This is a genomic window from Emergencia sp. JLR.KK010, assembly GCF_037018265.1.
GTDB classification, from domain to species: domain Bacteria; phylum Bacillota; class Clostridia; order Peptostreptococcales; family Anaerovoracaceae; genus Senimuribacter; species Senimuribacter intestinalis.
The window spans coordinates 460,709-518,379 of sequence record NZ_CP143550.1 but is presented as its reverse complement, the minus strand read 5'-3'; the positions used below and the strand labels follow the sequence as shown (position 1 = coordinate 518,379).

The window sequence follows — 57,671 nt, the reverse complement described above, 5'->3', positions numbered from 1 at the left end:
TATGAACGTAAGGTTATTCATGCAACTCTTCAGCATAATTCCCGCGTTACAACAAGAAGCGAGGGACAAGATCCGTACAGAAGGGTTATCATTGAGCTCAAATAATTTATAGCCCGCAGCAGATGCGGGCTTCTTTTTTCAAGGAGAAATAAATGGAAGATACAATTGCTGCAATTGCAACCGCACCAGGAGAGGGCGGTATTGGAATTATCAGAATCAGTGGAGAACATGCTTATAATATATTAAGACGTGTATTTCGTCCTGCACATCCTGAATCCTTAGAAAATAGAAAAATGTCCTATGGACATATACTAAATCCACAGGCAAATAGTATCATAGATGAAGTACTTTGTGTCTATATGAAAGGTCCAAAGACCTACACTACAGAGGATGTAGTAGAAATCAACTGCCATGGCGGCATGGTGCCGCTGCGCAAGACTTTGGAACTGGTACTGCAAAGTGGTGCAAGAATGGCAGAGCCGGGAGAATTTACCAAGCGTGCATTTTTAAATGGTCGTCTCGATTTGTCTCAGGCAGAAGCTGTTATCGATGTGATTCGCGCAAAGACCGACAAGACCTTTAATGTTGCAATGAACCAGCTGGAAGGCGTATTTTCCGGTACTATTAAAGAAATTAGAAAAAAACTGGTAGATATTTTAGTAAATGTCACAGTCAATATAGACTATCCTGATGAGGATATCGAAGAAATTACTTATGAAAAGTTAGAAACGGATTTAATAGAAGTAAAATCCGAAGTGAATCGTTTGTTGGCAAGTGCAGAAACAGGAAAAATTATAAAGGATGGACTTGCAGTAGCAATTATAGGAAAACCTAACGTTGGAAAATCTTCACTGATGAATAGTCTTCTTCGTGAGTCCAGAGCTATTGTAACTGAAATTCCTGGAACTACCAGAGATACCATTGAAGAGTATCTCAGTGTAAAGGGAATCCCTGTAAGACTGACCGATACCGCCGGCATCAGAGAAACCAGTGATATTATAGAGCAAATCGGTATTGAAAAATCAAAGGAATCTTTCAATCAAGCCGATTTAGTTATTTTCATTTTAGACTGCAGTAAAGATTTTTCTGCGGAAGACAGAGAAATTATGGAGCAAATTGATGAAAAGAAAACAATTGTAGTTTTAAATAAAATTGATCTCCCTGCGAAAATTGATGAAAGTGCAGTTAGAGACATTTTACCAAATGCTTATGTGATGAAAACTTCTATGGAAACGCAAGAGGGAATCGGTGACATCGAAGAAAAAATTGTTTCTATGGTGTATGATGGAAAAGTGAGTCAAAATAATAGTCTCATCGTAACCAATGTGAGACATAAAGACATTTTGGTTAAAGCTGAAAAATCTTTGGGTGATGCGATTGCTATGACACAGATGGGAGAGGCTTTAGAGTTTATTGAAATTGATATCAACAGCGCCTACGCGTCTCTTGGTGAGATTATAGGAGAGACTGTTCAGGATGATATTATCAATGAAGTTTTTTCAAGATTTTGTTTAGGAAAGTAAGTTAGGAGAAATATGGAACAAGTATTTATGGGTGAATACGATATTATTGTTGTTGGTGCAGGTCACGCAGGATGTGAAGCTGCACTGGCTTCTGCACGTATGGGTAATCGCACAATGCTGTTTACCATTAATCTGGAAGCAATCGCCATGATGCCTTGCAATCCATCTATTGGAGGAACTGGTAAAGGTCACTTGGTTCGAGAAATTGATGCTCTCGGCGGCGAAATGGGAAAAAATATTGATAAAACCTTTATACAAAGCAGAATGTTAAATACAGCAAAAGGACCGGCGGTGCACTCGCTGCGTGCGCAGGCTGATAAACATAGATATCATACTGAAATGAAGAAAACCATAGAACAGCAGGAAAATCTGCATGTAAAGCAGGCTGAAATTGTGGATTTGATCATAGAAGAGGGAAAAGTATGCGGTGTAGTTACAATGACGCATACATATTATAAGGCGAAGGCAGTGGTGCTGGCTACTGGCACGTTCTTGCGTGGTAAAATTTTTATTGGAGACAGCGCTTATTCAAGCGGTCCAAATGGACTCGCACCTTCTATAGAGCTTGCAGATAATCTGAAAAAACATGGCATGAAGCTGCGCAGATTCAAAACCGGGACACCGGCAAGAGCGCTTGCTTCTACCTTTGATTACACAAAGATGACAGAGCAGAAAGGCGATGAAAGAATTGTACCTTTTTCTTTTATGAACGATGAGCTGGAAAAAGAGCAGGTTTCTTGCTGGCTCACTTACACCAATGAAGAAACCCATACTGTGATTCGAAATAACTTTCATCGATCTGCTTTATTTGGAGGACAAATAGAAGGTATAGGACCTAGATATTGTCCATCTATCGAAGATAAAATTAACAGATTTGCAGATAAAGAGAGACATCAGACATTTATTGAGCCAGAGGGACTGGATACTGAAGAAATGTATATCCAAGGTATGTCTTCCAGTTTACCTGAAGATGTGCAAGAACAATTTTATCATACTATACCAGGGCTTGAAAATATTATTATCACAAGACCTGCTTATGCAATTGAATATGATTGCATTGACCCGCTTGATTTAAAACCTAATTTAGAAAATAGAATGATTAAGAATTTATTTTGCGCTGGTCAGTTTAATGGAAGTTCCGGTTATGAGGAAGCAGCTGCACAAGGATTAATGGCGGGAATTAACGCTTCTCTGGAAATAAATGGAAATGAACCGCTGATTCTGGACAGAAGTGAGGCTTATATTGGCGTTCTCATCGACGATCTCGTGACTAAAGGTACAAATGAACCTTACAGAATTATGACCAGCAGAGCGGAATATAGACTGGTTTTGAGGCAAGACAATGCAGATTTGCGTTTAACGGAAAAATCTTACAGGTTAGGATTGGCAGATAAAGAAAGATATGACAAATTCCTCGAAAAGAAGAGAATTGTGGAAGAAGAACGTCAGAGAATGGAAACGACTTATATTTATCCGAAAGATGCGAATGCATTTTTAGAAAGTGTAGGCAGTGCACCGCTGCAGAATAAGGCAACTTTGGCAGAACTTCTGAAACGTCCGGAAGTAACCTATGAAAATATGGCAGTGATAGATCCTTCTCGAAGAGCGCTGACTTCTCATGCAAAGACTCAGCTGGAAGTGCAGATCAAATATGAAGGATATATTGCTAAGCAGATGGCGCAGATTGAAAAGTTTAAAAAACTTGAGAATAAGGCCCTTGATGAGAAACTAGACTATACTGACATTGAAGGGCTTCGTCTGGAAGCAGTGCAGAAGCTGAACCAGCTGAAACCTAGATCAGTAGGGCAGGCATCTCGCATTTCCGGTGTATCCCCGGCAGATATTAATGTAATTTTAGTTTATTTAGAAAAGATCAGAAGAAAGAAAGCATAATATGAAAGCATTAACTGAAGCATTTGAACAATTGCAGATTCCATGGGAACAGGATATGGAAGAGAAATTTGTCGGCTATATGGAAGGCATTTTGGAATGGAACGAAAAGATTAATCTGACTGCGATTAAAGACAGAGATGAATTTATAGTAAAGCATTTGGTCGATTCCATACTTTGCGTTGGTTTTCCAGAATATCAAAACAGTGAGAGCGTCATAGATGTAGGGACAGGAGCAGGGTTTCCGGGCGTACCTCTTTCTATCGTTAGTCCCGATAAGGAGTTCCTTTTGGCGGATTCTCTGAACAAAAGATTAAAAGTAATCGACGATTTAACTGGAAAGCTGGGAATATATAATGTTGAAACGATTCATGGAAGAGCAGAAGAGCTAGCAAGGAATAAGAATTATAGGGAACGATTTGATCTTTGTGTTTCCAGAGCTGTTGCTAATATGGCGGTACTTGCAGAATATTGTCTTCCTTTTATCAGAAAGGGTGGATATCTCCTTGCATATAAAGGTCCTGATGCGGAAGAGGAACTGAAGAATGCGGAAAAAGCTATTAAAATACTTGGCGGGAAAATCATACGAATAGAATCAACGCCGCTGGAAGGATACGAACATAATATAGTCGTAATTGAAAAGATTAAAGATACTCCTGCGAAATATCCTAGAAAAGCAGGAACTCCGGTGAAAGAGCCCATATTGTGATAGAATATGGGTTTTTTTGTTGGGCATTTTTTCTACATTTCCCTGGAAAACATGGTATGCTGTTATTAGGAAAAGAAAGGGGGATTATATGTTACAAAGGAAAAGTGTGGAACTACCTATAGGTTCCATCAGAGCCAATCCGGAGCAGCCGAGAAAGCATTTTGCGGAAGAGGAATTGAACGATCTTAAAAATTCTATTGCTGAATATGGGGTATTGCAGCCGATAATTGTCAAAAAAGATAAAAGTGGGTCTTTTTTTCTTATTGCAGGGGAGAGAAGACTTCGTGCTGCAAAGCTTGCAGGGCTCACGAAGATTCCAGCTCTAATTAAAGACTTCGACGATAAGGATACAGCATTGATTGCGGTAGTAGAAAATGTTCAAAGAGAAAATCTCAGCTACATAGAAGAGGCTTATGCCTATAGAAAACTGATCGAGGATTTTGGTCTGACACAAGGAGAACTTTCTGAGAAGATTGGAAAGCGTCAGTCTACAATTTCTAACAAATTGAGAATCCTTACGCTCCCACCTGATATACAGCAAAAGCTGATTGAAGCAAAGCTGACGGAACGACACGCCAGAGCGCTGCTTAAAATAGAGGATTCAGTAATTCGAGAAAAAATTCTTCAAAGGGTAATCAGTCACAATCTCAATGTAAAGCAGACAGAAAAATTGATTGATGATTATCTGACAAAAGATGAAGCAGAATATAGGAACAGAAGAAAAATTAATTATATCAGCTATAAAATTTATACTAACACAATTCGAAAAGCTTTTGCACAAATTCACGATATGGAGGAGAATTCTAAGATGACAGAAGAGGATAAGGGTGAATATATAGAACTAAAAATCGTGATACCAAAAAATCAATGATGTTTCACGTGAAACATCATTGATTTTTTTTCGTAAAACAGTAGCAAAATTGCAGCGAATCATATATAATGTCTATAGTACATTCTTTGCAGGAGGAAAAACATTGGGAAAAGCAATTGCAATATTTAATCAGAAGGGTGGCGTAGGTAAGACTACAACCAATATCAATTTAGGTGCAAGTTTGGCGCTGAAAGATAAGAAAATCCTAATGCTGGATATAGACCCGCAGGGAAATACTACCAGCGGAATCGGTATTTCTAAAAAGGATTTACCTTATACGGTATATGACCTGCTCATTGAAGATAACTTTGACACCCGCAAAGCGATTATTCATACGAATATAGAAAATCTGGATATTATTCCGGCCAGCATTGATTTAGTTGGTGCAGAAATTGAAATGGTAGCCCTGGAAGGCAGAGAAAGACGTCTGCGAAAAGCGATAGAGAAGGTTAAGGACTTCTATGACTATATCTTTATCGACTGCCCCCCATCGCTGGGACTTTTGACGATAAACTCGTTGACAGCTGTAGAAAGTGTGCTGATTCCAATTCAGTGTGAGTTTTATGCGCTGGAAGGTGTAAGTCAGCTGGTGAATACAATTGAACTTGTAAAAAAGAGCCTCAATACTTCCCTGGAAATTGAAGGAGTTATTTTAAGTATGTTCGACGGCAGAACAAATTTATCTATTCAGGTTGTACAGGAAGTAAAGAAGTATTTCGGCTCTAAAGTTTATTCAACAGTAATTCCTAGAAACATCAGACTGGCAGAAGCACCTAGTTTCGGTATGGCAATTACAGAGTATGACCCAAAATCTAAGGGAGCAGAAGCATATCGTGACTTTGCGGAAGAATTTCTGGAGTGGGAGGAAAATAAATAATGGCATCAGGAAAGACAAAGAACAGGGGACTGGGAAGAGGACTTGATGCGCTGTTTGCTGATCAGGCGCCAGTGGTGCAGCCAGAAGAGACTGTGAAAGCACCTACTATGGCAGATGAAGAAAACGCAGTAGTATATATTAATATTAATGATATCAAACCCAACGAAAATCAACCACGAAAGGTATTCAATGAGGAAAAAATCAGCGAGCTGTCTGATTCAATTTTAGAACATGGAATCATTCAGCCACTGGTAGTTAGAAAGAGCAGTACTGGGTATGAGATTGTTGCCGGTGAAAGAAGATGGCGAGCTGCCAGAAAAGCAGCACTGAAAGAAGTCCCATGTCTGATTCGTAAGTTTAACGATGAAGAGAATATGCTCATTGCAATTATAGAGAATATGCAGCGTGAAGATCTGAATCCGATTGAGGAAGCGGAAGGACTGAATCAGATGATTAAAACCTACGGCTTGACGCAGGAGGAAGTTTCCAAAAGTGTCAGCAAAAGCAGACCGTACATTACCAATGCGCTGCGTCTTTTAAAACTGCCGCCTCAAATTCAAGATTTAGTAACGGAAGGAAAAATTTCAACCGGACATGCAAGAGCGCTCATTTCGATAAGCGATAAAAAGTTGCAGGCAGAGCTTTGCAGAAAAATAATAGAAGAAGGACTGTCTGTTCGTAAGATAGAGCAGTTGGTACAGGCTGCGGGAAAACCAAAGAAGCGACCTGTAAAAAAAGTGAAGAGTGCAGATACGGTTCACGTAGAGAATGAACTAAAAAACATTTTCGGCACTAGAGTTTCCATCGAGCAAAAAGGGAAAAAAGGAAAGATTGAATTAGAGTATTATAGTGCGGAAGAATTAAATCGTTTAATAGAATTATTGAAATCTGTGGAATTATAATATTTGTTTCACATGAAACATCAAGGAAATGCCTCTTGAAGCAAGAGGCATTTTGCTATATCAGGATGAAGAGTATGATAGAATTTGAACATAGAATCAGAGTGTTGATGAAAGAGGCAGAGGAAGAACTGCGCAGCATAGGTATTAAACCTTCAAGTAAAATACTGGAAATTAAAGCGAACCACAGGGCCAAAAAGAGACTTGGCTGCTGCAAGGTAGAGAAAAAAGGTCTTGGACAGGTTTTCCGAATTGAGATTTCCACTGCGCTAGCAGATGCCAGAGATAAAGCTTTGAAGCAGGTCATCCTTCATGAGTTGCTCCACACCTGTCCAGGCTGCTTCAACCATGGAACAAAATGGAAAAAACTGGCTAAAATGGTGAATCAGACATACGGATACCACATACAAAGAATGAGCACCTCAGAAGAGCTGGGAATAACAACTCCGGCAGCGGAGCAAAGGGTTCATTATAAATATTGTATTCGCTGCAAAAGATGCGGTAGTACCAGCTATCGTATGAGAAAAAGCAGGGTCGTGGATGAACCGCAAAAATACCGGTGTGCAAAGTGCGGTGGTGCATTAGAGGTAGACCAAATTTAGAAAATGTGGTATACTATACTGTAAACCCTATGAGTAATCCCTAGGGAATTATCACAGAAACAACACGAAGAAAACCAGCTAATGTGATATATTAATGTATATTGCACTGGTTTTATGCGCTAAAAAGAGGGACGAGAAATGGCAAAAATTTTGTTTGAAAAAGAAATTTCATCTAAAATACCTTTACCTGTCTGCATTATTAACAGTAAAGGGAAAGTGGTAAGCGCCAATGAGCACATCGGAGATGTGTTTATTTATGACGGAATTGAAGATGCGGACTTTTTTGCCTTAACCGGAATAAAGACCTCTGATTTATATAGTAAGGTGGACGAGGGAACACACTTCTTTCTGGAAAGAAACGGGAAGCAATTTAAGCTGATTATCAGTAGAGAAAGTGGGGAAGAGGACGCGAACCTTTTGGTATTTTTCTATGATATAACCAACTTTGAGAATTTGAAAGATCGGTATAACGATGAACGCGTATGCGTGCTTAGAATCGTTATAGATAATTACGATGAGTTTGAGGCCAGCACTCTGCCAGAAATGCGGATGCGCATTACCGCTGCTGCCGATAGTGTGATTCGTCAGTGGGCTGCCAAAAACGAAGGCTCTATCAACAAACTGAACAATTCACAGTATGTCATGTACTGCCAGTATTCTCATTTAGAGAATATTATCGAAAATAAGTTTGGTATTTTGGACGAGATTAGACAGATTGAGACGGAAGCGGATTTTCCGATGAGTCTGAGTATCGGGGTAGGCGTTGGAGGAAAGAACCTGATTACCACAGAGGAATACTCCAGAGCCGCTATGGATCTTGCACGAGGACGCGGAGGCGATCAGGCTGTCATTAAACGTGTCAGCAAAATCGAGTATTATGGCGGGAAAATGCAGACTGTAGAGAAGGGAAACAAAGGAAAATCCAGAGTTATCGCCCATGCATTGAAACAGCTGATTGAGCAGTCAAAGAAAGTGATCATCATGGGTCATGTTCACCCGGATATGGACTGCTTTGGCTCGGCGCTGGGCATTCACAGACTGTGCGCTATGTGCGGCAGAACTGCATATATTCTTCTTGATGAAGTGATAGGATCTTTGCAGGAAATTTATGAGCAGGCTAAAGAAAGCGATAATTATATTTTTGTTAACAACAAAAAAGCTGAAAGCCTGGCTGATGAAGACACGCTGTTGATTATAGTAGATACCCATAGACCTAGTTATGTTGAAAACAGAAATTTGCTTACAATGACAGAGCGAATTGTGGTTATCGATCATCACAGAAAAGCAGAGGATTATGTGGAAAATCCGATTTTGTCCTATATTGAATCCTACGCTTCTTCAACAGCAGAGCTGGTCAGCGAGATTCTGCAGTATGCAGCGCCAAAGAAAACACTTATTAAGCTGGAGGCAGAAGCGCTCCTTGCAGGAATGACAATCGATACTAACCGCTTTGCTGTAAAGACCGGCGTCAGAACTTTTGAGGCTGCGGCATGGCTCAGACGATCCGGCGCAGACACTGCAGAAGTAAAGCGATTTTTCCAGACTGATCTGGAGGCATTTAAGATTCGTGCAAAGTGTATTGCAGCTGCGGACTTTCACGAAAAAGGCGTTGCAACCTCCATCTGTGAAGGCTGCAATGAAGATGCGCAGGTAGTAAATTCTCAGGTTGCAGATGAGCTTTTGACTATCAAGGACATTAAAGCTTCCTTTGTGGCAGGAAGAACTTCACAGGGAAAAACAGTAATAAGCGCCAGATCTTTGGGGGAAATCAACGTACAAGTAATTATGGAAAAACTGGGCGGGGGCGGACATCTAACCACGGCGGGTGCGCAGGTGGACTGCAGCCCTGAGGAAGTTATAGAGAAAGTGTTGGAATTACTAAAATAAAAGGAGAGATAAAGATGATTGTAATTTTAAATAGAGATGTAAAAGGTACTGGTAAAGCTGGTGATGTAGTAAAAGTCAGCGATGGATACGCAAGAAACATGCTGCTGCCGAAAGGGTATGCAACCGAGGCGACCGATGGCAATATCAGAAGTCTTGAGAAGCAGAAAGAACTGCTGGCACAGAAAAAGGCAGAAGAAAAAGCGGCGGCAGAAGAACTTGCAAAGAAGCTGGAAGATGTAACTGTTATTATCAAGACTAAGTCCGGTGAAGGCGGCAGACTTTTCGGCTCCATTACTTCCAAGGATATTGCTGACGAAACGAAAAAGCAGACCGGTCTTACCATCGATAAGAAAAAAATTCAGATGAAAAACCCAATTAAGAGTATTGGCAGATTTGAAATTGATGTGAAATTGTATCCGGAAGTATCCGGTAAGCTGACCGTTGAAGTAACCGACTAAAACTGATTGACTGATAGTATAGAGAGGAATCTACATGGTTGAGAAAATTCCACCCCATAATACGGAAGCGGAGAAGTCTGTTTTAGGCTCAGCCATGCTGAGCAAGGACGCGCTTTCCGATGTTATTGACCATATTACACCAGAGGATTTTTATGACGCAGCGCATAAAGAGATTTTCACTGTGATGATTGAGCTATTCAGAAATAATGTACCGGTGGACATTGTAACGGTCTGTGAGGAACTGCGCAAGAGAAAGTCGCTTGAAATGGTCGGCGGCAGAGTCTATATCGCCAGCTTGTCATCGGTTGCTCCTGCACCCAGCAGTGCTGCGGAGTATGCCAAGATTGTTTCTGAAAAAGCCTCTATGCGCAGATTGATTCAGACCGCTGAGGATATCAGAGAGAAAGGCTATGAAGAATCCATGGCGGCTTCTGATATTTTGGACTACGCTGAAAAGGGCATTTTTGAAATCGCCCAGAAAGGTCAGCGCAGCGATTTTGCGCCTATTAAAGAAGTTCTCATAGAAAATGTAGCGATGATAGACAGAGCAATACAGACGCAGGGACAGGTCATCGGACTTTCCACGGGATTTAAACGGCTGGATGAGCTGACAAGCGGGTTGCAGCGATCTGACCTTGTTATTATTGCGGCAAGACCTGCTATGGGAAAGACTGCCTTTGTTTTGAATATCGCCCAGAACGCAGCAGTAAAATCCGGTGCCAGCGTGCTGATTTTCAGTTTGGAAATGTCCAAAGAACAGCTTGGACAGAGACTTCTGGCTATGGAGTCCCGCGTAGAAATGCAGAAGTTGAAAACGGGAAGTCTGGAGCGAAACGACTGGGACAGAATTAATATGGCGCTGGACTCTTTGTCCAAAACCAATTTACATATTGACGATACACCAGGTATCAGTGTACTTGAAATGAAAAATAAGTGCCGAAGACTGAAATCTGAAAAGGGTCTGGATCTTGTCATTATCGACTATCTGCAGCTGATGAAGGCAGAGGGGAGAGCAGACAGCAGACAGCAGGAAATCAGTAATCTGTCCAGATATTTAAAATTGCTGGCAAGAGAGATGGATTGTCCTGTAATGGTACTTTCTCAGCTTTCCCGTGCACCGGAACAAAGACAGGATCATAGACCGATTCTGTCTGACCTGCGTGAATCCGGATCTATCGAACAGGACGCCGATATGGTTATGTTCCTGTATCGTGACGACTATTATAATAAGGAAAACTCAGAAAAACCGGGTGTCTGTGAGGTGAATCTTGCAAAACACAGAAGTGGGCCGACCGAAACCTTTGATTTGACTTGGGTGGCAAGATACACCAAGTTCAGTGATAAAGCGTAGTTTATAGTGATTTGTATCTGAAAGAGAGTTGCTTATGAAAATTACAGGGGATATGAAGGTTTGTGATGTTTTGAATCTTAACGAAGAGATGGAATTGATTTTTGAAGAGTATGGACTGCTTTGCACCGGTTGTCCCGGAGCAGTGCAGGAAACTTTGCATGAAGCGGCAGAGGGACATGGTCTTGACATAGAAGAATTGCTTTGCGCGCTGAATAAAGAAGCATAAGGGCGAGTATTTATGAACTTTATAAAAGAAAAAATCAAAGACTTTTTTCTGCTGGATACAAAAGTAGAAAATATTTTTATCAACGAATATATGCCATCCGCGCCCGGAGATTTTGTGAAGGTATATCTGTATGCGAGTATGTATGCAGAACACGGTCTTGAAATTACGGAAAAAGCGATAGCAAAACAGCTGGGACTTTCTGAGGAGAAAGTGCGGGAAGCCTGGGAATATTGGGAAGAGCGAGGCGTTATAAGAAAGCGTTACTTTGATACACAGGGCAACGTTAGCTTTATTGTGGAATTTCTCAGTCTGAAGGAGCAGCTGTATGGGAAAAACACTGCACCTGTACGGGGGGAAGCAAGCAGACCGAAAGGTGACAATGTCTTCGGAAATCCGGAAGTCAAAGTTATGTTTAAAGATATCGAAAAAGCTTTGGGACGGACTCTGGACTCTTCTGAGCTGGGTCAGATTATGAAATGGCTTACCGATTACGGCGCTAGCCCTGAGGTGGTTTTTACAGCAGTAAAATATTCTATCGACAAGAACAAGACCAGCATGCGGTATATCGAAAGTGTGGTAAAAGGATGGACCGAAGAAGGGCTTCAGTCCACAGATCAGATTAGCGAAAAACTGCAGGAGATGGACGAAAAATATTACCGCTACAGAAGAGTGCTTAAAGCTCTTGGTTTTACCAGAAATGCTACAGAAGCAGAAAAAGAAATGATGGATAACTGGTTTGAGCGTATGGGCTACTCTATGGACAGAGTGTTGGAAGCCTGTACAAAGACAGCCGGTATATCCAGTCCGAATTTTAACTATGTCAACAAGGTTTTAGAAAACTGGAGAGACGAAGCGCAGAGCAAAGGCGTGGATGTCAACACCAAGATTGTGGTGACTCAGGCAGTGCTCAACCAGTATTACGATTACTTGCGGGATAAGGCAGAGAAAGAGGCGGAAGAGAGAAAACAGGAAGTTTATCAGAAGCTGCCTAGAATTAAAGACATTGATGAGGAAATCCGCAGGATGGGATCCCAGCTTTCTAAGGCGCTGATTTTAGGCTCTTCAGAGAACGAGAGTAAGAAGATAAACAGCATTATGGACGAGCTGGCAGCAGAACGTGCAGTGGTGCTGACGGAAAACAATTTTGAGATGGATTACACCGACATAAAGTACGCTTGTGAGAAGTGCAGCGATACTGGAATGACAGATCTGGGAGAGCGTTGTTCTTGTATTAAGCAGCGTACGGAAGAGGCGGAAATATGGATAAAGAAAAAAAGTTTAGAAAAATAGTGGACGTTGCGGCAGGGATTATTACCTGGCATGACGAGGCGCAGATTCGCTTCGACAAATGGCTTGTTTCCTTTTGGCAGCTCATCATTAGCGGTGCAGCTGGCGTCGTGACGTTCCATGATCATACACAGGAACGAGTGGACAGGCTGTGGCTTATCATGAGATATCATACAGCCAGCGCCATTCACAGGAACCGGAAGAGCTTTATCGACCATAAAAAGAGTATTTTAAGCCACTTTGCAGGATTTGTGCTGGTAGCGGTTGCCATGGTAGCTATGTTCAACTATGCTACAGGTTTTCAGTATTCTTATAACGGCAAAGTACTGGGCTATGTAAAGAATCAGGAGGATGTCATTAAGATTCTGGATTTGGTCAGTGCCGAGCTGAGTAAAGAGTACGGGTCACAGATTCATATTGAAGCTGATGAAAACATCAGCTTCAAAAATGTGGTAGTTTTGGATAAGGATATTGATGACATTGACACGGTACTGAAGAGACTTACTTACATGACCGACATGGAAGCACAGGCTTACGGCATTTATATAGACGGACAGTGTTTTGTCATCTGCGAAAGCAAGGATGCTGCTAATGCTGCACTGCGCAATGTGCAGAAATCTTTCATGGACGGTGAAGGTGAGATAAAATATCTGCGTGTTGGTTTTAAAGAAAACGTAGAAATCAGGCAGATGGACACGAAGCTTGCTTATATCAGCGGCAAGAAGGAAGCCGTATCAAAGATTATGGACGGCGGTTCCAAGGAGAAGGTTTATGTAGTAAAGGCAGGCGACACTTATTCGGGAATTACCAGCAAGTTTGATACGACCTTTGAAGAACTAAAGGAAAACAATCCAAAATTGAAAGAGGATTCTCTTTTCCCAGGTGATGAAATCCTGATTTCTCAGGCAGTTCCAGCATTAACTGTAGTGACGGAAGAAGAAGCAACCTATGCGGAAAAGGTAAAATATAAGACAGAATATAGGGAAGATGATTCCCTGTACGAAAATGTGACTAAAGTGATTCAGAAAGGCGTCAACGGAAAACGAGTGGTGACGGCTAGAATCATCAGAGAAAACGGGGAAGAAGTCGGAAAAGAAGTTTTAAAGACGGAAACCATCAAAAAATCCGTAAAGAAAATCGTAATAAAAGGAACCAAGAAACTACCGAAGACGGCACCGACAGGTACCTTTATTATGCCGGTATCTGGGTATACACTGACGTCGGAATTCGGATGGAGATGGGGACGTAATCATGACGGACTGGATTTGGCATGTCCGACAGGTACACCGATTCATGCTTCAGACGGAGGTACAGTGGTTTACGCAGGCTGGTACAGCGGCTACGGGCTATTTATAGAAATTGACCATGGCAGCGGAATGAGGACCAGATACGGACACTGCAGTGCAATTAATGTCAGCGTGGGTGACAAAGTATATCAGGGTCAGAAAATCGGAGAAGTAGGAAATACAGGAAACAGCTACGGATCTCATTGTCACTTTGAGATTGTAAAGAATGGTACTGCTGTAGATCCATTTAACTATTTATAAATACGCTGTTTTTAAGAACACCAGCATGTACCTAAATGCAGGCGGCAAAGTCTTTTCGGGAAAATTTCGGATTTTCCGGCATATACTTACCAATAAAAGGAGGTCTGTGCGATGGAAAATCATGTGATTGAGCTGGAAAACAAGAGCCGGCTTATGGTGAGCGCAGTGACAGCGGTGGATGCATTTGATGAAGAAACAATTCTGGCTGATTTAGCAGATGAGGGACTAGTAATTTCCGGAAAAAATTTGCATATTGAAGTGCTGGATTTGGAAGAGGGGAAGTTAGTCGCCACAGGCGAGATTGAAGCGCTGACCTATACAAAGAAAAAAGCAAAGACAAAACTTTTTGACAGGTTTCGAAAATGACAGCGCTGATTCAGAGAGAACTGTTTCAGCTGCTGATTATGTTCGGCTGTGGAATTGGCATCATGATTACCTTTGAAGCGAGAAATTATTTGATGAAATGCTGCGGAAACAGACGGCGGGTTCAAACAGTTATCTACTTTGCTTTTTGGATATTTGCAGCGTTTCTGTTCTACAGGTTTTTGTATAGGGCGTCTCATGGTGTTGTGACTTTGTATGGGCTTGCGGCTATGCTAGGCGGCATATTCTTGTGGAAAAAAGGCATTTGTGGTATACTGAAAGAGAACTAAAAGTTGGGTACACAGGTATGAAGAAGAGGAAAAAAGGGAGAGTTAAGCAGTTTACGGAAGCAGAAATGCGAAAAAGTGAAACAGGCAAAGCCGAAACTGTCAGCACTGCCGGCACTGTCCGAAAGAAAAAAAGAGTAAAACTGAATCAAGGCAGATTAATCCTGACCGTTATAGTAGTGATACTAATAGCGGTCGTTGGAATGTCCATAAAAAATGTCTTTGATTTGAGGGCAGAGCAAAAAAGCCTGCAGGAAGAAAATCAAAATCTTTTGCAGCAGCAAGAAGCATTGGAAGCTGAACTTGAAAATGTAAACGATTTGGAATATATTGAAGAACAGGCGAGAATTCAGCTGCGCATGATTAAACCGGGAGAAATTTTATTTGTTTTAGATAAAGAACAGGACAAAGATGACAGCAATGGAAACGACGAAAAAGACAATTAAAGAGGCTATCATTGTAGAGGGCAGAGACGATACGGCGGCAATCAGGCGGGCAGTGTCAGCAATGACCATTGAAACGCACGGTTTCGGTATGCCGGATTCTATGTGGCCTCTCATCGAAAAGGCGTATAATGAACAGGGCATAATTATATTTACAGATCCGGATTATGCCGGCGAAAAAATTAGAAGAAAAGTGGCGGAGCGTTTTCCAGGCTGCAAGCAGGCCTTTCTGCCTAAGGGAAAGGCACTGAAGAAAGGCAATGTGGGCGTAGAAAATGCAAAACCTGAAGATATCATAGAAGCGCTGGAACACGCGCGCTGTACAGCGTCCGATTCTCAGCAGCTTTTTACCATGGAGGATTTGACTGCTTGCAGATTGGCGGGAACGCCGGAGGCTAAGGAGCGGAGAGAACAGCTTGGGAATCTTCTTTCCATTGGCTATGGAAATACGAAGACATTCCTGCGGAAACTGAACCAGTTTCACATTACAAAAGAGGAATTTTATCAGAGAGTAAAGGAACTTACATGAAATTATATGCACCCTCGACCATTCGAGAAATTAAGGATAAATACGGTTTTAAGCTGTCAAAAAGTCTTGGTCAGAATTTCTTGACTGACAAGAACATCATCGACAAGATTATTGAAGCCACGGAAATTACTGATGAGGATTTAGTCATCGAAATCGGGCCGGGAATTGGTGTTTTGACTGCAGAGGCGGCGCAGCTTGCGAAGAAGGTTGTCGCTGTTGAAATCGACAGGAATCTAATTCCGATTTTGCGGGATACGCTGAAGGAGTTTGACAACATTGAGATTATCAATAAAGATGTGCTGAAAGCGGATTTAAACGCAGTTATTGCAGCTTCAGGCTGTAAGAAAACGAAAATTATAGGCAATCTGCCTTACTATATTACCACGCCGATTATCATGGGGCTTTTGGAAAGCCATGTAGCGGCGGACAGCATTACCATCATGATGCAAAAGGAAGTGGCAGACAGAATCAAGGCTGGGCCAGGCACCAAGGCTTACGGCGCTTTATCTGCAGCGGTGCAGTATTACTGCACGGTGGTGACAGTGGCAACAGTACCAAAGGAAGTGTTCTTTCCTGCACCGAAGGTGGATTCAGCGGTGCTACGTCTTGACCTTAGATTGGAAAAGCCGGTAGAACTTGTGGACGAGCAGTTGTTTTTCCGCTGCATTAAGGCGGGCTTTGGACAGCGAAGAAAGACCCTTTCTAACTCATTATCGCAATTAGGCGATTTTACAAAGGAAGAGATAAAAACGTGTCTGGCAGGCACTGGGATTGATGAAAAGAGACGGGCTGAGACTCTGTCATTGAGTGAATTTGCAGCGATTGCAAACCACCTGGCAAAAGGGAAATAAAGTGAGGGATAGTAACATGGAGAAATTGCAGCAATTTTATCAGAAAAGATTAAAAAACAGTTTTGCCTTCTGCGCAGTATGGGCTTTTGTACTTAACTTTGCCATAGAAACACTGGCAAGAAAAGGTCTTGGAGGTTTTGAGTTTTTACTGCACAGTCCGGTTGTATTCTTTTATAATACGCTGCTGATCTTTGCAACTTTGATTATTGCAACCCTTTTTAAACGAAGGGTATTTGTGGTAACAGTGGTCACCATCGTATGGATGGGAATCGGCATTACCAACGGTATTATTCTCATGCAGAGAATGACACCGTTTACAGTAAAGGATTTGAGCAATCTCGCCGACGGGGCAACGATTTTAACCAATTATTTCAGCAAAACCGAAATTATTCTTATTGCTGGCGGCATTTTGCTGGCGGCAACAGCGCTGCTGCTTCTTTGGATTAAGGGACCGAAGAAGAAAGAGCCAATACAGTGGAAGAGGAATCTGACCGCTGCAGTTGTAGTCATTGCATTGACCTTTGTGATGACTTTTGGGCTGATTCGTATCGGAGTACTGAGTACTTTTTTTGGAAATCTGGCGTATGCCTATGAGGACTACGGTGTGCCGTACTGCTTTGTGAACACCTGGCTCAATACCGGAATTGCAAAGCCTGCAGGATACGATGAAAAAATGATTAAGGGCCTCTTTGATAAGGATCAGTACAATGAAGATGGTACCATGAAGCTGGTTGAAAGTGACGAGGATGAAAATCACCCGAATATTCTATTCCTTCAATTGGAATCTTTTGTGGATCCATCCATGTTTAAGCATATTGAGCTTTCAGCGGACGCGGTGCCGAACTTCCGCAGAATGAAGCAGAAATATACCACTGGCAAACTCACCGTTCCTGCCTGCGGCGCGGGAACTGCCAACACGGAATTTGAAGTGATGACCGGAATCAGCGTTAAGTTCTTTGGACCGGGCGAATATCCGTTTAAGTCCATTCTGAAAGAGAGGACCGGGGAGAGCCTTGCCTTTGACCTAAAATCCTTGGGCTATAAGACCCATGCGGTGCATAACCACAGAGCCCTTTTCTATAACAGAAATGATGTGTTTGCCAATATCGGTTACGACAGCTTTACTTCACTGGAATACATGAGTGACGTGCCGAAAACGCCGAAAAACTGGGCGAAGGATAGCATATTGACGGAACAAATTCTGGAAACCATGGAGCTGACTGAGGAAAGAGATTATATCTATACCATTTCCGTACAGGGACATGGAAAATATCCGACTGAGCAGATCATCAAGAATCCAAAAATCCAGGTCACGGATGCGCCGAATGAAGATATCAAATGGCAGTATGAGTACTATGTCAATCAGATTTATGAGATGGATTTGTTCATTAAGGAACTGACGGAAGCCCTTGAAGCTTATGATGAGGACGTAATTCTGGTTATGTACGGTGACCATATTCCGGCACTGGATATAACGGAAGATATTTATGCCGAGGACAATCTGTACCAAACGGAATATATCATGTGGAGCAATTTCCCGATGGAAAAAAGGGATAAAAATTTAGCGGCATATCAGCTTGCAGCAGAAGTTTTGAACCGGGTAGATATTCATACCGGAACTACTGTAAAGTATCATCAGACAAAAGACCATGATGCAGCAGATTATCTGGATAATCTGAAAGCGCTGGGGTATGATATGTACTATGGAAAAGGCTATATTTACGGCGGAGAAAATCCGTTTGAAAGGGCCAAAATGACTCTGGGTGTAAAGAAAATCAAAATTGATAAGGTAGTCAATATCGGTGGAAAGTATTACATTAAAGGACAGAACTTTACGGAATACAGCAAGGTAACCCTTAACGGAGAAACCTTGAGAACCATTTATCTTGGACCGAGTCTTCTGGGACTGCAGGAGGAAGTTGACCCTGCTGACGCAGAAAATATGAAGGTCAGCCAGATAGATAAGTCTAATAAAGAAATTATCAGTACTACAGAGTAAACGCGAACGGAGGAAAACCATGAAATCTTTGGAAACAGAACGACTGAACCTTAGAATGTTTACCCCTGAAGACGCAGAAGATGTGTATGCTTATGCGAGCAATCCTAACGTAGGACCGCCTGCAGGCTGGGCGCCTCATAAAAGCGTGGAAGATTCCAGAAAAATTATAGAGGAAATTTTTATGCCGCCTGAAGCTTGGGCGATTTGTATTAAAGGCGATGACAGAGTGGTCGGCGTTATTGCGCTGGAGCCAGATAATATCAGACCTGAGGCTAACAGCAGGGAACTGGGATATAATCTGGCGGAGGAACACTGGGGCAAAGGATATATGACAGAGGCGGCAAAGGAAGTGCTTCGTTTTGCCTTTGAGGAACTGGGACTGGATCAGGTTGGAATCTGTACCAGCAGAGTCAACAGGCGTTCTCAGCGTATTATTGAAAAGTGTGGCTTTACCTATGAGGGTACCATTCGCAGATACTATAAAATCTATGATGGAAGTCTGCGTGATTCGATGGTGTTTTCCATGCTGAGAGAAGAATTTTTTGCGGGAAAAGACAGCAAATAAGTCTGTATCACCTAATAAGAAGTTAAAAGAAAAGAGCGTGTATTGTCAGTGACTCACGCTCTTTATATACTTTAAATCGTATTTATGGCTGCAGACCCAGCTCTATGAACTTGTGAAGCTCTGAAAGGGAAATCTTCTGAAGTCTGCATTTTCCGATAGCTTCGGGAATAATCATGGTAATTTTATCACCGCTGATTTTTTTGTCCATCAAGGCGAAACGGTATAAATCCTCGAGGGGATAATCAACAGACAAATCGAAACCGAGATTGGTGAGAATTTCGGTCAGATCGCCGCTGATATCTACATTGGTGAGACCTTGCCTGAAAGCTGCTTTCGCTTCTACGACCATGCCTTTTGCAATGGCTTTTCCGTGAGGTATGGAAAAAGCACTGAGTTTTTCAAGACCGTGCCCAATCGTATGACCGAAGTTGAGAATCTGGCGCAGACCCATGTCCCGTTCATCGGCTTCGACAACGGATTTTTTGATGGAAACACAGCGTTCAATGACGTATTCGTAATCTTGTGCTTTAATATGTTCAATCAGAGAGGACTCTGCAACGACAGCACATTTAATGGCTTCCGCAACACCGTCCTGTAGTTTGGAAGGCGGCAGACTGTCAAAGGTTTTGTAGTCGCACAGTACCAGGGAAGGCTGCCAGATAGCACCGACCAGATTTTTTCCGGAGAGCAGATTGATGCCCGTTTTGCCGCCGACAGCAGCATCTATCGCAGACATATAAGTGGTCGGGATTTGAATGTACGGAATGCCGCGCATATAGGTGGCAGCAACAAAGCCTGCCATATCGCCGACAACGCCGCCGCCGAGGGCGATAATGCCGTCGGAGCGGTTGAGACTTTCGTCCGCCATAGCTTCCAGGATATTGGAGTAAGTGTTCAAATTCTTGGAATGTTCGCCTGCAGGAAAAACTACTTTGGAGGTGCGGTATCCGTGCTCCATTAATGATGTCATGATGACCTGGGAATAAATACTGTTGACCGTGCTGTCTGTAATAATGCAAAGATGGCAAGGAGGAATACAAGTGCTGATATAAGCACCTGCGTCCTTGAGTAAAGCTTCGCCGATTAAGACTTCGTAAGGATTTTCAGTTGAAATAAGAAATTTTTTCATTTTGTAGAGCTCCTGCCGCAACGGCTGTTATTGATAATATATAGTCCCATATGTTATACTATAAACGATTGTAACATATTTTTCAGTTTTTTGCAAAAACCATATACAAGAGGTGAGTAAAATTAAGAAATTCATAGGCAGATGTATTTTTGCAGTCATCGCCCTTGGCTGCATCATCGGAATTGCCAGTATGACTATAAATAACCATATCGTAAAATCGCAGAAGGATAATATCCTGTGCGCCGTTACTGAGGAGGAGTCTGTGCTTGCTTCTTCGGATATCGAGAGACTTAAGGATAAAGGCGCAGACTGCATTTTAGTGCTGGGCGCGGGAATTAAAGATGACGAAACGCCGACGCCGATGTTAAAGGACAGACTGGACTTGGGCATTATGCTTTACCAGGAGGGCGTTGCGCCGAAGATTCTTCTTTCCGGCGACAATGGAACGGAAAGTCATAATGAGATTCATGTCATGCTGAATTATGTAAAGAAAGCCGGTGTGCCGGAAGAAGACATTTTCTGTGACCATGCGGGATTTTCCACTTATGACTCCATGTACCGGGCAAAGGACATTTTTTCGGCACAAACTATCATTGTAGTGACCCAGACCTATCATGAATACAGAGCACTGTATATCGGTGATGAACTGGGGCTGGATGTATTTGGCGCTGCTTCAGATCAGTTTACTTATGCGGGGCAGCCTATGAGAGAGATTAGGGAAGTTATGGCACGAGTGAAGGATTACTTTAAGGTTATGGGGAAACCGGAATCGGTGCTGGGGGGAGAAGTGATTCCAATCAGCGGCAGCGGTATCATATCACACGGAGAGTAGAGAAATGGACTATCAGCTATACGAAATTTTACTTTTGTTTTCAATTTACAGCATTGCGGGATGGATTTTTGAAGTGTTTCTGTTTGCGCTGCAAAACAAAGGCTTTCAGAATAGGGGAGTTTGCTACGGACCTTATTTGAGCGCTTTTGGCTTTGGTGCCCTTGGAATTCTATATGGAAATGCTTTTCTTGAAGAGAATTTTACGCTGAATCCGACGGTCTCTTTTATCAGCATTTTCGTTTTGGGAATTGCTGTGGGGCTTGTAATGTGGCTTTTGAGCGCCCTTGTGATTAATGGATTTTGCGGTGCAAAGGTGATTCACTTAAAATGGTATTATCCAATTTTGGCAGGTTTCGGTGCATGGATATTGATTTTGCAATTGAATCCGCTGCTGGTGGTGTTCATAAAACGGCTGCCGTCTTGGATTCATATGGTATTTTTGCTAGTTTATTGGGTGAGATATTTTCCGGAATTGGTAGATGGTATCATGGAAATGAAAAAATTTAAAAAAACACACACATTGCATAGACACGCGGAATAAGATAATGGAGGAGATAAAATCCTCCATTATTTTTTTTGCGGGGTGAAACGGATGATATATCTTGACAATGGAGCAACGTCATTTCCCAAACCAAAGGGTATGACCTATATAATGGAAGACTGCATGCTGCATTATTGCGGAAATCCAGGCAGGTCAGGTCATGCTATGTCCATGAAGACAGGGGAAAAGATTTATGAGGCAAGAAAACAGGTGGCAAAGCTTTTTAGTATTAAAAATCCAGGCAGACTGTTATTTACAAAAAATACCACGGAGAGTTTGAATCTGGCAATGTACGGATTCTTGCGCAATGGGGATCACGTTGTCACCACCTCCATGGAACATAACTCAGTGCTGAGACCTTTGAAGGCGCTGGAAGATAGAGGGGTGCAGCACTCCATTGTATGTGGAAATATAGAGGGGTGTGTGAGCGGGCAGGCGATAGGAAATGCCATCACAGAAAAGACGAGACTTATTGTGATGACGGCGGCATCCAACGTGACAGGAAGTATCATGCCAATCAAAGAGGTTGCCGGGATTGCCAAAGAAAAAGGAATTCCGCTGCTTTTGGACGCTGCCCAGGCTGCGGGCTGTATGCCTTTGAACGTGGAGGAACTGGGAATTTCCATGATGGCTTTTCCTGGGCATAAAGGATTGCTTGGACCTCTTGGCACCGGATGTCTTTATGTTTCCGAGGAAATAGAACTGCAGCCGCTGCTTTACGGAGGAACCGGAACAGAATCAAGAAGCAGACTGCAGCCTGCGGACTTTCCGGAAGGCTTTGAAGCGGGGACTGTCAATGCACCGGGAATCATAGGGCTGGGCTATGCGGCATCAGTAGTGGAAAAAGTGGGAATTCACGCGATTGCGTACCATGAAAGACAGCTGATTTGTCAATTTGACAATGCGATTCGCAATATGAATTGTGTAGATTTATATGGGCCGGTGTCGGAGCAGAAGACAGGAATCAGCTTGTTCAATATTCGCGGCATTGAGTGCGAGGAAGTTGCAGACAGACTGAACAGGGAGTTTGGAATTGCAGTCAGAAGCGGCTATCACTGTGCAGGCCTTGCGCACAGAACGATTGGAACTTGGGATACCGGTGCCGTTCGACTTAGTGTTGGACCATTCAACACGGGAAAGGACATCAAAAGGGCCGTTGATGCAGTTTGGAAAATATCACAGAAAAAATAAGTTTTTTTATGTGAACTTTGTGCGAATTTTACTGAAAGAACGGTTGATTTCATTGACAATAGACACTCTGCCATATATAATTTTAAGTTGTGGCTGAGTGTCGTTTTTTGAGACAAAGCCTTAAAATTTGGGTATAAGAAAGGGAAAAACATGTCGAGATTTAGCGTTAAAAAGCCATTTACGGTTTTTGTTGCAGTCATCCTTATTTTAATGACGGGAATCGTATCATATACGAAGATGACGCCAGATTTGTTTCCGGATATCGATATGCCGTATGTAGTGGTTGTAACGCCGTATCCGGGTGCGACACCGGAAAAGGTGGAAACCGGAGTAACCAGACCTATGGAGCAGAGTCTGGCAACTTTGACGGATATAAAAAGTGTACAATCTGTTTCCAATGCTAACTATGCTATGGTAGTTCTGGAATTTGAAAATAGTGTGAATATGGATACTGTTTCTTCAGATATTTTACAGAAAATCAATCTGGTGGAGGGTAGCTTTGATGATGGGGTAGGTTCTACCACGATTATGAAAATTAATCCCAACATGATTCCAGTCAGTGTTGCTGCAGTAGATTATGAAGGAAAAGAAAGAGCGGAGTTATCCGCTTTTGTCAGTGATACGCTTTTGAATAGATTAGAGGGAACTGCTGGTGTTGCAAGCATAAATTCCTCCGGGATTCTGGAAGAAAAAGTAAACGTTGTCATCAGTCAGGACAAGATTGACAAACTGAACAACAAGATTTTAGCGTCAGTCAACAGTCAGCTTGCCGATGCCCAGAACCAGCTGGACAACCAGAAGGCTAAGGTGACTGACGGCAAGAAAAAACTGGAAGAGGGAAAGAACCAGATTGCCGAAGGTAAGGAAGAACTTAAAAAGGCAAAAGAACAGTTGGAAGCAGGCAAGGATTTTCTGCCGGAGGGCGAGTATGAAAAGCAGGCGGCTGCCCTTAAAACGGCGGAAGCGGAGCTTACAAAGAATGAAAAACAGCTTGAAAAGACAAGTTCGCAGCTTTCCGAAGCGGATAAGCAGTTAAAATCTGCACAGGTGCAGCTGGATTCTCAGTCCAGCAAAGCGCGAGAAAGCGCCAATATCGGAGATAAAATTACGACTGATATGATTTCCGGCATTTTGCAGGCGCAGAACTTTTCCATGCCGGCTGGCTATATCGTGGAGAATGGGAATAATGTGCTGCTCAGCGTAGGAGATCAAATAACCACAGAGAAGCAGGCGAAGAACCTGTTCCTCTTTGATTCTGGCGTGGATAGCGTAGGAAAGGTTTACGTCGAGGATGTTGCTGATGTATTCATCAGCGATAACAGCGAGGACCTTTATGCAAAAATTAATGGGGAAGATGGCATTGTGCTGACTTTCTCAAAACAGTCTAATTTTGCGACGGCGGAGACCTGTGAAAATCTGCAGGAAAAGTTTGATCAGCTTGCCAAGGAATACGAAGGTCTGCATTTTACAACGCTGATGGATCAGGGTGATTACATAAAGCTGGTTGTAACTTCTATTTTGAGCAGTTTGCTTTGGGGTGCGCTCTTTGCGATTATCGTGTTGTTCCTGTTCCTCCGAGGAATCAAGCCGACATTGATTACGCTCTGCAGCATTCCAATCAGTATCATATTTGCTATACTTTTAATGTATTTCTCCGGCATTTCCATCAACCTGATTTCTATGTCAGGGCTTGCAGTGTCTGTAGGAATGCTGGTCGACAACTCCGTTGTTGTGATTGAAAATATCGTTCGTCTGCGGCGGCAGGGGGTTCCTGCTCCAAAGGCAGCAGTGGCAGGTGCAAAACAGGTGGGTGCTGCTATTACGGCGTCAACGTTGACAACGGTCTGTGTATTTGTGCCGATTATCTTTACGGATGGACTTACTAAACAGCTATTTACCGATATGGCGCTGACAGTGACATATACCTTGGCAGCTAGTTTGATTATTGCACTGACTTTAGTACCGGCTATGGCCTCTAAATTACTGGTAAAGACCAGAGAAACGGAAGGGAATTTTTTCCTTGCAGTTCTGGAAAAATATAAGCAGTCCGTTACCTTTGTGCTGCGTCATAAGTTACCGGTACTTCTTCTTGCAGTAGTACTTTTGGCAGGTAGTGTATATATGAGCCTGTCAAAAGGATTTATATTCATGCCGGAGATGAGTTCGCCGCAGATTCAAGCAACGGTAACAATGCCGAAGGGCAGCACCTTAGAGGAAACCAAAGAACAGGCAGACGAGGCTATCAAGCGGATTCAGAACGTGAACGGCGTAGAAACAGTTGGTGCAATGATGGGCGGCGACAGCATGATGGGAAATTCCTCCTCAGAGCAGTCCGTATCCCTGTATATTATGCTGGAGGCGGAAAGTGAGACTGACAGCAGTGCCATTGCAGCAGAAATTAACAGCCTTTGCGAAGATATGGAAGCAGAGGTTACTGCCTCTGGCTCTTCCATGGGCGACTTTACCACTGCCATGGGTGGCGCAGGGGTTTCCATCAAAGTCTACAGCGGTGATCTTGATAATCTGCAGGAAGCGGCTCACGGAATCACTGACGTTTTGGAAACCGTTGAAGGAATCGAAGAAGTTGAAAGTGGTGTGCAGGAATCTGACAAAGAGTACCACTTTACAGTAAAGAAAACTGCTGCAATGAAGGAAGGTCTTACAGTTGCGCAGGTTTACGCGGCTATCGTGGATGCTATGACCTATGAGGATACGGCAACTACTGTGACATGGCAGGACGACAATTATGACGTTATTGTTTCTTCTGAGCAGAAAAGCCAGCTGACAACAAAGGATATCAGAAATCTGACTCTAACGGTGACCGACAGCGCAGGCATTGAAAAGGAAGTGAAGCTTTCCGACATTGCGGATTTGACGGAAAAGGAAACCTTAAAAGCTATCAACCGAGACAACCAGAGCAGATTTTTAACGGTATCGGCGAGTTTGCAGGAAGGCTACAATATCACGAAGGTGACGGACGCGGCGAAGCAGGCTGTAGCAGATTACAAGCTGCCGGAAGGAGCAACCATCGAGTTTGACGGTGAAAACGAAGAAATCATGGATGCTATGAGTGATTTAGTGCTTATGTTGCTTCTGGGAATTGTCTTCGTATACCTGATTATGGTGGCGCAGTTCCAGTCACTGAAATCACCGTTTATCATTATGTTCACCATTCCGCTGGCATTTACGGGAGGTCTATTGGCACTGCTGATTTTCGGCAAGGAAATCAGTGTCATCGCCATGATTGGTATGGTTATGCTGACGGGTATTATCGTAAATAACGGCATTGTGCTGGTGGACTACATCAATCAATTGCGTGCAGGTGGTGCATCCAAGAGAGATGCCATCGTCGAAGCGGGTATGACTCGTATGCGTCCGATTCTCATGACATCGCTGACTACGATTTTGGGCTTGATTGTCATGGCATTTGGAAATTCAACAGGAACTGATATGATGCAGCCGGTAGCCCTTGTTTGTATCGGCGGACTTGTTTATGCAACTTTAACAACGCTGTATATTGTGCCAGCGATTTATGATATAATGAACAGAGAAAATTATAAATACATTTCAGATGAAGATCTGGATATCAGCAATATTAATTAAGTAGGAGGTCATACGTGAAGTTATTTGACAACAAAGTACAGGAAACAAAGTACAAGGTACTTCGTGAGGTAGCAGTACAGACATGGAAAGGAAATGACGTGTTTGCAGAGTTTAACGAAGTTGCCAGCAAAATTATTCCAAAGGATGAGCCGCCGCAGCGTTGCTGCATTTACAAGGATAGGGCAGTCGTTGCGGAGCGTATGCGTCTTGCCATCGGCGGCAGCAGAAAGAATTCTAATGTGGTGCAGGTAATTGATATTGCCTGCGATGAATGTCCGGAAGCAGGATACGTTGTAACTGACCTGTGCAGAGGCTGTCTTGCTCACGGGTGTATTGAAGCTTGTAAGTTAAAGGCAATCACTATCGATGAAAATCATCATGCCAAAATTGATAAGACCAAGTGCGTTGACTGCGGGCGCTGCGCTACAGCTTGTAAATACAGCGCGATTCATAATTTCCAGAGACCGTGTGAGATTGCCTGCAAAGTAGGTGCAATTTCTATGGGTCCGGGAGGAGAAGCTTCTATCGATTACGAAAAATGCATCAGCTGCGGTTCCTGCGTTTACCACTGCCCGTTTGGCGCAACGGTTGATGTGTCCAGCATTGTGGATGTTATCAACTGTCTGAAGGAAAGCACCAGAAAGGATTCCAATAATCCAACGGTTGCAATCGTAGCACCGTCCATCGGCAGCCAGTTTTTATATGCAAAATTGGGACAAGTGATTACCGGCATTCATAAGCTGGGTTTCGCGGAAGTGCTGGAAGTTGCGCTGGGTGCGGACATGGTATCCATTAAAGAGGGACAGGAACTTGTAGAAAAGGGATTTCTGACATCTTCCTGCTGCCCTGCTTTTGTAAAATACATAGAAACTAAGTTCCCGGATATGATGGACAAGATTTCTCATAACTATTCGCCGATGGCAGAGCTTGCAAAGTTCTTAAAGGAAGGGCATCCGGAATATACCATCGTATTTATCGGTCCTTGTATCGCAAAGAAATCTGAGGTCAGAAAACCGGAAATCAGCAAATATGTAGATTATGCTATTACCTTTGAGGAACTGCAGGCGCTCTTCGACAGTAAGGATATTATCCTGAAGGAGCAGGAAGAGACCGAATGGAATCAGGCGACTTACTACGGCAGAATCTTTGCGAGAAGCGGCGGTCTTGCTGAGGCTGTAACTCAGGCACTGAAAGAACTGGATGTGCAGGACTTTGAATTTAATCCGATTTCCTGCTCTGGCATCGAGGAGTGCAGAAAGGCGTTAATGCGCGCAAGCAAGGGACTTCTGCCGAATAACTTTATCGAAGGTATGGCTTGTGTCGGCGGCTGCGTTGGCGGAAGCGGAAACATGATTCGCTACGAAGACGCACCAGAGGAATTTGAAGATCACACTGAAGAGGCAACCGCTGTAAAGATTAAGCCAAACTTGAGAAAGACCATTAATATTCTGTAGGCTTTGGGTGGCGCGCGAACTGGCGAAGTACAACGCGACTTCTTGTGCCAGCCCGCGCGCTGTTTGTGCATAAAATTGAAGTTTTTCTCTGAAATATGCACATTTTCTTCGTATGACGTGCATATTTTTGGAAAAAATAATGGATATATGCAAATTCTGATGATAGAAAGTCTTGAAATCAGAGAAAACAGGTCTGAAAATGCATATTTTAGAAATTTTTCTTGATTATATGCACGCTTCTGTGCATATTTTGAGAGGTTTCGCTGAATTTATGCATGTGAGAAGGTTGGAGTGAATTTTATGATTTATGAACTGCGCCATTTTAATACACCGCTGCTTCGCTTTACAGCAACGGAAGACAGCAGTACACCGGATATTAAAATATTATGGCATGATGAAAGCAAAGCGAAGCTTCTTCCTCTTGACTTGCGGCTTTCCGGTGAGGGAATTGCTAAATGGCTGAAACGCAGAACAATTCCCGCTAACAGAGCATATGTGCATAATTTTTTGAGCAAGTGCGGACTTAGTATTAACAGACCTATGCATATTATCAAGGTTTCAAAAGGTTTATCTCTAAATGATTGTTACTGGGTCTGTGAAGCGGACTTTTCGGGTACATTTGAGGACTTTAATCTTTATGACAATCGGTTTAGCCGAGTGTTGGCATTGATTGCATTTACCGGTTATGGGAGCAATGTGCGCAGTTCGCTTGCTTCCTGTCCTGAATTTACAACAAATGGTATGCTGCCAAAATGCTGGAGACGAGTGGATGGTACTATAAAGCTTTACAAAGGCGGAACTGCGGGTGCATATAACACGGGAAATGAACCTTACTCGGAGTTTTATGCGGCGCAGGTTGCAGAGGCTATGGGAATTGAGGCAATTTCCTATGGACTTTCCAAATGGAAAGGGGGGCTATGTTCTACCTGTAAATTATTTACAAGTAAAGAAAAAGCCTTCTTGCCGGTTGGAAGAATGGTTACAGCGGGAGGCATGGAGGCAGTAGAAGTATACTACGAGAAACTTGGCGCAGATTATATGAGAGCACTCCACGATATGATTGTCTTTGACGCAGTTATCTGTAATACAGACCGGCATTTTGGAAACTTTGGAGTTCTGGTGGATAATCGGACCAATGAGATTTTGAAGCCGGCGCCCCTATTCGATCATGGAAATTCGCTGTTTAATTATGCAGGACGAGATGATCTGAAATCAGAGGAAGCGCTGACAGCCTATGCGAAAACAATGCAGCCTTGCGTATACGATGATTTTATAGGCAGTGCAAAAAAAGTACTTACAGCAGAACACCGAGAGAGTCTACGTCATTTGTTAAACTTTAAATTTAAGAAACATTCCAGATATAACTTGCCGGAGGAAAGAATTGCATTGATTGAAAAACAAATACAGAGCAGGGCAAGGTTGCTGCTGGAAAAAGAATAAAAAAACGGCTGACCTGAAGGTTTTCGGGAAAGCCGAAAAATGATGAAGCGACAAATAATAAACATATCATTATAGGTCAAGATTTTTTGTCATTTTGCGCAATGGGGCTTTTAATTGTATATATCCTTTTGGACAAAGTGTGGATATATGTTGTGAGTGTTATTTTACTTGCTCTAGGGGTTCTCTTCGACGTGCATGCAAGAAAAAGTAAAAATCACGGTGTAGAAAAGTGATTTACAGCAGTGAACTATAGCCGGATAGTATTCAGGTTATAATGCAGATTCCGGAACCAAATTAAGAATTTTGCGGATATTGCCTTTTACATCGGCTTTGTCGTCCTTGAATTTATTATATTCTCTCTGGCTTCTGGCTTCATTGCTGCTGCTCAGCTGTTCCCAAGCAAAGGATTGCCATTGGTCAAAGATTGCTAGAAGCTGTGCCAAATCATCCTTTTAACAAAAGAAGAAAGAAGGCAATTTATATGGCAGAAGTTAGAATTGCAATCGCAAAAACACCGAGTCAGGCAGATAAGCTTGGCAGAACAATTACAAAGAGTATTACTTTATCTGAAGAAGAAGCCAGAGTTTTTCGAGATTACTATTACGCTGAGGGACAGAAAGTTGAAATCGCATTCGGAGCAGTTGTTTCAATTATGACAGCTGCATTGCCTGGTCCATCTGGTGCTTTGGGGATTGGAGTAAGAAGTGTAGCGCGAGCACTTGATATCACTACTAGTACTGCTGCTGGAGTTTTCAAATCAGTACTCTTTAAATCATATTACAGTCAGCTAGCTAGTAAATTTGACATGACTACTAGTGATAAACCAACAAAATGCACCATGACTTATCAATATAACCGTGTTTCATCTAATGATGGCTATTACTGGTTGAAAGATATTGATGTTAATTAAAGAAGAGCAAGGGCTGGCACATGATTAAATTGTGCCTCGCCAAGTGTAGAATTGAAAAAACAAAGTTGTTGACCAGCTGGAAGCTTTCTCCGGCTGGTATTTTTATACTACATGCAGTAGCATTTAATATAGAAGTTAATTGGTTTATAAAAAATATTATATTATTAAATCTAAAAAATCTATTTTTTATAATTTCTATGATACAATAATTAAAAATAGACTTCTCAATATTGTAATATTTATGAAAAACTAATTATGAAAAGTTAAGCTATTTCTTGAAAATCTTTTGAATGAATTACAAATATATATTTGAATCTAGAAAACGGCATAACAAACAGGGCGTCGTTTCTGGTACTCAAAAGGAGGCGAAATATGTTAGTACGAGTTTTTCAGATCGCTTGCGTAGTGGGAATTGTTATTTCAATCAAGCTGGATCATAAGATGGTCGCAACGGTTACAACGATTTTGCTTGCTGCTGTCTTGGTGGAAGCATTTTTTTCTGATTGGAAAAAAAGTCGGAAAACTGGCAAAACCGCAAGCAGGTGGATGATCATAGTAGAAAACTTTTGCGGAATTTGTGCAGGGCTTCTTCTAATTGCCTATATATGGGCTGGTCAGATATGGGTATTCATTCCAATTGCAATTATTTTGGGGCTGGGCGTGCTTTGTGACATAAGATTAAGGAAAAAGAAAAGTACTGAGGAAGAATAAAGTACACGATATAACAAAGGCGACTTTGCCGGGATTTTGCCCGTAAAGTCGCCCAATTTTTTAGTTGGTATAATTATCAAAATATCCCTGAATGTAGATAAACGGTGTGCCTTTGTCGCCGCTGCCGCTGGTCAGGTCACATAAAGAACCAATCAGGTCGGTCAGTCTTCTAGGCGTGGTGCCTTCTGCAACCATGGAATCACCCAGTTCTGCGTCCTTGTTCTTTATGTATTCGCTGATTGCATCTTTTAGTTCGTCGCCTTTTAAATCAGCAAATTCATTGTCGGCAAGATATTTCAGTTTCACTTCGTTTGGTGTACCGTCAAGACCTTTTGTGTATCCTGGAGATACGATAGGGTCAGCCAGTTCCCAAATTTTTCCTACAGGATCTTTAAACGCGCCATCGCCGTAGACCATGACTTCTACAGTTTTACCGGTCAGGACATTGATTTTTTTCTGAATGCCGTCAACAAATTCCTGACAGTGAATCGGGAAGAGTTTAACGCTGTTTTCGGTTGCTTTGTTAGAACCGAGCAGACCGTATTTATCATTGTAACCGCTTCCGTCTACGCTTGCAGTCAATATATCGTCCATACCTAGCACCACTTCTGCGCCGGCTTCTTTGAGCAGTCTCTTGGATCTTGCTCTGGTGTGGATGTCACAGGTCAGTACTTTTTTGGTATAATCCAGAACGGATTTTGGGTTGTTGGAGAAGATGACCTCGGCTTCTGCACCTTCTTCCTCGATAAGATCTTTATAGTAATTCACATAGTCCATACCGGTGAAGGTATGTCTGGATTTTCCGAACAGCTCCTCAAACTGTACCTGTGTCAGCACATCGGAGTACGGGTTGATTCCTTTTTTATCCAGAAGGTCGATGTCAACCAGATGGTTGCCTACTTCGTCAGAAGGATAGCTGAGCATCAGTACAACTTTCTTTGCACCTTTTGCGATACCGCGTAGACAGATTGCAAATCTGTTTCTTGAGAGAATCGGGAAGATGACGCCGATGGTTTCTCCGCCGAGCTTTGCCTTTACGTCTGCAGCAATCTGATCAGTGGTAGCGTAGTTTGCCTGTGCTCTTGCCAGAATGGATTCTGTTACGGCAAGGATGTCTCTGTCCTGTATAGTAAATTCACCAGCTGCTGCCGCATCCATGACAGTGTCGATGACAATCTGGGCGAGGTCCTCGCCCTCTTTTATGATGGGAGCTCTAAGCCCTCTGGATACTGTTCCTACTTTTCTTTCCATTTTAAGATTCTCCTTTGATGCGACTGATTCCCATGTTTGCCAGCTCATCGGCACGGTTGTTCATCGCAGTGATATATTTGAAATCGTCGAAGGAAAAACGGCTTCCGTTCCAGCCGACGAATTTCGTGTAAAGTTTATCAAAGTCTGTAGCTTTGCTGTTTAGGTTAACATGCCCCTTCACGCGGAAAAATTTCACATCGTGCTTTCGCACCAGTGCCAGAAGCTCTTTCCACAGATCCTGATTTTCTACAGATTTCTTGGCGGCATTGCGCCATTTATTCTTCTCCCAACTTTCGTACCATTTTTCGCGAAAACAGTTGGAAACGTAAGCGCTGTCGGAGAAAACTTCTACAGTCTGCCCATCCTTGTTGAGCGCTTTAAACGCCTCTATGACTGCGGTCAGTTCCATGCGGTTGTTGGTGGTATTTGCTTCACCACCGAACATTTCTTTCTTGTGTTCGCCAAATTCTAAAATGGCACCCCAGCCGCCGGCGTTCTCACTGCTCTGATTTCCTGAACAGCCGCCGTCTGTGTAAATTCTCAAAATCATCATTGGTATCCCCTTTGTAATTTTTTACACATACTATTATGCCTTATTTTGTTAAAAAGTACAACGGAAAATTTTTGTGGCGGTGAAAAAGTGTGCTATAATGAGGGAGAATAAGCAGATTTAACCTAAATTGCGGTTTTCAAAAAAATATGTATAAACGTGCTATGGCAGGGGACTGCAGGACTTGCGTAATATGCAAGATTTGAAATTTGTTTAGGGAAATCTTGCGAAAAATGCAGGATTTGAGGACAAAAATCAAGGAATCATGCGTGCTCAAGCTTACTGCTCCTATCTTTTTATACATATTTTCTATTATTTCGATTTCTGGGTTAAGATTTGCGAATTCGCTTATACATTTTTTTCAAAAAGACCTATTTTAGGTTAAGCCACTGTACTGGCAATGGTGCTAGTGCAGGAATTAGATATGGCGCTATCCGCAAAAACATGATAAAATAAGTTTTGTGATTTTTATATGGAAGAGGTAAGAGATGGCGTTTCAGTTTTATTCCTTTGCCAGCGGCAGTTCCGGCAACTGCTATCTGGCAAGAAGTGAAAATACGACAATTTTAATAGATGTGGGCATTACCGGCAAGCGAATTTTTGAGGGGCTTTCTTTGCTCAATTTAAAGGCGGAGGAAGTAGACGCAATTTTGGTAACCCATGAGCATATGGACCATGTCAGGAGTCTGAAAATGCTAAGCAAGAAAGCGGTCAATGCCAGAGTCTGCGGCTCCGCGGGCACGTTGGCGGAGGTTATGGATAAGATTGATGGTGACAGAGCAAGGGCAGTTGGAGCTGCAGAGCGTTTCCAGATTGGAGATATTACCGTAGTTCCTTTTCGGCTTTCCCATGATGCGGCAGAGCCTTTTGGTTATTCGTTGATTCACCAGGGAAGACAGCTGACCATTGTGACTGATACTGGATACATTTCCGAGGAAATTTTCTTACATATTGAGAAAGCAGACCTGCTGGTTTTGGAAGCCAATCATGAGGTGAATATTCTGAAGATGGGGGCATATCCATATTATTTGAAACGAAGAATTTTGGGTGATGAAGGACATCTTTCCAACGAGGCGGCAGGGCAATGCCTTTGCGAAATGCTGCGGGCACGGAAAGAAAAGGGCTGCGCAAAAATACCGCAGGTGGTGCTGGCGCATTTAAGCAAGGAAAATAATACGCCGGGACAGGCATATCTAACCATTCGCAACATTTTATTTGAAGAGGATTTTTACATAGACAAAGATTTGATGTTAGATATTGCCAAAAGAGACGAGATTGGAAAAGAGATGGAAATATAGTATATGAACATTACGGTTATCTGTATTGGTAAATTAAAAGAAAAATACTGGAGTCAGGCTGTAGAGGAGTACAGCAAAAGGCTTCGCAGCTATTGCAGTCTGGAAATCCTGGAGTTAAAGGAGTCCAGACTTCCTGATAAAGCTGGTGCTGCCGAGGAGCTGGCTGTAAAGGACGCCGAAGGGAAGGAAATCCTGAGGCGGATTAAGGAAAACATGTATGTGATTACATTGGAAGTCAAAGGGAAAATGCTTTCCTCTGAAAAATTAGCGGAAAAGATAGAAAAACTGGGCCTTTCCGGCGACAGTAATATCGCCTTTATTATTGGCGGCAGTTTGGGACTTTCCGATGAAGTAAGCAGGAGAGCTGATTTTAAACTTTCCTTTTCTGAGATGACTTTTCCGCACCAGATGATGCGGGTGATTCTGCTGGAACAGGTGTATAGAAGTTTTAAAATTATGAGGAATGAAACTTATCATAAATAATTTCACTCATAGGTATTTACTTTTGCGGAAAAAGGATTATAATAAAAATAGTTCAAAATGAACAGGGAAAAATTTAATACGGAGAAGTTTTTTCTGTATGGTGGTTTATAGTTTACATTGCGAGGTTTTTTCCCTGTTTATTCTTGGATAAGAGAAGAAATGTCAAGGATTGAATTGACATTTTTTTTTTGGCGGTTTTCTACAAACTAAAAGATGTCAGGCAGGCAATTTTACGCCAACGTGACATCTTTTTTAGTTATAATGCTTATACAATCATATCATAGGTTGCGTAGTCCGGCATCCAGTGAGTGTCGGCAATATAGTGGAACAAAGTTTCCGTGTCTTTTGCTTTGAACAATTCCAGAATTTTACGATGTTCATTATTAGTCTTTGCAAACACTTCTTTCAGGGTCTGATCGTTGTCATCGATATAGGTTTTTTTCAATAGTTTGTTCTTTGTTTTAGCAATTGTATCGATTAGGGTATTGTTGCCGCATTTATTGATATATAGCTGGTGGAAGGTGGTTTGCTGTTTGTAATACATCTCGTAATTGCCAGAGTTGATAGCAAGCTCCATTGCGTCTATATAAAAAGCCATATCGGCATAATCCTGTTCTGTTAAATTGTCACAGGATAATTTTGCTGCGTAGCCATCGAGGACTCCGATGACTGCATAAATTTCCTTGATGTCGGTGTGACTCATCGCTTTGATGACAAAACCTTTGCGGGCGCGGTTTTCCAGCACGCCTTCAGCGGCTAGCTGAATTAAGGCTTCGCGGACAGGTGTACGGCTGATATTCAATTCTTCACAGATCACATTCTCGTTGACACGTTTATCGGGGAGAAGGGCGCCATCACGTATTTGCTCGGCGATATAGTCATAGACGTGGTCTTTTAATGTTTTAAATCTTTCCATGTATGGTTTCCTCTCAAAATTCTAACGCTTATATATAATATATAACGGCTGGAATCTTTCGTCAATAGAATTCGACAAGAAACGCGAATTTATCTGAAAAATCAGATATGACCTATTGACAGAAGAAAAAGTTTTATATATAATATACTCATCTCGGTAGAAAATATAATATATTTTATAATTTATATCGAATATAATCTGCCGAGCGCAATTATTTTATTTATAGAAAGAAAGAGAGGTTTATGAAATGCCGACATTAAATGACAAGAAGAAGAAATTTCAATTTCCGAGCAGTACATTAATGCTGTTTTCCATCATTGTAGTGGTAACTATCTTAACCTACATTGTACCAGCAGGTCAGTATGAGTATGTGCTGGATGAGGCAACGGGCTATAACGTTGTAGATGGGGGAAGTTTTGCTTATGTTGATCAGAGCCCAGTCAATCCGTTCAAACTGTTCGTAGCAATTCAGGAAGGCTTTATCAACGGTGCACAGATTATCTTCCTGATTTTATTCGGATATTTCTGGGTATATTCTGTCATGCAGACTGGTGCTTTTACAGCGATGATTAACACGCTTCTTAACGGCAGGGCAAAGGACAGCAAATTATTTGTTCCTATCGTTATGTTGGTTTTTGCATTAGCGGGATCTACTTATGGCGAATTTGAGACTGTATATGGGCTGATTCCGATTTTCGTGGCGCTTGCCATTGCGCTGGGTTATGATGCAATCGTGGGAATGTGCATGTCAGGTATGGCAGTGGCAGTCGGCTTTGCCTCTGCAACGACAAATCCGTTTACCATCGGTATTGCACAGACGTTTGGGCAGCTGAAGATGTTCTCCGGCTTAGGATACAGATGGCTCATCTTTGTGGTATTCTATCTGGTTGCTGTGGCGCTGGTGATGAGATATGCTCTAAAAATTAAGAAGGACCCAACGAAGAGTCTGCTTTACGGCATGGATTACTCTGCTTTCCAGGTTGAACGTGATGAAACCATGAAGTTTACAGGCAAACACAAAATTATTATGCTTGGTATGGTTGTTACAGTCGCAACCATTGTATATGGCTCTTTAGAACTGGGCTGGTATATCAATGAAATGAGCGCTGTATTTATCATTTCCGGTATCATTTCTTCTATCATCGGAGGCAAAAGAGCAGAGGGTATCTGCGCAGATTTGATTACATCGTTGTCAGAAATGACAGTTGCAATGGTCGTAGTAGGTATGTCCAGAGCAATTCTGGTTATCATGCAGAACGGAGTGATTATTGATACTGTAATTCACGGTATGAACAGCATGATGGATGGACTTCCAGCGTGGGGAACAGGTATTGCAATGCTGATTGTGCAGAATGTCCTGAATTTCTTTATCCCATCGGGCAGCGGTCAGGCGGCAGCAATTATGCCGATTATGATTCCGCTGGCAGACCTGTCTGATCTAAACAGACAGATTGCAGTGCTTGCTTATCAGTTTGGTGATGGATTCTCCAATCTGTTATGGCCGACAGCGTCCTGTACAATTATGTGTGGTATTGCAAAAATTCCTATGGGCAAATGGTATAGATTCTTCCTGCCGATTTTTGCAGTGTTCTTCGTATTACAGATTATCTTTATTGTAATCGCAGTTCTGATGAACTATAGTTAAAATAACGGGAAAAGAAAGGATTTTCTAAAATGCAGGAAAAAGAGTTTAGAGATTTGCTGCTTGCGCAGGTGCGCATCTTTGAGAAAGAAGTTATTGCAGTCAATGACTATATGGCAGAAAATCCGGAAACTGGGTCGGAAGAGTATAATAGTTCTCGCAAAATGGTAGAATTGCTGAGAAAATACGGAATTCAGGTGGAGTATCCTTTTGCTGGATTAGATACAGCCTTTAAAGGGATTATCAATCCTGAAAAGGAAAGCAGAATGGTGCTTTTAGCAGAATATGACGCTCTGCGGGGTTTAGGTCATGCCTGCGGTCACTGCGCCAGCGGCAGTGCGAGCCTTCTTGCGGCTTTGGCGCTGAATCAGGTAAAGGATCAGCTGGATTTCGGCGTAGATATTATCGGAACACCTGATGAAGAAGTCAACGGTGATAAATGCTATATGGCGGATGAGGGTGTTTTCGATGGATATGATTTTGCAGCCATGGTTCACATGGGCGGCTTTAATACGGCAGAGGTTAAATTTATTGCCTTAGATGGTCTGGGCTTCAAGTGGCACGGCGCGCCAGCTCATGCGGCAGCAGCACCGGAAAAGGGAAGAAATGCCCTCAATGCGGCACGACTGTTTATGGACGCAGTCGATATGATGAGACAACATGTCATAGAGGAAGCTAGATTGCATGGCTTCATTAAGCAAGGCGGTGTTGCTTCTAATATCGTTCCCGATGAGGTGGAAATTGAATTTATAACCAGAGCGCCAAGAAGGGAAGACCTTAATGATATTACAGCGTGGGTCAGAGACTGCGCAAAAGCGGCGGCTCTTGCGACTCGGACGGAAGCTGAGATGTTTCTGGTCGGTGCGCCGTTCCATGAACTGCATATCAGTGAAATTGGTAAGAAGATTATGGAAGACTGCTTTACCGATCTGGATATAGACTTTGTAAAAGGATCCTCTGCCATGACAGGTTCCTCAGATATCGGCAATGTCGATTATCGTTGTCCGGCATTTCATCCGGTTATGGGAATTGGTAAGAATTACGATCCCCATACCAAGGAATTTGCAGATGAAATGACTTGCCCGGGAACCCATCAGGCGATCAAAAATTCAGCGAATTATCTGCTGACTTTAGCGGCAAAGCTTTATACCGATAAGGAGTTGCTCGCGAAGCTCAAAGCAGATCACAAGGCGTACAGAGGATATTAACTCTTAAAAATTTGAAAAGATCATAGTTTTATGTGATAATTAGGGAATGTGTGAAAATACATTCCCTTTTTAAAATAATTTATGTTAATGGAGGAAATTATGAATTACGGATGTCAGAGTATGGTCAAAAAAATTGACACAATTTTAATTAAACGGCCGGAAGCGGCTTTTGTGAGTCAGGAAAACCTCAACGAGAATTGGGAAAAATTCAAGTATTTCGGGTGTCCAGACTATGAGAAGGTGCTTAAGGAGTACGAGGTCTTTGAAAAGATCATCAAAGACAATGTCGAAAATGTTTATTATCTTCCTTATGACGAGAGAACCGGACTTGACTCTATCTACACCCATGACTCCCTCAAAGTCACGAAAAAAGGCGCAATTTACTTTCCGATGGGAAAAGAACTTAGAAATAAGGAGCGCCTTGCGACAGAAGCTTTTTTAACAGAGCATGGGGTGCCGACTTTAGGATACATTAAGGCGCCGGGAAAAATGGAAGGCGGCGATGTCCTTTGGATTGATGAAAAGACTGTAGCGATCGGCAGGGGGTATAGAACTAATGATGAAGGCATTCGCCAGTTCAAAGAACTCACAAAGGATTTTATCGATGAATATATTGTGATTCCAATGCCCCACGGTGACGGCGAAGAGGCGTGTCTTCACCTGATGAGCATTATCAGTTTTGTGGATACCGATAAAGCCGTTGTTTATTCCAAATACATGCCGGTATTCTTTAGAGAATATCTCATCGAAAAGGGCATACAGCTGATCGAATGCAATGATGAAGAATACGATTATCTGGGAACCAACCTGCTGGCGCTGGAACCTGGAAAATGTGTTTTAATCGCAGGCTGTCCGGAGATTCAGAAAAAAATCGAAGACGCAGGTGTAACGGTTTACACTTACGAAGGAAAAGAAATGTCCTACCGTGGTACCGGCGGACCGACCTGTCTGACCTGCCCGGTATGCAGAAAATAGGAGCTTCGAGGTAATATTCATGAAAAATCACAATTTGGATTTTGCGCTGCTGGGCGATAAGATCAAAGAAATTCTATATGAATATGTAAAAATTGAAAGTTTTACTAATACCTCTGGTGAGCGATTAGTAGAGGAATTTTTCACTGGGCATTTTGAAAAGATTCCATATTTCAAAGAGCACCCCGAGAATTGGGGTCTGTACCCCTTAGAAGATGATCCGCTGCAAAGGCATGTCTGCTGGGCTATAGTACGGGGAAAAGGGAATAAAACTGTTGCCATGGTACATCATTACGACATTGTGGATATCGAAGATTATAAATTGCTCAAGCCGCTGGCTTTTTCACCTGATGAACTTGCGGCAGCCCTTGCAGATCATAAAGATATGCTGCCGGAAGATGCGCTGGCAGATTTGGAAGCGGGCAGCTTTGTATTCTGCAGAGGCGGCTGTGATATGAAAGCGGGAGGCGCTATCCAGTACGCACTTTTAGAGGAATACAGCAAACTTGCGAGTTTTGAGGGAAATGTCATCGTTCTTGGCGTCCCCGATGAGGAAAACCTTTCTGCCGGCATGCGGGCTGCGGTGCGGCTTTTGGCAGAACTAAAGGAAAAGCAGGGACTTGAATATCTGATGATGATCAACAGCGAGCCCCATCAGAGAAAAGATTTTTCCAAAGGTGTTTTTTCTGAGGGAACAGTGGGAAAAATGATGCCATTTGTCTATGTGAGAGGATTTTTATCTCATGCAGGGAAAGTCTTTGAGGGACTCAATCCGGTATCCGTTTTGTCGGAAATTGTGGCGAAAACGGAAGTTAACATGGACTTTGCCGATGTAGTAGACGGAGAAGCGGCGCCGCCGCCAACCTGGTTATATCAAAAGGATAGTAAAGATCGTTATGATGTCTCTATGCCGCTGTCTGCACAAGGTTGTTTTAGCGTTCTAACTTTAAAGCAAACGCCTGCAGAGCTTTTAGGAAAGGTAAAGAGGGTCTGTGAAGATGGATTTCTGACAGTAATTGAGCGGCTTAACGAGAATTATGAGAAGTTTTTAGCTGCTACGGGGCAGCCGGTAAAGAAGCTGCCTTGGAAGGTGAAGACTGTAGGTTTTGGAGAACTTTATGAAGAGGCAAAAGCCCAGCACGGGACAGTCTTTGAAGAGGCTTACGAAATGGAAAGAGAGCGGATCTTGCGGAATCTTGCCGCAGGGCGTATCAATATGATTGAAGGGAACTTCCAGCTCATTGAGAAAATCTACGATTATATTGAGGATATTTCCCCCAGAGTTGTGTACGGTTTACTTCCGCCGTATTATCCAAACGTGTCCAATGTATATTTTGATGGGATTGCAGAGGAAGCGTCGGGGCTGAGCGAAAAGTTATCCACATATACACAAGAAGAGTATGGACAAATTTACGATAAAGAATATTTCTACACCGGAATCTGCGATCTGAGCTACATCAATATTGACGATCCGACAGCCCAGCGGGAATCGGTGGCAGGTGCTATGCCGCTCTTTGGTGCGTACTATGATATTCCTTTCGAGCAGATTAAAGCTATTTCCATGGCAGGGATTAACATCGGTCCGTGGGGAAAGGATTTCCATAAACTGACGGAGAGAGTATACAAAGAGGATTTGTATGAGCGCACGCCGCGCATTTTGGATTATGCAGTGAAGCTGCTGCTAAAATAAGCTGGCATGTTTTTTCACAAACTGCTGAAAGTTTTGCCGTCCTCCGGCAATGAGCAGGTGCATGGTTTCCCTAAAAATAAAATCTTGGGAATCTACCGCCTTGATGACATCGTTTTCTTTATAAGCGATGACATTGAGGCGGTATTTTTTTCGTATCTCCAGTTCTTTAAGACTGTGTCCAATCCAGGACTTTGGCGGCGCAATTTCAAAAATACCGTAATCAGAAGAAAGTTCCAGATAGTCAAAGGCACTGGCGGCACTGTATTTCATAGCGGTGCGCAGCGCCATGTCACGTTCGGGATAGATGACGGCATCGGCTCCGTTGGAAAGAAGAAATTTAGCATGAAGATCCTGATTGACTTTGGCAATCACCTTTTTTGCGCCCTGTTCTTTCAGCATCATGGTGATAATCAAAGAAGTTTCCAGATTGTTGCTGATGCAGACGAAGGAAAGATCAAATTCGCTTGCACCGAGGCTTTTGATCACTGATTCATCTGTGCAGTCACCGATTTGGGCAGCAGTGACAAAGGGTGCAATTTCGTTGACACACCGCTCGTCTTGATCGATTACCAGAAGTTCATTTCCCAGTTCAGAAAGACGCATGGACAGATGACGACCGAATCTGCCCAGTCCAATAATTAAAATAGAACGCATGAGTTGTCTCCTTTTGTTTGAATTTTTTGTACCGCTTATCCGATGAGAATTGGCTCTTTAGGATACCGCAGCCTGTGGGCAGGTCTATGACTGCTGATTACCATGATGACAGCAATACTCCCCAGCCTGCCAAGATACATCAGCGCAATGAGTATCGCCTTCGAAAATACACCCAGTTCTGCCGTAATTCCCATGGAAAGACCTACTGTACCAAGGGCAGATAGTACCTCAAAAAGTACGTATTCAGATTCCAGAAGGGGATTCGCAAGAAGCAGCAGAAATGTACAGAAAATACTTGCAATCAGGTAAAATGAAATACTGGAGAAGGCGCGCTGCTGCACTTCTTCGGGCAGTCGCCTCTGGAACAAAGATAGATCTCTGCTGCGAAAAATTTGGGAAACGATAGAGAGCAGAACAACAGTGAATGTGGTAACTTTGATACCGCCGCCAGTGGAGCCAGGACCGGCGCCGATAACCATAAGACACATGGTCAGGACTCTGCCCGCCGGCGAAAAATCACTGTAGTCAGAAATCGCAAAGCCTGCTGTTCTCGGGGTAACCGACAAAAATAGAGCGTTCATCCATTTTTCTGCGAGGGAAAGGGAGCGCAGTGTGGTATTGCTTTCTAAGAACAAAAATAAAAGACAGCCGGATATAACCAAAGCTGCGGTACAGGTCAGCATAATTTTGCTGTGCAGGGTGTAGGTGCGGAACCGGAAACGATGGTCGATGAAGTCACGCCAGACGATAAAACCGATGCCGCCTGTGATGATCAGTATAGTAGTGGTTAGAAGCACCAGTGGGTCTTTTGAAAAATGCTGTAAAGATGTACCGGGGGTAAAGATACCCATTAAATCGAAGCCTGCGTTGCAGAACGCGGAGACTGCGTGGAAGATGCTGAACCACAGACCTTGCGCAGCTCCAAAGAGCGGGATAAAACGAAATGCCAGAGCAATGGCGCCGGCACCTTCGAAGATGAGGGTGCCCAGTGTCATCGTGCGCAGCACCTTGGTAACAGTGCCGATGGTTAGACTGCCCATAGACTCCATCAATGTGGTACGCTGAAAAATGCTGATTTTATGTCCTGAAAAATAAAGAAGCGCCATGGAGAGCCCCATAAATCCAAGACCGCCAATCTGAATCAGAAGCAGAATGATAAGTTGACCCAGAAAATTCCAATGAGTATAAATGTCCATCGGAGAAAGACCGGTGACGCAGGTCGCCGAGGCTGAAGTAAAAAGGCAGTCGATAAAGGGCGTGGATTCACCGCTTGTTGTGCAGACCGGCAGACAAAGAACCAGTGCACCTGTCAGAATAATCACGGCAAACCCTGCCGACAAAAGCTGTATAGATGAAAGTTTTCGCATAGGTGCATCATCCTCCTGCCTTATGTTTCATCAATGGATGTAAGGCGGATATCTGCACTGGGCGGGAGGGAATACCCCCCTATATGACAGAATACCGTTTCGTCACATTGATATATTGCATCAGTATGCCCAGATTTGCGTAATAATATGAGAATTTATCTTGTTTTTTCACTTCAATTAGACCGGATTGTACCAGTTTCTTCATATGCTGAGAAATGGTGGCTTGTGCATAGTCGAAATTTGCGACAAGGTCTTTGTTGCATACGTTTTCCATGGTTTTGTTGCACTGCATGATGTAGCGGAACAGACGCAGGCGAACGGGATGTGCCAGTGCATCGGACACGTCTGCAATCATTTCGATGTCTTTTTCGTCAAAGTCCTGTTCTTTTCTAATTCTCATAATGAATGTCCTCCAAAGTTTTAGATTGTCAAATACCAATATACAATAAAACGGTCAAAATAGCAAGGAATGTGTCGAAAAAAGGTGGTAGAAACAGATGAAAGGCAGATAAAAGAATTTGTTTTATTGTCTGCTTGTGAATTTACAATTTTTCACGTATACTATAGATACGAGGAGGAGATGGCGAATGGATAAGAAGAGAATCCCTATTGGATTTGAGGATTTTAAAGAGATTAGAGAAGAGAACCTGTATTTTGTGGATAAAACAATGATGATACAGGAACTATTGGATGGCAGCAAAGTGACCTTGCTTACAAGACCGCGCCGGTTTGGAAAAACTTTGAATCTTTCCATGGTACGCCGTTTCTTTGAAGATGAGAGAACGACGGAAGGTGAGAAGATAGATAATCGCGGTCTCTTTGAAGGGCTTGCCATAATGGGAGCAGGAGAAACCTACCTTGCACACATGGGGCAGTATCCGGTGATTACTTTATCACTCAAGTCAGGGAAGCAGGATAATTATGATTTGTCATATACAATGCTGAAACGGCAAATCGTTGCGGAGTTTTCGAGGCACCGGTATGTCCTTGATGGGACAATGGATACCACCCAACGAGATAAATATCAGGCAATTCTTGGAGAAAGCAAGGAACCTGCCCTATATATTGACGCACTGCGTTTTTTGTCAGAGTGTCTGTATCACTATCACGGCAGGGAAGCTGTCATACTCATTGATGAATATGACGTGCCGTTAGAAAATGCATATTTTCAAGGTTTCTACGATGAGATGATTGGATTTATCCGTTCGCTGTTTGAGTCAGCCCTGAAAACCAATCCGTATCTGAAACTGGGTGTGGTAACCGGCTGCCTTAGAATCAGTAAAGAAAGTATCTTTACGGGGCTTAATAATCTGGAAATTCACTCCATTATCAGTCCGAAATACAGCAGCTGTTTTGGCTTTACCGGTGCGGAAGTGCAGAATATGCTGGCATATTATAATCTGGAAGACAGGTTTGAAGAAGCAAAAGCATGGTACGATGGCTATCTGTTTGGAAATACGGAAATCTATAATCCGTGGAGTATTCTCAGCTATGCCAGCAATGCAAAGGCGGGTGCGCAAATCGCAACAAGACCGTACTGGTCAAACACATCGGGCAATGGCATTGTGAAAGAACTGGTTGAAGACGCTGACGATATTACCCGAGAAGAACTGGAAATTCTCATGGACGGCGGAACCATTGAAAAGCCAGTTCATGAAGAAATCACTTATGGAGATATTCACAGTTCCAGAGACAATCTGTGGAACTTCCTGTTCTTTACAGGATATTTGAAGATGAAAAGTCAGAGAATTGAAGGCGAAACCATTTATTTGGAAATGACCATTCCAAATAAGGAAATTCGATCTATCTACAGGCAATCTATTGTCGGGTGGTTCGACCGAAAGATTGAGCGCATAGACAGAAGCCCTCTGATTAAAGCCTTAGAAGATGGCGACTGCGAGGCTGCTGCGGACTTTATCTCTTGCCAGCTGATGGACACTATCAGTTACTTTGACTATGCGGAGAGCTATTATCATGGATTTTTGAGCGGACTTCTGAAGAACACCGGACGCTATTCGATTCTATCCAACCGGGAAAGTGGAAATGGCAGACCTGACCTGATCCTTAAAGAAAAAAAGTTTATGGGCAGAGCAATTATTATAGAATTGAAGGCTGCAAAGACCTTTGCGGAGATGGAAACAAAGTGCGATGAAGCGCTTGCACAGATAGAGACGCAGGGCTATGCAGCACCGCTGATTGCCGATGGCTATAGACCTATATTGAAGTATGGGATTGCTTTGTACAAGAAGGGCTGCATTGTGAAAACAGAGAAATAGAGAAAAGTTTACTGAGCGTGTATATACGTTGTATATATGCGCTTTTTCTTTTGCGTGAATTTCGCCGGAACTGGATTACCAAAAGGTAAAACCTGAGGCGAGTTTTTTACGTTAAGGTGACAAGTCGGTTGGGACAGTAGAGTGGAAAAAGAAGGAATAATCGAAGATAACGTTGAAATTTCAATAATATTTTTCTTCTAGGAGGCATTGGCACGAAAATCGCAATGATGAAGTGAAAAAAGATTCTGACAAGGAGGAATAGTCAATGAAAGTCAAAGAAAAATATCTAAACTTCTACTACGAAACAATTGGGGAAGTATGTGAACCTGAAATCAATCCAAAGAAAACGGCGCTGCTTCTGGTGGACCTGCAAAACGAATTTGTTCGGCGGGATTGCGGCGAAGCGCTGCAGTTTCAGGCGGCAGGGGAATGGGAACGATGGATTCCTTTCCATGACAGACTGGATGAAGTTGTAATTCCTAACAACCAAAAGCTGCTGGAATTTTTCAGAAAGAATAACTTGACGGTGACCTATGGAAGAATCGCCTGCCTGCGGGAAGACGGCGAAGACAGATCACCGGTACAGAAGTCTGAAGGCTGGAATGGTATGCTGCTTCCTGTGAATAGCTATGAAGCGCAGATGATTGATGAGCTGGCGCCGCTTGAGAACGAAATTGTCGTAAATAAGACGACAGACAGCGTGACTACGGGGACCAACTATCTGCAGCTGCTGCAGTTTATGGGCGTGGAAACCGTGATTGTAACCGGAATTGTAACGGATCAGTGTGTTGCGTCTACAGTAAGAGGACTTGCAGATGCTGGTTACAAAGTAATCTGTGTAGAAGATGCATGTGCAGCAGGCAGCATGGAGCTGCATGATGCAGAACTGAAAATTATGAGCGTTATTTACTGCGATGTACTTTCCACGGACGAAACAATTGCACTCATTGAGAAGAACTTATAGCTCATAGGTAACAGGAGAGAAAAATGGAAACACAAGGACTGAGAAAAGAAATAAGACTGTCCGGCATGATTGCTATGGCTGCCGGCGGCATGATTGCAGCGTGGATGGTTGAAATCAAGTACTGGTTTGAAATCGGTGGTGCAGGAGCAGCGCTTTCTTTACTGACATGCGCAATCCTGATTTTACCGCTGGCATTTATGTATACTGAAATGACTTCTATGATGCCCTATGCAGGCGGACAGAATATCTGGATTACAAACGCTTTCGGATTTAACACCGGCTTTGTATCCTGCTGGATGATTATGCTTCTTTATATCATGGCAATGCCTACGGTGTCGATGGGAATTGCCTCTATGCTGGCATACTTATTCCCAATTACAACCACACAAATAAAAATCATTGCAGCGGTGCTGCTGGTGCTCTGGTATTTCTTAACCAACTTTGAATTGAAGCTGCTTACCAAACTGCAGAATGTGTTCTTTTGGAGTACGCTGGTAATTGCCGTTGCTGCGGATGTTATTTTTATTGCAAGTGGAAAGTGGAGCTTTGCAAATCTTGACTGGTTTCCAAACGGAGCCGCTGGGTATACTGCAGGAATCGGTCTTTTAATCATGAAGTTTGTAGGATTTGACCTGATTCCGCAGCTTTCAGAGGAGGCAAACTTTCCGAAAAAGGATATTTGGAAAGCTTTTGTAGGATCTTTAGGTTGTACAGTGCTGGTTTATGGTCTGGCGGTCGTTGCAATCGGAGGTATCGTATCCCTTGACTGGATTAGCGAAGTAAGCATTGTAGACCCTATGGTGGCAGATCATCTGGGACTTCACTGGCTGGGGATTCTTCTCGTCGTTATGGGCGTTTTGACCTGTATTACTACGCTATCCTCCTTCTGGCTCTCTGCTTCCAGAATCCTCTATGGTGCAGCAAAGCAGCATCAGTTTACTGCAAGATTTGCTAAGTTAAACAAGCATGGACAGCCGCAGTTTGCAAATCTAGTTGTAGGCATTTTGTCCATCTACTTTACGATTTTTGCGCCGGAGGCATGGGTAAATTACATATACGTAATTTATGGCGTTGCAGCAGGTGCAGTATATCTGATGGTGACGCTTTCCTTCATGAGAATCAGAAAAACGCATCCTGAGTGGGAAAGACCATATAAAGCGCCTGCCGGCATGCTGCTTGGCGTTATAGGAATCGTATTTTGCATATGGATTCTTTGGACTAATGGCACTGCAATGGGTGCGGCAGAGTGGATTGTACTGGCAGTGTATGCGGCGGTCGGTGTTGTGCTTTGGGGTTATGCAAAGGCAATGCAAAAGAAAAATCCGCTGGATTGGGCGCCGGTTGTATTGAGTCCAGATACAGTCACCAAAGAAGAAGCAAATGAAATCACGCGCTGAGCTGCGGCATGGAGGCTAAGACTGAACCGTTGATATTCCAAAAATAGGAAAAGCAAAATGATAACATAGCCCGGGGAATATCTCGGGCTTATGTTATAATAAATCAAATCATCAAATTGCTGCCAGCTTGAGGTAAGGAGAACCCCATGAGAAAGAGGAAGCGATCACTTACTGTGAACATCATCTTGATTTTTTTAATCTTTAATATCCTTTCTGTTATGATTTTTACTGTATATATGCAGAAAAGCAGTCAGAACGGCGCTATGAAATACGCACAGAGCAGCCTGCTGGAAATGACAAAGGAGAAAGGGAACCTTCTTGCCATTACTTTCGATCGGATTCAAAATAGAGCAGAAGTTATGGGCGTATATATGGAGGAGGCGCTTTCGCAGGATACTTCGGCAGCGCTGAGCAGCCAGTATATGATGACAGAAACCGGCACGATGACTAGAAAAAAGGACAGCACAAAGAGCAGCAGTCAGCAGAGCAATATTATTGTGCCTAACATTGCGCCCTTGTCAGATGAACTGATTTATGAAATCAACGTGACGGAAAGGTTGGACCGTTATTTTGCGCAGATTATAGAAAATGAAGAGGTTTCGTGGTGCTATATTGTAACAAAGGGGAATCTTTTGCGGTGTAGTCCGTATGGTGACCTCAACGCTTTTTTTACCAGTGACCACAGTCAGGTCAGCGATATCTTTTATACACAGGCGACAAATCAGTATAATCCAGATCATCAGGCAATCTGGGCAGGACCTTATTATGATTATCTGGGAACAGGATGGACGATAACCTGTTCCCAGCCGGTATATGATCGAAATGGCGAACTGTTTGGCGTGATTTGTCTGGATCTTTCCATTGAAAAAATGAAAGAGAAGTATTTTACAGAGTTTTCTTTAGGACAGAGCGGAAAATTGTGCTGGATGTCAAATAACGGAGAGGTGTATTACCATACTGATTATGACAGTTTGACTGCAGAGCAGGGTGAAACGCTGGAGAAAAACATTTTTGAAGATGTATTGTCAGAAGAACGGCGAGCGGCGCTGAAAGAAGGCGTTCTCGGCGGTGGTTCGGGAATTAAATACTTTGAGGAAAACGGCGAGCAGCGCATGTTCATCTATTCGCAGGTGGAAGGTGCAGACAGCGTTATTTTTACAGAAATCGGCATAGATGATTTTAGTTCATTTTATACTGTGAATCTGAAAGGCATTATGGTTGTAGTGCTGATCAATCTGATTCTTGCAGTAATTTTTGCGTTGATTTTATATTTTAGTTTTTCAAGACCTATGAAAAGACTTGTAAATCAGGCGCAAAAAATTTCCGAAGGAAATTATTCAACTGTTCAGTTTCAAAAAGAAGAGGCCTGCGGTAATTATGAGATTTGCAAACTCAATGAGGCGCTGCGGATGATGAACGAGAATATTGTCTCTTATACAGAAAGTCTCATCGACAAGAACCGTGAAATTACAGTAATTCTGGACGCCATTGAAGAGACGCTCATGATTGCAGACATAGATGGAACTGTCAACATGCAGTCTAAGGATTTTGTCACGATACCGCGGGATAATTTAAAAAATGGAATTGCAGAAGTGGTAGCGACCGGAAAGCCTTTTTCTGAACAGCAGGTAGTGGACGGAGAAGCATATAGGAATCAGTATTATCCGATTTTAAAGGATAGAGAGGTCATCAAAATCGTAGTGTCCAGAGAGTGTGTTACGAAAACAGTTCTTCAGGAAAAGGAACTTCAGCAGATTGAAAAAATGGCAGGAGTAGGACAGTTGGCTGCTGCAATTGTACATGAACTAAAGAATATTCTTGCGAGGATCAAAGGCGCTGCGTATATTTTAAAACTGACTGAGGCGAAGGAATCGGAGGAAATATTTGCAATTCAAAAAGGGGTCGATGAGGCGGAAGATGTGATCTCAACTCTGCTGGATTTTTCAAAGAGGGACAAAGACGGCAGCGAGATGATACATCTTGGAACTCTGGTAAATCAAATTTTGCTGTTGTCTAAAAAAGAGATTATCGGCAAAGGAATTGTTATAAAAAAAGAAATTGATAAGGAGTTTTATGTAAACTCAAATGGCAGGGAGGCAATAAAAGTTATTCTACAGAATATCATCATAAATGCGATTCAGGCGGTACATTGTGAAGGCGAGATTGTGATTGAGTGCTGTAGGAAGGATGATAACGCATTTATCAGAATTAAAGATAATGGAGATGGTATTAAAGTTATACCAAAGGAAAAGGTTTTTGAACCATTTTTGACAACGAAAGAAAAAGGAACAGGCATCGGACTTTGGATTACCAAACGTCTTGTCGATACATTGGAAGGGGAGATTATACTACGTGAGCCTAAAGACGGCGGCACTGAGTTTATTGTATTAATTCCGGTAGAAAGAAAGGAGGCGTAATATCATGGCACGGGTTATGCTGGTTGATGATGACAGGAAATTGTTGGAACTTTATGAGAAAATCTTTGAACTCAATGGATTTGAAGTTATGCCTTGTGAGAATGGGCATTCTGCGCTAGAGGTTATCGGTAAAGAGGATATCGCTGTGGTGGTTTCTGATATCATCATGCCGAAGATGAATGGTATGGAGCTTTTGAAGCAAATAAAACTAAAATCGCCGGACACAGAGGTCATTATGCTTACTGCTGAAGGATCAATTTCTGGAGCAGTGGAGGCTGTTAAGGAAGGAGCTTTTTCTTATCTGGTAAAACCGGCAGATATTGAGGAATTGATTTCCAATATAAAAAAGGCAGCAGAGCTTTCCAATATTAAGGCTGAGAATAAGACCTTAAAAAACCGGTTAGCTTCCTTTTCGATGGGAAGTGAATTTATCGGTATATCCCCGGCAGCAGAAGCACTCAGAGAGAAAGCTAAAATTGTAGGTAAAACGGATTCTGCGGTATTGATTACCGGAGAGACCGGCACGGGAAAAGAAATTCTGGCAAATATGATACATAGATACAGCAGTCGTGCGGACAAACCTTTCGTATGCGTAAATTGCGGGGCGCTGAATGAGAATCTGATAGAAAGCGAATTGTTTGGCAGTGAAAAAGGCGCTTACACAGGAGCAGAGCGACAGAAAAAGGGTCGTTTTGAAATTGCTAACGGCGGAACAATTTTCTTTGATGAAATCGGAGAGATGAGTCCGAATATGCAAACGCGGCTGCTCAGAGTGCTGCAGGAAAAGACCTTTGAAAGAGTAGGCGGCTATGAGACAATCAGGAGTGACTTCAGGCTAATTGCCGCGACGAACAGAGATTTGAAGAAGGAGATTGAAGAGAATAGCTTTCGCAAGGATTTATACTACAGAATTAATATTATTCCTATTGAGATTCCACCTCTGCGGCAAAGATTGGAGGATATTCCGGTCTTATGTAGCAGCTTCCTGTCCCTTTATGCAAGAGAAATGAATAAGCCGCTGCCTGTCATAGATGAAGAGGTGTTGGAAGTCCTTCAGAAATATGACTGGCCCGGCAATGTGAGAGAACTTCGCAATCTGATAGAAAGAATGGTTGTACTCTCTGGCGAAGGAAGTTTAGATGTGAATGTACTTCCGGAAGAGATAAAGGATATTTTTCAGCAAAGCGAGCCGGATGATTCACTGCGGGGGCAGACGAAATCCTTTGAAAAAGAATACATTATAAAAATCATAAACAAGCATCAGGGCAATGTTGCAAAGGCAGCAGGTGAAATGCAGATTGCCAAGAAGAATCTGTATAAAAAGCTGAACGAATACGGGATAAAGTATAAATAAATTATAGTTGAACTTTTCTGCAAAAAAATTTGCACTTGTGCAGGAAATCGTGTAAAATAGAAGAGAATAAAGCAGGAGGTACGGAGACTTGACCGCAGAGGAATATAAAAAAATACTGGAAGCGCTGATCAATCTCGTAGACATGGGGATTTACGTGGTAGACACAGACGGCGTGGGCATGTTCTATAATCAAATTATGGCGGACATGGAGCAGATTCGCATTGACGATGTCATCGGAAAGCCTTTTGCAAAAGCGTTTCCCGGTGTAAAGCTGGAAGAAAGCACCATGTATCAGGCTTTAAAGAAAAACGTTGAAATCCGTAATAAACAACAGTCATATACCAGCTTATATGGAAAGGAAATCGCAACAATTAACAGCACTGTACCTGTAATCCATGAAGGAAAAACCATTGCAGCTATTGAAGTTGCAAGAGATGTAACCAATATTCGTTCCATGAGCGATACCATTTTGCAGCTGCGGGAAAAAGAGATAAAGCCTAAAGAGGCAAGGCCGAAGCTGAAAAAGTATACTTTTGATGACCTCATCGGAAACAGTTCGCTGTTTACTGCGGTTTTGGAACGGGCAAAGCGGGCGGCAGGCAACGACGCATCGGTATTTATCTATGGGGAAACAGGGACAGGAAAAGAGCTTCTTGCGCAGAGTATCCATTATGCCAGTGCTCGCAGGCAAAATCCGTTTTTGGCGCAGAACTGCGCAGCGCTGCCGGAATCCTTGCTTGAGGGCATCTTATTCGGAACCACAAAAGGCGGGTTTACCGGGGCGATGGATAGAGCCGGGCTCTTTGAACAAGCTAATGGCGGCACTCTGCTGCTGGATGAAATCAACTCCATGCCGTATGATTTACAGAGCAAGCTGCTGCGCGTGCTGCAGGAGGATTATATCAGAAGAGTTGGTGGAAGCAGAGATATTCCCATTGATGTGAGAATTATTGCTACGGTCAACGAACCCCCAGAAAAACTCATAGAAGAAGGCAAACTTCGAAAGGATCTTTATTACCGGCTTAATGTAGTAAATATCTCCATTCCGCCGCTGCGCAGCCGCCTTGAAGATATTCCAGTATTGACAGAAAAACTGCTGGAAAAGCACAATGAACGCTTTGGAAAAGAGGTCTGGATGGTATCGGAACATGCGCTGCAGCGTCTTTGTGATTATAATTATCCGGGCAATGTTCGTGAACTGGAAAATATTATTATGCAGTCGGTCGCTATGGCAGACAGGGAACACGTGCTGACAGAAAAACTGTTGCAGATGCCGATGCAGGTAGATGCAATTGGCGCTGATGTCGAAAAGTGGGATCGGAAAGGTCCGCTTGATCAGTATCTTGATAATTTGGAGAAGGAAATTATCAGAGAGGTAATGATTTCCGAAGGTGGAAATATTTCGAAGACCGCAGAAGCCCTGCATATTAAGCGGCAGACCTTGCAGCATAAATTGAAAAAATATGGGATTAAAGGTTGAGAAAAGGCGCCGGAATGCAAAAATATTTGCATATATAATGCCAAAAAATTTGCATTGTGCCCGCTGAATTAGAAATGCGGTCACTTCAAAATTTAAAAATTTCCGCAATCTGCGAGAGTTATTTAGTGGTTTTTGCACAGAATAAGTGCTGAAAACCACTATTTTTATGAAATTATTGCGGCGAAATTGTATCATGTATACACGGGAATATTTGGCATGGTTGTTGCTTTATATATAGATATCACGCGAAAACGCGTTTCAAAGTCAATTCATATTATAGTAATGATTTATTAAAAGGAGAGAAAAGCAAATGAAAAATGTAAAGGTTATCCTTTGGGGACTCGGCGCTATGGGCGGCGGAATCGGTAAAATGCTGGTAAAGAAGCAGGGTGTTGACATTGTCGGCGCAATTGACATCGGCAACAAATTAGGTAAGAGCCTGTACGAAGTAGTACCGGGCATCGAAAGAGGCGACAGAGAAGATGTTATCGTTGGCACAGCAGAAGAAGTTATCAAACCAGGTGCAGCAGACATCGTAGTAGTTTGCACAGACTCTTTCACTGCAAAAGTGTATGACAAACTGGTTATGGTTATGGAAAACGGCATGAACGTAATTACTTCTGCTGAAGAAATGGCTTATCCGCAGGCACAGGAACCTGAACTTGCTAAGAAGCTGGATGAAATCGGTAAGAAGAACGGCGTAACTGTACTGGGTACTGGTATCAACCCTGGTCTGATTATGGACCTTCTCGTAATCCTGTGGACTGGTGCTTGTGAATCCGTTGATCACATCGTTTCCAGAAGAGTAAACAGCTTATCTCCGTTTGGTCCTGCTGTAATGGAAGAACAGGGAATTGGCGTAGAAGTAGAAGATTTTAACAAGAGAAAAGCAGACGGCACTATGGCAGGTCACGTAGGATTCGCAGAATCCGTTGGCATGATCTGCGATGCGCTGGGCTGGAACCTTGAGAAGTTTGAACAGGATATGGAACCGATCGTGACTGATGTAGACAGAAAATCTCCTTACGGCTTCGCAGCAGCTGGTCAGGTTGCAGGCGTTGCAATGAAGGGCTGGGGAACTGTTGACGGCGAAGTTAAGATTGAAATGGATCATCCGCAGCAGATCGAACCTGAGCAGGTTGGCGTATTCACAGGTGACTACGTAGAAATTAAGGGTAATCCTCCTGTAAACATGGCTAATACTCCGGAAATCGAAGGCGGTATCGGAACTATGGCTATGATCATGAACTGCATTCCGCACGTAATCAACGCAAGACCTGGTCTTAAGACTATGATCGACATTCCAGTTCCTCACGCAATCATGGGCGACATGAGAAATATGATCGAGGAAGACTGCAAACTGGTTAAATAATTAAGACTTGTCTTATTTGTCCACAGCGTTGTCAGTCTCATCGTTCAGTACTTAAATTCACACAAGTACCTCCGTGTTTCGATGACTTGCTGCCTCGCTGTGAACAAAAAATCCAGCGTCTTCTAGGTTACTATGAGAGACGTAAGATAGCTGGCGCAAGCGGCGTCATACTATATAAATAATGTAGGAGATGATTAAAATGGTAAAAAAAGGAGAATGGGTACGCATTCACTCTGTAGTACTCAAGGCAGAAGAAAGAACTGCTAAAATTCCTGAAGATACACAGAAATGTGACCTGCAGATGTGGACTAAGGGCACATTGCAGGAAGATGCAGAAATCGGCGATGTTGTTACCGTAAAAACTGCATGCGGTCGTATGGAAAAGGGCACTTTAATTGAAGTAAACCCGTACTATACACACAGCTACGGCAAATTTGTCCCTGAAATCATCGAGATTGACAAACAGCTGAGAGAAATCATGTTTGGAGGTGACAAATAATGACACTGGCAAAAGATTATGATTCCGTTATGGGCAGATCCAATGAGATTCAGAGAAAAGCACTGGGTCTTGACTACGCAGAATTTGAATCCGGTTCAGTAGCTTTTGACTATGAGGCACTGATGAAATCCACCGGTTACACCCTGGAAGAAGTTGCTAAGATTCAGGCAAAAACTGCAGTAGGAAACACACCGCTGATTGAATTGCGCAACCTGACCGCGCTGGCAAGAAAATATGCAAAGCCGGGCTATGGCGCAAGAATTTTTGCAAAGGACGAGGCAGCCAACGCTTCCGGTTCCTTTAAAGCAAGAAGAGCGGCATGTGCAGTAGCACACGCTAAGAAATTAGGTTATAAAGGCGTTATCGCAGCAACTTCCGGAAACTACGGTGCAGCAGTTGCTTCCCAGGCAGCAATGCAGGGAATGGAATGTATCATCGTACAGGAATGTTACGATTCCAAAGGTGTTGGACAGCCTGAAATTGTAGAAAAAGCAAGAAAATGCGAAGCTTACGGCGCTGAAGTTATTCAGCTGACTGTAGGACCTGAACTGTTCTACACATTCCTTTCTGTTCTGGAAGACACCGGATATTTCAACGCTTCACTGTATTCTCCGTTCGGCATTGCCGGCGTAGAAACACTGGGTTACGAAATTGCAATGCAGTGTCGTGAACTGGTTGGCAAAGACCCGGATATGGTAGTCTGCACCAATGCAGGCGGCGGTATGATGACAGGTACAGCAAGAGGTCTATTAAAGGCTGGCGCTGTTGATACAGAAATGGTTTCCGCTTCCATCGACCTGACCGGACTGCACATGGCTTCCGACGAGCAGTTTAATAAGAAATCCTGCACCACAGGTCATACTGGATTTGGTGTACCTTATGCAACTGATCCGGACCACTCTGATGTTCCGCGTTCTGCTGCAAGACCTCTGCGTTACATGGATCGTTATGTAACTGTAACACAGGGTGAGGTTATGTACATGACAGAAGCACTGGCTAATCTTGAGGGTATCGAAAGAGGACCGGCAGGAAATACAGCCCTTGCGGCAGCATTTTCTCTGGCGCAGGAATTGCCTGAAGATGCAGTGCTTGTCATCAGTGAAACTGAATACACCGGCGCTGGTAAACATATTCAGCCGCAGCTTGACTTTGCAAGAGAAAACGGCATCGAAATCAAGTTCGGAAACCCGCAGGAAGAAGACAAGCCGGGCGTGAACATCATTCTGCCGAAGGATCCAAGCTTTGTAAAACACAAAGAAGCTGACATCACCCACTTCAGAAAGTCTTTAATCAAGAAGGCAGTAAAGAAGGCAGGCGTAGAGAAACTGACTGACGAGGATATTCAGTTCTTAGTAGCAGAAACCAACACTGATACCGATTTTGTTATGGCAGCACTTGCCGAACTGGGATATTAATATCTTTAGCATAAAGGAGAAAATAGAATGAAAAGAGCAGACGATTTCGAACAGAGAAGAAAGCATATCGCAAATCTTTCTGACGAAGAACTTTACAACAGATTCTGGGAACTGACCGCCCAGGTTGTTGACCCGCTTCTTGAACTGGGAAGAAAAAACACAACCCCTTCCGTTGAAAGAGCCGTTTTACTGAGAATGGGCGTTTCCTCCCTGGATACGCAGAAAATCGTAGAAGGCTGCATGGACAGAGGTCTGATGGGACACGGAACAGGTCATGTAGTTTACAAAATTTCTAAAGACAAAGGCATCTCCATCAGAGAGGCCAGTGAAAAACTGGCTGCTGGCGAATACTGGGACGATGCAGTAGCACTGTTCAAGGAGGGTAAATAAAGATGGCAGATATGGTTTTAAAACACAATGAAAAATTAGATGTTAGAAACATCTTAAAAGACCTCGATAAGTATGAACCGAGAAGAAAAGGCTGGACTTGGAGAAAACCTGCTCCTGGTCTTAAAATGGGACCTTTTGAGTATCATGATTGCTCCGAACCTTTGAAGAACGGCGTAGGTCTTCCTCCTGCAAAGTACTTTGAAGATATCGATCCGCAGCCGATGCCGGTTATTACAACTGAAATCGCTTCCGGAAGATTTGAAGACGATATCAGAAGAATGAGAATGGCTGCATGGCATGGTGCTGACCATATCATGGTTATTCGTCATATGGGTCAGTCCCACATCGACGGTCTGATGGAAGGAACCCCACAGGGTATCGGTGGTATTCCTGTAACTCGTAAGCAGGTAAGAGCACAGAGAAAAGCCCTGGACATTATCGAAGATGAAGTTGGTCGTCCAATCAACTACCATTCCTACGTTTCCGGCGTAGCTGGACCTGATGTAGCTGTTATGTTCGCAGAAGAAGGTATCAACGGTGCGCACCAGGATCCGCAGTACAACGTACTTTACAGAGATATCAACTGCGTTCGTTCTTTTGTAGACGCTTGTGAATCCAAGAAAGTTTTAGCTTGGGCTGGCATTCTGCAGATTGACGGCGCTCACAATGCAAATGCTACCGCAAGAGAAGCGTGGAAAGTAATGCCTGAGCTGATTGTGCAGCACGCAATCAACTCTCTGTTCTCAGAAAAAGTAGGCATCAAACCGGAAAATATTGCGCTGTCAACTGTACCTCCGACAGCAACACCAGCACCTTGTATGTACTACGACCTGCCGTATGCAGTAGCTCTTCGTGACTTCTGCGGCAGATACAAAATGAGAGCACAGCAGAACACTAAATATATCTGCTCCTCCGCAAGAGAAGCAACTGTAACCCATGTTATGAACATGGTTATTTCCAAGCTGACCAGTGCAGACATTCAGTCCACTATCACACCGGACGAAGGAAGAAACGTGCCTTGGCACATTTACAACATGGAGGCTGTAGACAACGCAAAACAGGCACTTCTGGCAATGGACGGTCTGATGGAAATGGTTGAAC

The 57,671-nt window shown here is 43.0% G+C and carries 54 protein-coding genes (2 of these 54 running past the window's edge); 46 read left to right on the top strand and 8 right to left on the bottom strand.

Annotation, left to right across the window (positions count from 1 at the left end):
* The 21 genes from jag to V1225_RS02410 form a co-directional block, all read left to right on the top strand.
* Positions 1–105 carry the 3' end of an RNA-binding cell elongation regulator Jag/EloR gene (jag, locus tag V1225_RS02510; protein ID WP_338547518.1) on the top strand. It extends 717 nt beyond the left edge of the window, so only the last 105 of its 822 coding nucleotides appear in the window; the start codon falls outside the window, past its left edge; its stop codon occupies positions 103–105.
* 47 nt (positions 106–152) lie between these two features.
* Complete coding sequence (gene mnmE / locus V1225_RS02505) at positions 153–1,523, top strand: tRNA uridine-5-carboxymethylaminomethyl(34) synthesis GTPase MnmE (protein WP_338547517.1); 1,371 nt, start codon at positions 153–155, stop codon at positions 1,521–1,523.
* Between the two features lie 12 nt (positions 1,524–1,535).
* Entirely contained in the window at positions 1,536–3,416 is a 1,881-nt protein-coding gene (mnmG, locus tag V1225_RS02500; protein ID WP_338547516.1) for a tRNA uridine-5-carboxymethylaminomethyl(34) synthesis enzyme MnmG, read from the top strand.
* Between the two features lies 1 nt (position 3,417).
* Complete coding sequence (gene rsmG, locus V1225_RS02495) at positions 3,418–4,122, top strand: 16S rRNA (guanine(527)-N(7))-methyltransferase RsmG (protein ID WP_338547515.1); 705 nt, start codon at positions 3,418–3,420, stop codon at positions 4,120–4,122.
* 88 nt (positions 4,123–4,210) lie between these two features.
* Complete coding sequence (locus tag V1225_RS02490; protein ID WP_251631507.1) at positions 4,211–4,993, top strand: ParB/RepB/Spo0J family partition protein; 783 nt, start codon at positions 4,211–4,213, stop codon at positions 4,991–4,993.
* Positions 4,994–5,096: 103 nt separating this feature from the next.
* Positions 5,097–5,870 (top strand): AAA family ATPase, encoded by a 774-nt coding sequence (locus V1225_RS02485; RefSeq protein ID WP_160200997.1) that lies wholly within the window; start codon positions 5,097–5,099, stop codon positions 5,868–5,870.
* Positions 5,870–6,772 (top strand): ParB/RepB/Spo0J family partition protein, encoded by a 903-nt coding sequence (locus V1225_RS02480; protein WP_338547512.1) that lies wholly within the window; start codon positions 5,870–5,872, stop codon positions 6,770–6,772. Before V1225_RS02485 ends, V1225_RS02480 begins: the two co-directional genes overlap by 1 nt.
* A 74-nt stretch (positions 6,773–6,846) precedes the next feature.
* The gene (locus tag V1225_RS02475) at positions 6,847–7,371 is read left to right on the top strand and encodes a SprT-like domain-containing protein (protein ID WP_160200995.1); all 525 of its coding nucleotides are present in this window, start codon (positions 6,847–6,849) and stop codon (positions 7,369–7,371) included.
* A gap of 138 nt (positions 7,372–7,509) precedes the next feature.
* The gene (locus tag V1225_RS02470) at positions 7,510–9,258 is read left to right on the top strand and encodes a DHH family phosphoesterase (RefSeq protein ID WP_251614023.1); all 1,749 of its coding nucleotides are present in this window, start codon (positions 7,510–7,512) and stop codon (positions 9,256–9,258) included.
* Between the two features lie 14 nt (positions 9,259–9,272).
* Complete coding sequence (gene rplI, locus V1225_RS02465; RefSeq protein WP_160200993.1) at positions 9,273–9,716, top strand: 50S ribosomal protein L9; 444 nt, start codon at positions 9,273–9,275, stop codon at positions 9,714–9,716.
* A 34-nt stretch (positions 9,717–9,750) separates the two neighbouring features.
* Positions 9,751–11,067, top strand: a complete 1,317-nt coding sequence (gene dnaB / locus V1225_RS02460) for a replicative DNA helicase (RefSeq protein ID WP_160200992.1) — start codon at positions 9,751–9,753, stop codon at positions 11,065–11,067.
* A 34-nt stretch (positions 11,068–11,101) separates the two neighbouring features.
* On the top strand, positions 11,102–11,293 hold the full coding sequence (locus V1225_RS02455; RefSeq protein ID WP_160200991.1) for a DUF1858 domain-containing protein: 192 nt from the start codon (positions 11,102–11,104) through the stop codon (positions 11,291–11,293).
* 12 nt (positions 11,294–11,305) lie between these two features.
* On the top strand, positions 11,306–12,583 hold the full coding sequence (locus tag V1225_RS02450; protein WP_160200990.1) for a DnaD domain protein: 1,278 nt from the start codon (positions 11,306–11,308) through the stop codon (positions 12,581–12,583).
* Complete coding sequence (locus tag V1225_RS02445; RefSeq protein ID WP_160200989.1) at positions 12,553–14,127, top strand: M23 family metallopeptidase; 1,575 nt, start codon at positions 12,553–12,555, stop codon at positions 14,125–14,127. Before V1225_RS02450 ends, V1225_RS02445 begins: the two co-directional genes overlap by 31 nt.
* A 111-nt stretch (positions 14,128–14,238) precedes the next feature.
* Positions 14,239–14,493: a YabP/YqfC family sporulation protein gene (locus tag V1225_RS02440; protein ID WP_160200988.1), complete on the top strand. Its 255-nt coding sequence runs from the start codon at positions 14,239–14,241 to the stop codon at positions 14,491–14,493.
* Complete coding sequence (gene yabQ, locus V1225_RS02435) at positions 14,490–14,780, top strand: spore cortex biosynthesis protein YabQ (protein ID WP_251614020.1); 291 nt, start codon at positions 14,490–14,492, stop codon at positions 14,778–14,780. The genes V1225_RS02440 and yabQ overlap by 4 nt, the downstream gene beginning before the upstream one ends.
* A 17-nt stretch (positions 14,781–14,797) precedes the next feature.
* The gene (locus tag V1225_RS02430) at positions 14,798–15,223 is read left to right on the top strand and encodes a septum formation initiator family protein (RefSeq protein ID WP_160200986.1); all 426 of its coding nucleotides are present in this window, start codon (positions 14,798–14,800) and stop codon (positions 15,221–15,223) included.
* Positions 15,189–15,749 (top strand): ribonuclease M5, encoded by a 561-nt coding sequence (rnmV, locus tag V1225_RS02425; protein WP_243153689.1) that lies wholly within the window; start codon positions 15,189–15,191, stop codon positions 15,747–15,749. Before V1225_RS02430 ends, rnmV begins: the two co-directional genes overlap by 35 nt.
* The gene (rsmA, locus tag V1225_RS02420) at positions 15,746–16,600 is read left to right on the top strand and encodes a 16S rRNA (adenine(1518)-N(6)/adenine(1519)-N(6))-dimethyltransferase RsmA (protein WP_160200984.1); all 855 of its coding nucleotides are present in this window, start codon (positions 15,746–15,748) and stop codon (positions 16,598–16,600) included. The genes rnmV and rsmA overlap by 4 nt, the downstream gene beginning before the upstream one ends.
* Before the next feature lie 16 nt (positions 16,601–16,616).
* Positions 16,617–18,599 carry an LTA synthase family protein gene (locus tag V1225_RS02415; protein ID WP_160200983.1) on the top strand — a complete coding sequence of 661 codons (1,983 nt, stop codon included), beginning with the start codon at positions 16,617–16,619 and terminating at the stop codon, positions 18,597–18,599.
* Positions 18,600–18,618: 19 nt separating this feature from the next.
* Complete coding sequence (locus tag V1225_RS02410) at positions 18,619–19,164, top strand: GNAT family protein (RefSeq protein ID WP_160200982.1); 546 nt, start codon at positions 18,619–18,621, stop codon at positions 19,162–19,164.
* A gap of 82 nt (positions 19,165–19,246) precedes the next feature.
* Here V1225_RS02410 and aroB read toward each other — a convergent pair whose 3' ends face one another.
* Positions 19,247–20,293 carry a 3-dehydroquinate synthase gene (aroB, locus tag V1225_RS02405; protein ID WP_161908778.1) on the bottom strand — a complete coding sequence of 349 codons (1,047 nt, stop codon included), beginning with the start codon at positions 20,291–20,293 and terminating at the stop codon, positions 19,247–19,249.
* A gap of 112 nt (positions 20,294–20,405) precedes the next feature.
* Here aroB and V1225_RS02400 point away from each other — a divergent pair, with 112 nt between their 5' ends.
* The 6 genes from V1225_RS02400 to V1225_RS02375 all read left to right on the top strand — a co-directional run bounded on the left by V1225_RS02400 (position 20,406) and on the right by V1225_RS02375 (position 29,354).
* Positions 20,406–21,125 (top strand): ElyC/SanA/YdcF family protein, encoded by a 720-nt coding sequence (locus tag V1225_RS02400; RefSeq protein WP_251614014.1) that lies wholly within the window; start codon positions 20,406–20,408, stop codon positions 21,123–21,125.
* Between the two features lie 4 nt (positions 21,126–21,129).
* Positions 21,130–21,666: a hypothetical protein gene (locus tag V1225_RS02395; RefSeq protein ID WP_160200979.1), complete on the top strand. Its 537-nt coding sequence runs from the start codon at positions 21,130–21,132 to the stop codon at positions 21,664–21,666.
* A 51-nt stretch (positions 21,667–21,717) separates the two neighbouring features.
* Positions 21,718–22,857 (top strand): aminotransferase class V-fold PLP-dependent enzyme, encoded by a 1,140-nt coding sequence (locus tag V1225_RS02390; RefSeq protein WP_160200978.1) that lies wholly within the window; start codon positions 21,718–21,720, stop codon positions 22,855–22,857.
* Between the two features lie 150 nt (positions 22,858–23,007).
* Complete coding sequence (locus tag V1225_RS02385; RefSeq protein WP_338547505.1) at positions 23,008–26,460, top strand: efflux RND transporter permease subunit; 3,453 nt, start codon at positions 23,008–23,010, stop codon at positions 26,458–26,460.
* A 14-nt stretch (positions 26,461–26,474) separates the two neighbouring features.
* Entirely contained in the window at positions 26,475–27,914 is a 1,440-nt protein-coding gene (locus tag V1225_RS02380; RefSeq protein WP_338547503.1) for a monomeric [FeFe] hydrogenase, read from the top strand.
* Between the two features lie 300 nt (positions 27,915–28,214).
* The gene (locus V1225_RS02375) at positions 28,215–29,354 is read left to right on the top strand and encodes an XRE family transcriptional regulator (RefSeq protein ID WP_161908774.1); all 1,140 of its coding nucleotides are present in this window, start codon (positions 28,215–28,217) and stop codon (positions 29,352–29,354) included.
* A gap of 269 nt (positions 29,355–29,623) precedes the next feature.
* On the opposite strand, the gene V1225_RS02370 is transcribed toward V1225_RS02375, so the two are convergent.
* Positions 29,624–29,797: a hypothetical protein gene (locus V1225_RS02370; protein WP_161908773.1), complete on the bottom strand. Its 174-nt coding sequence runs from the start codon at positions 29,795–29,797 to the stop codon at positions 29,624–29,626.
* Between the two features lie 38 nt (positions 29,798–29,835).
* Between V1225_RS02370 and V1225_RS02365 the strand changes: the two genes are divergently transcribed.
* Together V1225_RS02365 and V1225_RS02360 are read left to right on the top strand one after the other, a co-directional pair.
* Positions 29,836–30,264 carry a hypothetical protein gene (locus V1225_RS02365; protein ID WP_161908772.1) on the top strand — a complete coding sequence of 143 codons (429 nt, stop codon included), beginning with the start codon at positions 29,836–29,838 and terminating at the stop codon, positions 30,262–30,264.
* A 372-nt stretch (positions 30,265–30,636) separates the two neighbouring features.
* On the top strand, positions 30,637–30,975 hold the full coding sequence (locus V1225_RS02360; RefSeq protein ID WP_161908771.1) for a hypothetical protein: 339 nt from the start codon (positions 30,637–30,639) through the stop codon (positions 30,973–30,975).
* A 60-nt stretch (positions 30,976–31,035) separates the two neighbouring features.
* Here the strand turns inward: V1225_RS02360 and V1225_RS02355 are convergent, their stop codons facing one another.
* On the bottom strand, positions 31,036–32,226 hold the full coding sequence (locus tag V1225_RS02355) for a coenzyme F420-0:L-glutamate ligase (protein WP_161908770.1): 1,191 nt from the start codon (positions 32,224–32,226) through the stop codon (positions 31,036–31,038).
* 1 nt (position 32,227) lies between these two features.
* A complete protein-coding gene (locus tag V1225_RS02350; RefSeq protein ID WP_160200974.1) occupies positions 32,228–32,779 on the bottom strand; it encodes a ribonuclease HI in 552 nt (183 codons plus the stop codon).
* A gap of 485 nt (positions 32,780–33,264) precedes the next feature.
* Between V1225_RS02350 and V1225_RS02345 the strand changes: the two genes are divergently transcribed.
* Positions 33,265–34,074: an MBL fold metallo-hydrolase gene (locus tag V1225_RS02345; RefSeq protein WP_160200973.1), complete on the top strand. Its 810-nt coding sequence runs from the start codon at positions 33,265–33,267 to the stop codon at positions 34,072–34,074.
* A 3-nt stretch (positions 34,075–34,077) separates the two neighbouring features.
* Positions 34,078–34,557 (top strand): 23S rRNA (pseudouridine(1915)-N(3))-methyltransferase RlmH, encoded by a 480-nt coding sequence (rlmH, locus tag V1225_RS02340; protein ID WP_160200972.1) that lies wholly within the window; start codon positions 34,078–34,080, stop codon positions 34,555–34,557.
* A 265-nt stretch (positions 34,558–34,822) separates the two neighbouring features.
* On the opposite strand, the gene V1225_RS02335 is transcribed toward rlmH, so the two are convergent.
* Complete coding sequence (locus V1225_RS02335; RefSeq protein WP_160200971.1) at positions 34,823–35,473, bottom strand: GntR family transcriptional regulator; 651 nt, start codon at positions 35,471–35,473, stop codon at positions 34,823–34,825.
* Between the two features lie 247 nt (positions 35,474–35,720).
* On the opposite strand from V1225_RS02335, the gene V1225_RS02330 reads away from it, so the two are divergent.
* From V1225_RS02330 to V1225_RS02315, 4 genes are all read left to right on the top strand, one after another.
* Entirely contained in the window at positions 35,721–37,118 is a 1,398-nt protein-coding gene (locus V1225_RS02330) for an AbgT family transporter (protein ID WP_160200970.1), read from the top strand.
* A 29-nt stretch (positions 37,119–37,147) separates the two neighbouring features.
* On the top strand, positions 37,148–38,323 hold the full coding sequence (locus V1225_RS02325; RefSeq protein WP_161908766.1) for an amidohydrolase: 1,176 nt from the start codon (positions 37,148–37,150) through the stop codon (positions 38,321–38,323).
* A 99-nt stretch (positions 38,324–38,422) separates the two neighbouring features.
* Positions 38,423–39,298, top strand: coding sequence for an arginine deiminase family protein (locus V1225_RS02320; protein ID WP_161908765.1), 876 nt, complete (start codon positions 38,423–38,425; stop codon positions 39,296–39,298).
* Between the two features lie 19 nt (positions 39,299–39,317).
* The gene (locus tag V1225_RS02315) at positions 39,318–40,985 is read left to right on the top strand and encodes a M20/M25/M40 family metallo-hydrolase (protein ID WP_338547497.1); all 1,668 of its coding nucleotides are present in this window, start codon (positions 39,318–39,320) and stop codon (positions 40,983–40,985) included.
* Here the strand turns inward: V1225_RS02315 and V1225_RS02310 are convergent.
* The 3 genes from V1225_RS02310 to V1225_RS02300 all read right to left on the bottom strand — a co-directional run bounded on the left by V1225_RS02310 (position 40,977) and on the right by V1225_RS02300 (position 43,406).
* The gene (locus V1225_RS02310) at positions 40,977–41,639 is read right to left on the bottom strand and encodes a TrkA family potassium uptake protein (protein WP_251631492.1); all 663 of its coding nucleotides are present in this window, start codon (positions 41,637–41,639) and stop codon (positions 40,977–40,979) included. The two genes, V1225_RS02315 and V1225_RS02310, sit on opposite strands and share 9 nt — an antisense overlap.
* A 35-nt stretch (positions 41,640–41,674) precedes the next feature.
* Positions 41,675–43,006, bottom strand: coding sequence for a potassium transporter TrkG (locus tag V1225_RS02305; protein WP_161908758.1), 1,332 nt, complete (start codon positions 43,004–43,006; stop codon positions 41,675–41,677).
* A 79-nt stretch (positions 43,007–43,085) separates the two neighbouring features.
* Positions 43,086–43,406, bottom strand: a complete 321-nt coding sequence (locus V1225_RS02300; protein WP_160200965.1) for a metalloregulator ArsR/SmtB family transcription factor — start codon at positions 43,404–43,406, stop codon at positions 43,086–43,088.
* A gap of 187 nt (positions 43,407–43,593) precedes the next feature.
* Between V1225_RS02300 and V1225_RS02295 the strand changes: the two genes are divergently transcribed.
* The 11 genes from V1225_RS02295 to oraE all read left to right on the top strand — a co-directional run.
* On the top strand, positions 43,594–45,282 hold the full coding sequence (locus V1225_RS02295; protein WP_160200964.1) for an AAA family ATPase: 1,689 nt from the start codon (positions 43,594–43,596) through the stop codon (positions 45,280–45,282).
* A 265-nt stretch (positions 45,283–45,547) separates the two neighbouring features.
* Positions 45,548–46,246, top strand: coding sequence for an isochorismatase family cysteine hydrolase (locus V1225_RS02290; RefSeq protein WP_160200963.1), 699 nt, complete (start codon positions 45,548–45,550; stop codon positions 46,244–46,246).
* Positions 46,247–46,269: 23 nt separating this feature from the next.
* Positions 46,270–47,643: an APC family permease gene (locus V1225_RS02285; protein ID WP_160200962.1), complete on the top strand. Its 1,374-nt coding sequence runs from the start codon at positions 46,270–46,272 to the stop codon at positions 47,641–47,643.
* A 146-nt stretch (positions 47,644–47,789) separates the two neighbouring features.
* On the top strand, positions 47,790–50,060 hold the full coding sequence (locus V1225_RS02280) for an ATP-binding protein (RefSeq protein ID WP_160200961.1): 2,271 nt from the start codon (positions 47,790–47,792) through the stop codon (positions 50,058–50,060).
* A gap of 4 nt (positions 50,061–50,064) precedes the next feature.
* Entirely contained in the window at positions 50,065–51,414 is a 1,350-nt protein-coding gene (locus V1225_RS02275) for a sigma-54 dependent transcriptional regulator (protein WP_160200960.1), read from the top strand.
* An 88-nt stretch (positions 51,415–51,502) separates the two neighbouring features.
* Positions 51,503–52,894, top strand: a complete 1,392-nt coding sequence (locus tag V1225_RS02270) for a sigma 54-interacting transcriptional regulator (protein WP_160200959.1) — start codon at positions 51,503–51,505, stop codon at positions 52,892–52,894.
* A 310-nt stretch (positions 52,895–53,204) separates the two neighbouring features.
* Positions 53,205–54,266: a 2,4-diaminopentanoate dehydrogenase gene (gene ord / locus V1225_RS02265; RefSeq protein ID WP_160200958.1), complete on the top strand. Its 1,062-nt coding sequence runs from the start codon at positions 53,205–53,207 to the stop codon at positions 54,264–54,266.
* Between the two features lie 199 nt (positions 54,267–54,465).
* Positions 54,466–54,765 carry a 2-amino-4-oxopentanoate thiolase subunit OrtA gene (ortA, locus tag V1225_RS02260; protein ID WP_160200957.1) on the top strand — a complete coding sequence of 100 codons (300 nt, stop codon included), beginning with the start codon at positions 54,466–54,468 and terminating at the stop codon, positions 54,763–54,765.
* Positions 54,765–56,180 (top strand): 2-amino-4-oxopentanoate thiolase subunit OrtB, encoded by a 1,416-nt coding sequence (gene ortB, locus V1225_RS02255; protein ID WP_251613979.1) that lies wholly within the window; start codon positions 54,765–54,767, stop codon positions 56,178–56,180. The genes ortA and ortB overlap by 1 nt, the downstream gene beginning before the upstream one ends.
* A gap of 27 nt (positions 56,181–56,207) precedes the next feature.
* The gene (locus tag V1225_RS02250; RefSeq protein WP_160200955.1) at positions 56,208–56,570 is read left to right on the top strand and encodes an ornithine aminomutase subunit alpha; all 363 of its coding nucleotides are present in this window, start codon (positions 56,208–56,210) and stop codon (positions 56,568–56,570) included.
* An 11-nt stretch (positions 56,571–56,581) separates the two neighbouring features.
* Positions 56,582–57,671 carry the start of a D-ornithine 4,5-aminomutase subunit OraE gene (oraE, locus tag V1225_RS02245; protein ID WP_334296739.1) on the top strand. The gene runs 1,118 nt beyond the window's last position, so 1,090 of the gene's 2,208 nt are visible here — the first part of the coding sequence; the start codon lies at positions 56,582–56,584; the stop codon falls past the right edge of the window.

Coding starts and splice junctions, on each gene's coding strand:
- V1225_RS02480 (WP_338547512.1), top strand. CDS start 5,870: ATGGCATCAGGAAAGACAAAGAACAGGGGACTGGGAAGAGGACTTGAT.
- V1225_RS02315 (WP_338547497.1), top strand. CDS start 39,318: ATGAAAAATCACAATTTGGATTTTGCGCTGCTGGGCGATAAGATCAAA.
- V1225_RS02355 (WP_161908770.1), bottom strand. CDS start 32,226: ATGGAAAGAAAAGTAGGAACAGTATCCAGAGGGCTTAGAGCTCCCATC.
- V1225_RS02250 (WP_160200955.1), top strand. CDS start 56,208: ATGAAAAGAGCAGACGATTTCGAACAGAGAAGAAAGCATATCGCAAAT.
- V1225_RS02330 (WP_160200970.1), top strand. CDS start 35,721: ATGCCGACATTAAATGACAAGAAGAAGAAATTTCAATTTCCGAGCAGT.
- V1225_RS02490 (WP_251631507.1), top strand. CDS start 4,211: ATGTTACAAAGGAAAAGTGTGGAACTACCTATAGGTTCCATCAGAGCC.
- rsmG (WP_338547515.1), top strand. CDS start 3,418: ATGAAAGCATTAACTGAAGCATTTGAACAATTGCAGATTCCATGGGAA.
- V1225_RS02360 (WP_161908771.1), top strand. CDS start 30,637: ATGTTAGTACGAGTTTTTCAGATCGCTTGCGTAGTGGGAATTGTTATT.
- V1225_RS02375 (WP_161908774.1), top strand. CDS start 28,215: ATGATTTATGAACTGCGCCATTTTAATACACCGCTGCTTCGCTTTACA.
- aroB (WP_161908778.1), bottom strand. CDS start 20,293: ATGAAAAAATTTCTTATTTCAACTGAAAATCCTTACGAAGTCTTAATC.
- V1225_RS02410 (WP_160200982.1), top strand. CDS start 18,619: ATGAAATCTTTGGAAACAGAACGACTGAACCTTAGAATGTTTACCCCT.
- mnmG (WP_338547516.1), top strand. CDS start 1,536: ATGGAACAAGTATTTATGGGTGAATACGATATTATTGTTGTTGGTGCA.
- V1225_RS02335 (WP_160200971.1), bottom strand. CDS start 35,473: ATGGAAAGATTTAAAACATTAAAAGACCACGTCTATGACTATATCGCC.
- V1225_RS02350 (WP_160200974.1), bottom strand. CDS start 32,779: ATGATGATTTTGAGAATTTACACAGACGGCGGCTGTTCAGGAAATCAG.
- ortB (WP_251613979.1), top strand. CDS start 54,765: ATGACACTGGCAAAAGATTATGATTCCGTTATGGGCAGATCCAATGAG.
- ord (WP_160200958.1), top strand. CDS start 53,205: ATGAAAAATGTAAAGGTTATCCTTTGGGGACTCGGCGCTATGGGCGGC.
- V1225_RS02445 (WP_160200989.1), top strand. CDS start 12,553: ATGGATAAAGAAAAAAAGTTTAGAAAAATAGTGGACGTTGCGGCAGGG.
- dnaB (WP_160200992.1), top strand. CDS start 9,751: ATGGTTGAGAAAATTCCACCCCATAATACGGAAGCGGAGAAGTCTGTT.
- V1225_RS02455 (WP_160200991.1), top strand. CDS start 11,102: ATGAAAATTACAGGGGATATGAAGGTTTGTGATGTTTTGAATCTTAAC.
- rlmH (WP_160200972.1), top strand. CDS start 34,078: ATGAACATTACGGTTATCTGTATTGGTAAATTAAAAGAAAAATACTGG.
- V1225_RS02320 (WP_161908765.1), top strand. CDS start 38,423: ATGAATTACGGATGTCAGAGTATGGTCAAAAAAATTGACACAATTTTA.
- V1225_RS02475 (WP_160200995.1), top strand. CDS start 6,847: ATGATAGAATTTGAACATAGAATCAGAGTGTTGATGAAAGAGGCAGAG.
- V1225_RS02390 (WP_160200978.1), top strand. CDS start 21,718: ATGATATATCTTGACAATGGAGCAACGTCATTTCCCAAACCAAAGGGT.
- V1225_RS02300 (WP_160200965.1), bottom strand. CDS start 43,406: ATGAGAATTAGAAAAGAACAGGACTTTGACGAAAAAGACATCGAAATG.
- V1225_RS02415 (WP_160200983.1), top strand. CDS start 16,617: ATGGAGAAATTGCAGCAATTTTATCAGAAAAGATTAAAAAACAGTTTT.
- V1225_RS02275 (WP_160200960.1), top strand. CDS start 50,065: ATGGCACGGGTTATGCTGGTTGATGATGACAGGAAATTGTTGGAACTT.
- yabQ (WP_251614020.1), top strand. CDS start 14,490: ATGACAGCGCTGATTCAGAGAGAACTGTTTCAGCTGCTGATTATGTTC.
- V1225_RS02450 (WP_160200990.1), top strand. CDS start 11,306: ATGAACTTTATAAAAGAAAAAATCAAAGACTTTTTTCTGCTGGATACA.
- V1225_RS02470 (WP_251614023.1), top strand. CDS start 7,510: ATGGCAAAAATTTTGTTTGAAAAAGAAATTTCATCTAAAATACCTTTA.
- V1225_RS02430 (WP_160200986.1), top strand. CDS start 14,798: ATGAAGAAGAGGAAAAAAGGGAGAGTTAAGCAGTTTACGGAAGCAGAA.
- V1225_RS02395 (WP_160200979.1), top strand. CDS start 21,130: ATGGACTATCAGCTATACGAAATTTTACTTTTGTTTTCAATTTACAGC.
- V1225_RS02310 (WP_251631492.1), bottom strand. CDS start 41,639: ATGCGTTCTATTTTAATTATTGGACTGGGCAGATTCGGTCGTCATCTG.
- V1225_RS02440 (WP_160200988.1), top strand. CDS start 14,239: ATGGAAAATCATGTGATTGAGCTGGAAAACAAGAGCCGGCTTATGGTG.
- V1225_RS02385 (WP_338547505.1), top strand. CDS start 23,008: ATGTCGAGATTTAGCGTTAAAAAGCCATTTACGGTTTTTGTTGCAGTC.
- V1225_RS02345 (WP_160200973.1), top strand. CDS start 33,265: ATGGCGTTTCAGTTTTATTCCTTTGCCAGCGGCAGTTCCGGCAACTGC.
- mnmE (WP_338547517.1), top strand. CDS start 153: ATGGAAGATACAATTGCTGCAATTGCAACCGCACCAGGAGAGGGCGGT.
- rsmA (WP_160200984.1), top strand. CDS start 15,746: ATGAAATTATATGCACCCTCGACCATTCGAGAAATTAAGGATAAATAC.
- rplI (WP_160200993.1), top strand. CDS start 9,273: ATGATTGTAATTTTAAATAGAGATGTAAAAGGTACTGGTAAAGCTGGT.
- V1225_RS02365 (WP_161908772.1), top strand. CDS start 29,836: ATGGCAGAAGTTAGAATTGCAATCGCAAAAACACCGAGTCAGGCAGAT.
- ortA (WP_160200957.1), top strand. CDS start 54,466: ATGGTAAAAAAAGGAGAATGGGTACGCATTCACTCTGTAGTACTCAAG.
- V1225_RS02285 (WP_160200962.1), top strand. CDS start 46,270: ATGGAAACACAAGGACTGAGAAAAGAAATAAGACTGTCCGGCATGATT.
- V1225_RS02295 (WP_160200964.1), top strand. CDS start 43,594: ATGGATAAGAAGAGAATCCCTATTGGATTTGAGGATTTTAAAGAGATT.
- V1225_RS02290 (WP_160200963.1), top strand. CDS start 45,548: ATGAAAGTCAAAGAAAAATATCTAAACTTCTACTACGAAACAATTGGG.
- rnmV (WP_243153689.1), top strand. CDS start 15,189: ATGACAGCAATGGAAACGACGAAAAAGACAATTAAAGAGGCTATCATT.
- V1225_RS02280 (WP_160200961.1), top strand. CDS start 47,790: ATGAGAAAGAGGAAGCGATCACTTACTGTGAACATCATCTTGATTTTT.
- V1225_RS02325 (WP_161908766.1), top strand. CDS start 37,148: ATGCAGGAAAAAGAGTTTAGAGATTTGCTGCTTGCGCAGGTGCGCATC.
- V1225_RS02305 (WP_161908758.1), bottom strand. CDS start 43,006: ATGCGAAAACTTTCATCTATACAGCTTTTGTCGGCAGGGTTTGCCGTG.